At 34.2% G+C, this 57,671-nt stretch carries 54 protein-coding genes, 2 tRNA genes and 1 other RNA gene (2 of these 57 running past the window's edge); 31 read left to right on the forward strand and 26 right to left on the reverse strand.

Annotation, left to right across the window (positions count from 1 at the left end; all coding sequences use genetic code 11):
• On the reverse strand, window positions 1-876 hold the 5' portion of the coding sequence (locus GGR32_RS09245) for an OmpP1/FadL family transporter (RefSeq protein WP_183477918.1). It extends 657 nt beyond the left edge of the window; only the first 876 of its 1,533 coding nucleotides appear in the window; its start codon is at window positions 874-876; its stop codon lies off the left edge, out of view.
• Between the two features lie 20 nt (window positions 877-896).
• The gene (locus GGR32_RS09250) at window positions 897-2,066 is read right to left on the reverse strand and encodes a hypothetical protein (RefSeq protein WP_183477919.1); all 1,170 of its coding nucleotides are present in this window, start codon (window positions 2,064-2,066) and stop codon (window positions 897-899) included.
• Window positions 2,067-2,170: 104 nt separating this feature from the next.
• Here GGR32_RS09250 and proS point away from each other — a divergent pair, with 104 nt between their 5' ends.
• The 4 genes from proS to rpsT all read left to right on the forward strand — a co-directional run bounded on the left by proS (window position 2,171) and on the right by rpsT (window position 4,202).
• On the forward strand, window positions 2,171-3,649 hold the full coding sequence (proS, locus tag GGR32_RS09255) for a proline--tRNA ligase (RefSeq protein ID WP_183477920.1): 1,479 nt from the start codon (window positions 2,171-2,173) through the stop codon (window positions 3,647-3,649).
• A 78-nt stretch (window positions 3,650-3,727) separates the two neighbouring features.
• Window positions 3,728-3,799 (forward strand) — tRNA-Glu (locus GGR32_RS09260).
• A 45-nt stretch (window positions 3,800-3,844) separates the two neighbouring features.
• A tRNA-Glu gene (locus GGR32_RS09265) sits at window positions 3,845-3,916 on the forward strand.
• 37 nt (window positions 3,917-3,953) lie between these two features.
• Entirely contained in the window at window positions 3,954-4,202 is a 249-nt protein-coding gene (gene rpsT / locus GGR32_RS09270) for a 30S ribosomal protein S20 (protein ID WP_183477921.1), read from the forward strand.
• 252 nt (window positions 4,203-4,454) lie between these two features.
• On the opposite strand, the gene GGR32_RS09275 is transcribed toward rpsT, so the two are convergent.
• Genes GGR32_RS09275 through recF form a run of 3 tightly spaced genes read right to left on the reverse strand, consistent with a single transcriptional unit; the run spans window position 4,455 to window position 6,285 of the window.
• The gene (locus tag GGR32_RS09275) at window positions 4,455-4,751 is read right to left on the reverse strand and encodes a DciA family protein (RefSeq protein WP_183477922.1); all 297 of its coding nucleotides are present in this window, start codon (window positions 4,749-4,751) and stop codon (window positions 4,455-4,457) included.
• Complete coding sequence (locus tag GGR32_RS09280) at window positions 4,744-5,172, reverse strand: lipocalin family protein (protein ID WP_183477923.1); 429 nt, start codon at window positions 5,170-5,172, stop codon at window positions 4,744-4,746. The genes GGR32_RS09275 and GGR32_RS09280 overlap by 8 nt, the downstream gene beginning before the upstream one ends.
• A 27-nt stretch (window positions 5,173-5,199) precedes the next feature.
• Window positions 5,200-6,285 (reverse strand): DNA replication/repair protein RecF, encoded by a 1,086-nt coding sequence (recF, locus tag GGR32_RS09285; protein ID WP_183477924.1) that lies wholly within the window; start codon window positions 6,283-6,285, stop codon window positions 5,200-5,202.
• Between the two features lie 107 nt (window positions 6,286-6,392).
• Between recF and GGR32_RS09290 the strand changes: the two genes are divergently transcribed.
• The 7 genes from GGR32_RS09290 to GGR32_RS09320 all read left to right on the forward strand — a co-directional run bounded on the left by GGR32_RS09290 (window position 6,393) and on the right by GGR32_RS09320 (window position 12,706).
• On the forward strand, window positions 6,393-7,184 hold the full coding sequence (locus GGR32_RS09290; RefSeq protein WP_183477981.1) for a tetratricopeptide repeat protein: 792 nt from the start codon (window positions 6,393-6,395) through the stop codon (window positions 7,182-7,184).
• A gap of 1 nt (window position 7,185) precedes the next feature.
• Window positions 7,186-7,695, forward strand: coding sequence for a 6,7-dimethyl-8-ribityllumazine synthase (ribH, locus tag GGR32_RS09295; RefSeq protein ID WP_183477925.1), 510 nt, complete (start codon window positions 7,186-7,188; stop codon window positions 7,693-7,695).
• 145 nt (window positions 7,696-7,840) lie between these two features.
• Window positions 7,841-8,128, forward strand: a complete 288-nt coding sequence (locus tag GGR32_RS09300) for a hypothetical protein (RefSeq protein WP_183477926.1) — start codon at window positions 7,841-7,843, stop codon at window positions 8,126-8,128.
• A 9-nt stretch (window positions 8,129-8,137) separates the two neighbouring features.
• A complete protein-coding gene (gene mutL / locus GGR32_RS09305; RefSeq protein ID WP_183477927.1) occupies window positions 8,138-10,000 on the forward strand; it encodes a DNA mismatch repair endonuclease MutL in 1,863 nt (620 codons plus the stop codon).
• Window positions 10,000-10,752 (forward strand): rhomboid family intramembrane serine protease, encoded by a 753-nt coding sequence (locus GGR32_RS09310; RefSeq protein WP_183477928.1) that lies wholly within the window; start codon window positions 10,000-10,002, stop codon window positions 10,750-10,752. The genes mutL and GGR32_RS09310 overlap by 1 nt, the downstream gene beginning before the upstream one ends.
• Window positions 10,752-11,642 carry a rhomboid family intramembrane serine protease gene (locus GGR32_RS09315; RefSeq protein WP_183477929.1) on the forward strand — a complete coding sequence of 297 codons (891 nt, stop codon included), beginning with the start codon at window positions 10,752-10,754 and terminating at the stop codon, window positions 11,640-11,642. The genes GGR32_RS09310 and GGR32_RS09315 overlap by 1 nt, the downstream gene beginning before the upstream one ends.
• A 38-nt stretch (window positions 11,643-11,680) precedes the next feature.
• Window positions 11,681-12,706: an endonuclease/exonuclease/phosphatase family protein gene (locus GGR32_RS09320; RefSeq protein WP_183477930.1), complete on the forward strand. Its 1,026-nt coding sequence runs from the start codon at window positions 11,681-11,683 to the stop codon at window positions 12,704-12,706.
• 7 nt (window positions 12,707-12,713) lie between these two features.
• Here the strand turns inward: GGR32_RS09320 and GGR32_RS09325 are convergent, their stop codons facing one another.
• From GGR32_RS09325 to GGR32_RS09350, 6 genes are read right to left on the reverse strand one after another with little or no spacing between them, the layout of a single operon-like run.
• Complete coding sequence (locus GGR32_RS09325) at window positions 12,714-13,361, reverse strand: WbqC family protein (protein ID WP_183477931.1); 648 nt, start codon at window positions 13,359-13,361, stop codon at window positions 12,714-12,716.
• 7 nt (window positions 13,362-13,368) lie between these two features.
• Entirely contained in the window at window positions 13,369-14,940 is a 1,572-nt protein-coding gene (gene lepB, locus GGR32_RS09330; RefSeq protein WP_183477932.1) for a signal peptidase I, read from the reverse strand.
• A gap of 42 nt (window positions 14,941-14,982) precedes the next feature.
• On the reverse strand, window positions 14,983-15,711 hold the full coding sequence (gene dapB / locus GGR32_RS09335; RefSeq protein ID WP_183477933.1) for a 4-hydroxy-tetrahydrodipicolinate reductase: 729 nt from the start codon (window positions 15,709-15,711) through the stop codon (window positions 14,983-14,985).
• A 4-nt stretch (window positions 15,712-15,715) separates the two neighbouring features.
• Window positions 15,716-16,294 (reverse strand): DUF5683 domain-containing protein, encoded by a 579-nt coding sequence (locus tag GGR32_RS09340; RefSeq protein WP_183477934.1) that lies wholly within the window; start codon window positions 16,292-16,294, stop codon window positions 15,716-15,718.
• A complete protein-coding gene (locus GGR32_RS09345) occupies window positions 16,287-17,189 on the reverse strand; it encodes a ParB/RepB/Spo0J family partition protein (protein ID WP_183477935.1) in 903 nt (300 codons plus the stop codon). The genes GGR32_RS09340 and GGR32_RS09345 overlap by 8 nt, the downstream gene beginning before the upstream one ends.
• 5 nt (window positions 17,190-17,194) lie before the next feature.
• Window positions 17,195-17,959 (reverse strand): ParA family protein, encoded by a 765-nt coding sequence (locus GGR32_RS09350; RefSeq protein WP_183477936.1) that lies wholly within the window; start codon window positions 17,957-17,959, stop codon window positions 17,195-17,197.
• A 321-nt stretch (window positions 17,960-18,280) separates the two neighbouring features.
• Between GGR32_RS09350 and GGR32_RS09355 the strand changes: the two genes are divergently transcribed.
• From GGR32_RS09355 to GGR32_RS09380, 6 genes are read left to right on the forward strand one after another with little or no spacing between them, the layout of a single operon-like run.
• The gene (locus GGR32_RS09355) at window positions 18,281-18,856 is read left to right on the forward strand and encodes a hypothetical protein (RefSeq protein WP_183477937.1); all 576 of its coding nucleotides are present in this window, start codon (window positions 18,281-18,283) and stop codon (window positions 18,854-18,856) included.
• Window positions 18,857-18,883: 27 nt separating this feature from the next.
• Complete coding sequence (locus GGR32_RS09360; protein WP_183477938.1) at window positions 18,884-22,720, forward strand: zinc ribbon domain-containing protein; 3,837 nt, start codon at window positions 18,884-18,886, stop codon at window positions 22,718-22,720.
• Window positions 22,721-22,723: 3 nt separating this feature from the next.
• Window positions 22,724-23,377 carry a DUF1266 domain-containing protein gene (locus GGR32_RS09365; protein WP_183477939.1) on the forward strand — a complete coding sequence of 218 codons (654 nt, stop codon included), beginning with the start codon at window positions 22,724-22,726 and terminating at the stop codon, window positions 23,375-23,377.
• Window positions 23,377-25,479 carry a tetratricopeptide repeat protein gene (locus tag GGR32_RS09370; RefSeq protein WP_183477940.1) on the forward strand — a complete coding sequence of 701 codons (2,103 nt, stop codon included), beginning with the start codon at window positions 23,377-23,379 and terminating at the stop codon, window positions 25,477-25,479. The genes GGR32_RS09365 and GGR32_RS09370 overlap by 1 nt, the downstream gene beginning before the upstream one ends.
• Before the next feature lie 45 nt (window positions 25,480-25,524).
• Window positions 25,525-27,489: a tetratricopeptide repeat-containing sensor histidine kinase gene (locus tag GGR32_RS09375; protein WP_246415192.1), complete on the forward strand. Its 1,965-nt coding sequence runs from the start codon at window positions 25,525-25,527 to the stop codon at window positions 27,487-27,489.
• 4 nt (window positions 27,490-27,493) lie between these two features.
• Window positions 27,494-28,135 carry a response regulator transcription factor gene (locus GGR32_RS09380; protein ID WP_183477941.1) on the forward strand — a complete coding sequence of 214 codons (642 nt, stop codon included), beginning with the start codon at window positions 27,494-27,496 and terminating at the stop codon, window positions 28,133-28,135.
• 4 nt (window positions 28,136-28,139) lie between these two features.
• Here the strand turns inward: GGR32_RS09380 and GGR32_RS09385 are convergent, their stop codons facing one another.
• Both GGR32_RS09385 and GGR32_RS09390 read right to left on the reverse strand, forming a co-directional pair.
• Window positions 28,140-29,105 (reverse strand): hypothetical protein, encoded by a 966-nt coding sequence (locus tag GGR32_RS09385; protein ID WP_183477942.1) that lies wholly within the window; start codon window positions 29,103-29,105, stop codon window positions 28,140-28,142.
• A gap of 10 nt (window positions 29,106-29,115) precedes the next feature.
• A complete protein-coding gene (locus GGR32_RS09390) occupies window positions 29,116-29,517 on the reverse strand; it encodes a hypothetical protein (RefSeq protein ID WP_183477943.1) in 402 nt (133 codons plus the stop codon).
• A gap of 153 nt (window positions 29,518-29,670) precedes the next feature.
• On the opposite strand from GGR32_RS09390, the gene GGR32_RS09395 reads away from it, so the two are divergent.
• Window positions 29,671-30,066, forward strand: a complete 396-nt coding sequence (locus GGR32_RS09395) for a hypothetical protein (protein ID WP_183477944.1) — start codon at window positions 29,671-29,673, stop codon at window positions 30,064-30,066.
• Window positions 30,067-30,159: 93 nt separating this feature from the next.
• Here the strand turns inward: GGR32_RS09395 and GGR32_RS09400 are convergent, their stop codons facing one another.
• From GGR32_RS09400 to GGR32_RS09410, 3 genes are read right to left on the reverse strand one after another with little or no spacing between them, the layout of a single operon-like run.
• Entirely contained in the window at window positions 30,160-30,612 is a 453-nt protein-coding gene (locus GGR32_RS09400) for a hypothetical protein (protein WP_183477945.1), read from the reverse strand.
• Entirely contained in the window at window positions 30,613-31,947 is a 1,335-nt protein-coding gene (locus tag GGR32_RS09405) for a serine hydrolase domain-containing protein (RefSeq protein WP_183477946.1), read from the reverse strand.
• Window positions 31,948-31,957: 10 nt separating this feature from the next.
• Complete coding sequence (locus GGR32_RS09410) at window positions 31,958-32,965, reverse strand: hypothetical protein (protein WP_183477947.1); 1,008 nt, start codon at window positions 32,963-32,965, stop codon at window positions 31,958-31,960.
• 154 nt (window positions 32,966-33,119) lie between these two features.
• Between GGR32_RS09410 and GGR32_RS09415 the strand changes: the two genes are divergently transcribed.
• The gene (locus tag GGR32_RS09415; protein WP_183477948.1) at window positions 33,120-34,268 is read left to right on the forward strand and encodes a cysteine desulfurase family protein; all 1,149 of its coding nucleotides are present in this window, start codon (window positions 33,120-33,122) and stop codon (window positions 34,266-34,268) included.
• Between the two features lie 98 nt (window positions 34,269-34,366).
• On the opposite strand, the gene GGR32_RS09420 is transcribed toward GGR32_RS09415, so the two are convergent.
• The 4 genes from GGR32_RS09420 to pdxY all read right to left on the reverse strand — a co-directional run bounded on the left by GGR32_RS09420 (window position 34,367) and on the right by pdxY (window position 37,082).
• Entirely contained in the window at window positions 34,367-34,561 is a 195-nt protein-coding gene (locus tag GGR32_RS09420; protein ID WP_183477949.1) for a cold-shock protein, read from the reverse strand.
• Between the two features lie 221 nt (window positions 34,562-34,782).
• Window positions 34,783-35,523: a YggS family pyridoxal phosphate-dependent enzyme gene (locus GGR32_RS09425; protein ID WP_183477950.1), complete on the reverse strand. Its 741-nt coding sequence runs from the start codon at window positions 35,521-35,523 to the stop codon at window positions 34,783-34,785.
• Complete coding sequence (locus GGR32_RS09430) at window positions 35,501-36,241, reverse strand: AAA family ATPase (RefSeq protein WP_183477951.1); 741 nt, start codon at window positions 36,239-36,241, stop codon at window positions 35,501-35,503. The genes GGR32_RS09425 and GGR32_RS09430 overlap by 23 nt, the downstream gene beginning before the upstream one ends.
• 4 nt (window positions 36,242-36,245) lie before the next feature.
• Window positions 36,246-37,082, reverse strand: a complete 837-nt coding sequence (gene pdxY / locus GGR32_RS09435; RefSeq protein WP_183477952.1) for a pyridoxal kinase — start codon at window positions 37,080-37,082, stop codon at window positions 36,246-36,248.
• Between the two features lie 199 nt (window positions 37,083-37,281).
• Between pdxY and GGR32_RS09440 the strand changes: the two genes are divergently transcribed.
• Window positions 37,282-38,739: an aminotransferase-like domain-containing protein gene (locus GGR32_RS09440; RefSeq protein ID WP_183477953.1), complete on the forward strand. Its 1,458-nt coding sequence runs from the start codon at window positions 37,282-37,284 to the stop codon at window positions 38,737-38,739.
• On the opposite strand, the gene GGR32_RS09445 is transcribed toward GGR32_RS09440, so the two are convergent.
• Together GGR32_RS09445 and GGR32_RS09450 are read right to left on the reverse strand one after the other, a co-directional pair.
• Window positions 38,736-41,213, reverse strand: coding sequence for a TonB-dependent receptor (locus GGR32_RS09445; RefSeq protein WP_183477954.1), 2,478 nt, complete (start codon window positions 41,211-41,213; stop codon window positions 38,736-38,738). The genes GGR32_RS09440 and GGR32_RS09445 overlap by 4 nt on opposite strands.
• Before the next feature lie 2 nt (window positions 41,214-41,215).
• Entirely contained in the window at window positions 41,216-42,904 is a 1,689-nt protein-coding gene (locus GGR32_RS09450) for a M23 family metallopeptidase (RefSeq protein WP_183477955.1), read from the reverse strand.
• Window positions 42,905-43,071: 167 nt separating this feature from the next.
• Between GGR32_RS09450 and GGR32_RS09455 the strand changes: the two genes are divergently transcribed.
• From GGR32_RS09455 to GGR32_RS09475, 5 genes are all read left to right on the forward strand, one after another.
• Window positions 43,072-43,362, forward strand: a complete 291-nt coding sequence (locus tag GGR32_RS09455; RefSeq protein WP_183477956.1) for a hypothetical protein — start codon at window positions 43,072-43,074, stop codon at window positions 43,360-43,362.
• A gap of 7 nt (window positions 43,363-43,369) precedes the next feature.
• A complete protein-coding gene (locus GGR32_RS09460; protein ID WP_183477957.1) occupies window positions 43,370-43,663 on the forward strand; it encodes a cell division protein ZapA in 294 nt (97 codons plus the stop codon).
• A gap of 53 nt (window positions 43,664-43,716) precedes the next feature.
• A non-coding RNA gene (ssrS, locus tag GGR32_RS09465) (6S RNA) lies at window positions 43,717-43,825 on the forward strand.
• Between the two features lie 48 nt (window positions 43,826-43,873).
• Complete coding sequence (rny, locus tag GGR32_RS09470; protein WP_183477958.1) at window positions 43,874-45,433, forward strand: ribonuclease Y; 1,560 nt, start codon at window positions 43,874-43,876, stop codon at window positions 45,431-45,433.
• Window positions 45,434-45,587: 154 nt separating this feature from the next.
• A complete protein-coding gene (locus GGR32_RS09475; protein WP_183477959.1) occupies window positions 45,588-47,744 on the forward strand; it encodes a M3 family metallopeptidase in 2,157 nt (718 codons plus the stop codon).
• A 63-nt stretch (window positions 47,745-47,807) separates the two neighbouring features.
• Here the strand turns inward: GGR32_RS09475 and GGR32_RS09480 are convergent, their stop codons facing one another.
• Together GGR32_RS09480 and uvrA are read right to left on the reverse strand one after the other, a co-directional pair.
• Window positions 47,808-48,728 carry a hypothetical protein gene (locus GGR32_RS09480; RefSeq protein WP_183477960.1) on the reverse strand — a complete coding sequence of 307 codons (921 nt, stop codon included), beginning with the start codon at window positions 48,726-48,728 and terminating at the stop codon, window positions 47,808-47,810.
• A gap of 188 nt (window positions 48,729-48,916) precedes the next feature.
• Entirely contained in the window at window positions 48,917-51,703 is a 2,787-nt protein-coding gene (uvrA, locus tag GGR32_RS09485) for an excinuclease ABC subunit UvrA (protein ID WP_183477961.1), read from the reverse strand.
• Between the two features lie 223 nt (window positions 51,704-51,926).
• On the opposite strand from uvrA, the gene GGR32_RS09490 reads away from it, so the two are divergent.
• Both GGR32_RS09490 and GGR32_RS09495 read left to right on the forward strand, forming a co-directional pair.
• The gene (locus GGR32_RS09490) at window positions 51,927-52,514 is read left to right on the forward strand and encodes an RNA polymerase sigma factor (RefSeq protein WP_183477962.1); all 588 of its coding nucleotides are present in this window, start codon (window positions 51,927-51,929) and stop codon (window positions 52,512-52,514) included.
• Between the two features lie 94 nt (window positions 52,515-52,608).
• Window positions 52,609-52,758 carry a hypothetical protein gene (locus GGR32_RS09495; RefSeq protein WP_183477963.1) on the forward strand — a complete coding sequence of 50 codons (150 nt, stop codon included), beginning with the start codon at window positions 52,609-52,611 and terminating at the stop codon, window positions 52,756-52,758.
• Window positions 52,759-52,783: 25 nt separating this feature from the next.
• Here GGR32_RS09495 and nth read toward each other — a convergent pair whose 3' ends face one another.
• Window positions 52,784-53,446, reverse strand: coding sequence for an endonuclease III (gene nth / locus GGR32_RS09500; RefSeq protein WP_183477964.1), 663 nt, complete (start codon window positions 53,444-53,446; stop codon window positions 52,784-52,786).
• Window positions 53,447-53,476: 30 nt separating this feature from the next.
• On the opposite strand from nth, the gene bcp reads away from it, so the two are divergent.
• Window positions 53,477-53,926, forward strand: coding sequence for a thioredoxin-dependent thiol peroxidase (bcp, locus tag GGR32_RS09505; RefSeq protein WP_183477965.1), 450 nt, complete (start codon window positions 53,477-53,479; stop codon window positions 53,924-53,926).
• Between the two features lie 2 nt (window positions 53,927-53,928).
• Here the strand turns inward: bcp and aroB are convergent, their stop codons facing one another.
• The gene (gene aroB / locus GGR32_RS09510) at window positions 53,929-54,993 is read right to left on the reverse strand and encodes a 3-dehydroquinate synthase (protein WP_183477966.1); all 1,065 of its coding nucleotides are present in this window, start codon (window positions 54,991-54,993) and stop codon (window positions 53,929-53,931) included.
• A gap of 164 nt (window positions 54,994-55,157) precedes the next feature.
• Here aroB and GGR32_RS09515 point away from each other — a divergent pair, with 164 nt between their 5' ends.
• The 3 genes from GGR32_RS09515 to GGR32_RS09525 form a co-directional block, all read left to right on the forward strand.
• Window positions 55,158-56,348, forward strand: coding sequence for a proline dehydrogenase family protein (locus GGR32_RS09515; protein ID WP_183477967.1), 1,191 nt, complete (start codon window positions 55,158-55,160; stop codon window positions 56,346-56,348).
• 468 nt (window positions 56,349-56,816) lie between these two features.
• Window positions 56,817-57,296 (forward strand): glycosyl-4,4'-diaponeurosporenoate acyltransferase CrtO family protein, encoded by a 480-nt coding sequence (locus tag GGR32_RS09520; RefSeq protein WP_183477968.1) that lies wholly within the window; start codon window positions 56,817-56,819, stop codon window positions 57,294-57,296.
• Between the two features lie 169 nt (window positions 57,297-57,465).
• Window positions 57,466-57,671: the 5' portion of a type II toxin-antitoxin system ParD family antitoxin gene (locus GGR32_RS09525; protein ID WP_183477969.1), read on the forward strand. It continues 37 nt past the right edge of the window; the window shows 206 of its 243 coding nt (coding positions 1-206); its start codon is at window positions 57,466-57,468; its stop codon lies off the right edge, out of view.

The following is a 57,671-nucleotide window of genomic DNA, read 5'->3' on the forward strand; positions in this document are numbered from 1 at the left end:
TTGAAAATTTTCAAAATCTACAGAACTTATATTACTTGCAGGAGATTTAGTTTCCTCATAAGCATAGTTTCTTTTTTCGTAGTTTATAAAGTGGCTATTAAGGTTTAGTCCTAAGTAGATTTTATCTTTAAGTGCCATAGCGGCATTTGCTACCAAAACTCCGTTATAGCCTGTTGCTCTATATTCGTATGCTTTATTGTAAGATGTTCCGTTAAAATTATTTTGATAGGTGGTTGTATTATTGTTGTTGCTTGTTGGGTTGATAATAAAAGTTTCGTAGCCTAAAAAAGCATTTTGCATGGCTCGGTTGCTAAGCCCTCTATAATGTCTATCTCCTAGTTCTATGTATGCATTGGTAAGATTAGAAGAGAGGTTGTTGAAGGTGCTTAATGGGATTCCGTTTGCTTGTGAGGCAAAATAATCTCCAATAGAATAGTTGTTGTTTCCAAAGCCAAATATCTTATTGTTAAGGCTGTTTTTAGTCTCAAAATTTAGAGCTACACTAAATTTATTAATAGTGGATTTTGTATTATAATCATTAAAAACAAAAACAGCACCTGCCTGGGATATAGAAAAAACATTGTTTTTCGTATTGGTATTTACATTACCTATAGAAGCTGAATTTGTATAGGTTTGATTATTTAATGTAAAACTTGCTGTACTACTACTAAAAACAGCAGATCCAGCAGGGTTTACTTTTAGAGCAGATAAATCTCCTCCTAATGCTCCAAAGGCGCCGCTCATGGCAACAAACCTTGGTGTTCCGTATAATTGCTCGTAGGTGTAGTTGAAGCTGTCGTCCATAATTTGGGCATTACTTACAAAAGGTATTGTAAATATGCTTAGTAATAATGGAAGTATATATTTTTTATTCATAATGTTAGTTTATACTGTTATTAACGCCCTCTTCCTCCGCTATAACTACTTGAGGATCTTCCTCTTCCAGTATTAGTGTTGTAGCTTCGTGAGCTAGAACTTCTGGTGGGAGTGCTACTTCTGTTGTAGTTGTTAGATGAACTTCTTCGGTAAGAAGAGTTGTTATTGTTAGAAGAACTACGTCTGTTGGTATTGGTGTTGCTAGAACTTCTTCTGGTGTTAGTAGCAGGTTTAGAGTAATTATTCTGACTTCTTGCAGAAGTGTTATTGTACGAACCTGATCTGTTAGAAGTGTTGTTGCTTCTTTGTGTGGCATTAGAAGAGTTACGTCTATTCGTATTTATAGAGTTTCGGTTACTGCTGTTATTGGAGGAACCTCGAGCATTTATATTTCTAGAGTTTCTTATTGTAGGAGTAGTGGCATTACTTCTTCTGTTAGAATTATTGTTACTTCTTCTTATGTTGTTGTTATTATTCATGTTACTTCTTCCACGATGCGAAGCATTATTGGTGTAGTTGCTACGTCCTCTATAACGGCTATCGGTATAATTACTGCGCCCTCTGTAGCGAGAATTATTTGCGTAGTACGGGTTTGAGTAACCATAGTAATGGTGATAATGATTGTTGTACGGGCGATAATAATAGCTGTTATAAGGGTGGTAATAATAACTGTTATATCCCCAAGGGCGATAATAGCCACCCCAGCCCCAATTAAACCCAATGTACCAACCGCCATAGGGGTTTCCATAATAGCTGTTGTATCCCCAAGAGTTGTAATAGCCGCCACCCCAAGCATTATAAGGGTATCCGTTATTTATATAATTAACGTTAATTGTGGTTGGGTTACTTCCCCAAGAGGCATTAGGTTGGTAATTTCCCTGATCATAAATTAATTGTCCGTTATTGTTACCATTATTATTAGAAGTATAGCTATCTACGTTGGTAAATATTTCGCCATCAGCGCTATATTGGCTTGCTTGAGCAATTTGCTCTCCTTGCTGTGCAAAATAGTTTTCATAATAAGAAGATGAATTTTGTACAGGTACAATCTCACTTCCATTAGAAGAGCCATAGATGCCATCCTCATAATTAGAAATATGATAGGTACTACACGATGTTAGTACAAAAACACTAAAAGCACTAAGTAAAAGTACTTTTTTTGATAAGAGTAGGGATATAAGCGAATTCATAATTTGGGTTTTAATAGTTGTTGGACATATCAAAAATAATTAGTTTTGTCCGAAATAAAAATTCTTAACTTAGAAAATACAATATTTGTGCCAAATAACTGATAATGGGGAAAAAACTTACACCAAGAAACCAAGATTATTCAAAGTGGTATAACGAGCTAGTCGTTCAAGCAGATTTAGCCGAAAACTCCGCAGTACGTGGATGCATGGTTATAAAACCGTATGGATATGCCATTTGGGAAAAAATGCAAGCCAAATTAGATAAAATGTTTAAAGAAACAGGGCATGAAAATGCATATTTTCCGCTTTTTGTACCCAAAAGTTTATTTGAAGCCGAAGAAAAAAACGCAGAAGGTTTTGCTAAAGAATGTGCGGTAGTTACACATTATAGGTTAAAAACCAACCCGGATGATAAAACAAAGCTTATTGTAGATCCTGAAGCTAAATTAGAAGAAGAGCTTATTGTAAGGCCAACTTCTGAAGCTATTATTTGGAATACCTATAAAAACTGGATTCAATCGTATAGAGACTTACCTATACTAATAAACCAATGGGCAAATGTAGTACGTTGGGAAATGCGAACCCGTTTGTTTTTAAGAACAGCCGAGTTTTTATGGCAAGAAGGGCATACAGCACACGAAACAAAAGCCGAAGCCATTGCAGAAGCAGAACAAATGAATAAAATATATGCAGATTTTGCAGAAAATTTTATGGCAATACCTGTAGTGCAAGGTAAAAAAACAGAAAGTGAACGTTTTGCAGGAGCAGAAGATACCTACTGTATAGAGGCGTTAATGCAAGATGGAAAAGCATTGCAAGCAGGTACATCGCACTTTTTGGGGCAAAATTTTGCAAAAGCCTTTGATGTTAAATTTACTTCTAAAGAAGGAAAGCAAGAATATGTATGGGCAACCAGTTGGGGGGTTTCTACTCGATTAATGGGGGCGCTTATAATGACGCATAGCGATGATAAAGGGTTAGTGTTACCACCAAAACTAGCCCCTAATCAAGTGGTTATTGTTCCTATCTATAAAGGAGAAGAACAACTAAACCAAATATCGGAAGTAGCATTAGCGTTAAAAAAGCAATTAGAAGAAGCAGGTATCTCTGTTAAGTTTGATGCTAGAGATACCCATAAACCAGGCTGGAAATTTGCACAATATGAATTACAGGGAGTTCCTGTGCGCATAGCTATTGGCCCTAAAGATTTAGAAAAGGGAACAGTAGAGTTAGCACGCCGAGATACGTTAACCAAAAGCTTTGTAGAGAGAGAGAATGTAGTTGATACAGTTAAGCAGTTAATGGAAGAAATTCAAGAAAATTTATACACTAAAGCTAAAACTTATCGTGACGAGCATATTACAGCCGTAGATAGCTTTGAGGAGTTTAAAGAGGTATTGGACAATAAAGGAGGTTTTATTGCAGCACATTGGGATGGTACACCAGAAACAGAAAACAAAATAAAAGAGCTTACTAAGGCAACTATACGATGTATTCCGTTAAATACTGAAAAAGAAGAGGGTAGCTGTGTGTTTACAGGGAAACCTTCGGCTAAACGAGTGTTATTTGCAAAAGCATATTAAAAAAAATGATTTTTTTTGATGAAAAAGTTTGCAGAATTGAAAATATATCCTATTTTTGCATCCGCATTTAGCAATCAAGGTCCGTTCGTCTAGGGGTTAGGACGCCAGGTTTTCATCCTGGTAACAGGGGTTCGAATCCCCTACGGACTACTACTTAAAATTTCTTCGGAAATTTAATTTTGAAATAATGATAATGGTCCGTTCGTCTAGGGGTTAGGACGCCAGGTTTTCATCCTGGTAACAGGGGTTCGAATCCCCTACGGACTACTTTTTAGTTTAAGGAAAAACGAAATATTAACGAGGTATGGCAAATCATAAGTCGGCATTAAAAAGAATACGCAATAGCGAGGTTAAGCGTTTGAGAAATCGCTACCAGCATAAAACAACGCGTAATGCCATTAAAAAATTAAAATTAGCAGAAAAATCGGAAGCTCAAACAATGATGCCGAATGTTTTTTCTATGATAGATAAATTAGCAAAACGTAATATTATTCATGCTAATAAAGCAGCAAACTTAAAGTCTAAGTTAGCTAAGCATGTAGCTGCTTTGTAAGTAACGTATTAGTGTTCATAATTTTTAAGAGCCTTTTTTATTGTTTAGATAAAAAAGGCTTTTACTTGTTTTAGTGATAATGAAATATTTGTACTTTCTGAGTATAAAAAGAGAAAGCCCGCTTTAAAATTAAAGTGGGCTTTTATGTGTTGCTAGTAATTTTAGTGTTAAAAGGCTAATTCAAACAAATAATACCAACATTTATACTAATAGACTTTGAAAGAATATAAATGTTACAATTCATTTGTTTAATTAGTTTAAAATTAACTTTTTTATGATATCTTCTCCCAGATAATCGTTAAGGTTGTTTATAATTTTTTCTTTACCATAGCTTAATTCTTCCCGTAATACAGAGGAATTTAATTTTATATGAAGCGTGTGGTTTCTCAGCTCTATGCTGTGGGTGTAATTTTTTATAGCCGGACCCATTTGGTTTTCCCAAGCTTCGCGTACATTTATTTTGTCTAAACCTTTATCGAGTTTATTCTTTTCTATAAATTGCTTTAATACTTCTGATAAGCTGCTGTTTTCTGCGTTCCTATTACTCATGAGATAAATAACCGTTAAAGCGTTGATAGGTGTAGGTTAACCCGCGTTTGTTCTTTACAGTGAAACTGTTTTTGTCTAGCTTAAGTAAGCTTTCTTTCCATGTAGCTTGCGGTGTGTTGTAATGTATAAAAATACTGTCGTTTTGGAGGTCTATTTTTAAGTTCTCTCTAGTGCCAGTTTTTGTGTATTTCCCTTCTAAATCGGGTTTTACTTTGGTTCTAAAACCATTTAAATCTTCGTTGATAAAAATATAATCTACACTTTCGTTAAAACTAAATGTTTTTTTCTTTCCGCTTTGGCTCTCCACGGTTTTTATTTCCCAATAGCCTTTTAGTTGCTGTAAATCTTCTTTTGTAGGGCTTTGAGAGCAAGCACTAAATAGGGCGATGCTAATTAAGCTTAGATAAAGTAATTTTTTCACGGGGTATGGTTTAAGGTTTGTATATCGTTATGCTTGCAAATTTATTAAAGAATATTCTTTTGCGCTTGCTTTTATGGCAGCTTCTGTTCTGTCGGGATGCGTATCGCTGATAAAGAGCTGCCCTAAATCGTCCTGACTTACTAATTGGATAATATGGCGAACACGTTGTTCGTCTAACTTGTCAAAAATATCATCTAAAAGTAAAATAGGATTTACGTTGTTTTGTTTTTTTAGAAAATCGTATTGTGCAAGTTTTAGTGCAATTAAAAAACTTTTTTGTTGCCCTTGAGAACCATACTTTTTTATAGGGTGGTTGTTGAGTTTAAAAACCAAGTCATCTTTATGTGTTCCAACAGAGGTGTATTGCAAAGCACGATCTTTATCGAGGTTTTCTTTAAAAAGTTCATTAAGGCTAAGTTGAGAAAGCTGACTTTTGTAGTTTATAGCAACCTTTTCTTGTTTATTGCTAATGCTTTCGTATCGTTGCTCAAAAATAGGGGCGAAAATTTCTAAAAAAGCTTTTCTCTTTTCAAAAATAACTTTTCCAAATTCTTCTAGTTGTTCGTTATAAACCTCTAGATTAGTTTGGTTAAAGCTACGGTTGGCAGCAAAAAATTTTAATAAGGAATTTCGTTGGCTTAAAGTTTTATTGTAGCGTATAAGGTTTTGTAGGTAAACCGTATCGCTTTGCGAAATGATACTGTCTATAAATTTACGACGCATTTCGCTACCTTCTATAATTAAATCTCTATCGGCAGGCGAAATAATAACAAGAGGAATTAAGCCAATATGTTCACTGAATTTTTCATAGGCTTTCCCATTTCGTTTAATAATTTTTTTTTGTCCTTTTTTAGCACTTACTACAATTTTTTCATCTCGGTTGTGTTTTACAAAATGCCCTTCAATAACAAAAAAATCGGCATAGTGGTTAATGTTTTGCGAAGTAATGGGGTTAAAGTAACTTTTCCCATAAGCTAAATGGTAAATACTATCCAATACATTGGTTTTGCCTATTCCGTTAGGGCCTACAAAACAATTTATCTTTTTATTTAGATAAAAATCTTGCTGTTCGAAATTTTTATAATGAAGTAAAGAGAGTTTGTCTAGGTACATAAATCTGGTCTTAACTCAGTGTCTTAAAAAAAACGTAAAATAACAAATATTTTATCTTTTAAATATGAATAAAAATTATATTTTTGCCAACCAATGAAGATTTACTTATGGCGACGTACAAAAAAAGAGGTTATAAACCCAAAGCAAAAAAAGAGAAAGAACAAATTCCTGGAGAGGAAGAAGTTTATGTAGAAGGTGAATCTACCACCGAAGAAGTTTTTGATACCTTAGATCAAGGCGCAAACCGCACCGAAGAGTGGGTGTCTAAAAATCAAAAACCTATTTTTATAGGTATAGGTGTAGTGGTAGTTGCCGTTTTAGCATATATAGGTTTTGATAAGTTTATACAACAACCTAAAGAAATAGAGGCAGCAAACGAAATGGGACAAGCTCAAATATATTTTGAGAATGCACAAAATGCAACTTCAGCTACTCAGGATTCTTTATATAACATGGCATTAAATGGTGGTGCTGGTAAATTTGGTTTTCTAGACATTACCGAAGCTTATAGCGGGACAAATGCAGCTAACTTAGCTCATTATTATGCAGGAATGTCACTTCTGAAAACAGGAAAGTATAAAGAAGCTATCAGCCAATTAGAAAGCTTTAAAAGTGAAGACCAAATCTTATCGGTATTAGCTAAAGGAGCAATAGGAGATGCTTTTATGCAGTTAGAGCAACCTAAAGAAGCCTTAAGTTATTACGAGAAAGCTGCCGCAATGCAAGCTAACGGATTTACCGCTCCAAAATATTTGCTTAAATCTGCAATTGCAGCCATTCAACTTAACGAAGGTGGTACAGCTGTAAAGCATTTAGAAAAAATAAAAGAAGCTTACCCTAATGCAACTGAAGCAGAAAAAGTACCTGCATATTTAGGTCAAGCTAAAGCAATGCAATAACATGGCAACAGTAGGAAATAATTTATCACAATACGATAAAACAACAATCCCAAATGCGAAAAATTTTCGGTTTGGGATTGTTGTTTCTGAATGGAACGAAGCTATTACTGAAAACCTTTTTCAAGGCGCTTTTGAGGCACTTTTGGAAAATGGAACGCTAAAGGATAACATTGTTAGATGGAATGTGCCAGGAAGTTTTGAACTTATTTATGGCGCCAAGACCATGCAGAAAAGCTACCCAATGCTAGACGCTGTAATCGTAATTGGAAATGTGATTAGAGGAGAAACGCAACATTTTGATTTTGTTTGCGAAGGCGTAACACAAGGCATTAAAGATTTGAACATTCAAAGCGATATTCCGGTAATATTTTGTGTACTTACCGATAATAATAAACAACAATCTATAGACCGCTCTGGAGGTAAACATGGTAATAAAGGGACAGAGGCTGCTATAGCGGCTATAAAAATGGCGCAATTAAAAAAAGAAGCCAAATTCTATTCGGCCGAATAATCTTCTAGCTTAAAATTTCACATTAATTTTAGTTTATTATTGCTCTAGCAATACGTATTGGTATTATTATTGAAATAAATTTAACGGCTTCCTTTTTTTAGACTGGAGCAATTTCTGTAAATTTGAATTTCATAAAAAGATGGCTATGCTAAAGCTTAATATGTTTAAACGTCGCGATAATAATCGTTACAACTATACCCCACGTTATTATAAAGGTAAAGACTTGGGGAATCCGTACGATTTTGATTCTAAATTTGCAAAATATCGCGAAGCAACTAACGCTGTCGATTTTGGTTCGCAATGGGCAAAAGCACGTAAAGAAAGCCGTACACGGTCTAATAGAAATTTTAGCGGTAGGGTATTAGTAATAGCAGCTATTCTAATCTTTATCTTTTTGTGGTTAATAGATTTCGATTTATCCATATTTTTCTAAGTATTTTTCATGAGTGACATCATTCAGTTATTACCCGATCATGTGGCAAACCAAATTGCTGCAGGAGAAGTTGTACAACGCCCCGCATCGGTGGTAAAAGAGTTGTTAGAAAATGCAATAGATGCTGGAGCTACTCAGGTTAATCTACTCATAAAAGATGCAGGAAAAACATTAATCCAAGTAGCCGATAATGGTTCTGGAATGAGTACTACCGATGCCCGTTTATGCTTTGAACGGCATGCAACTTCTAAAATAAAACAAGCAGAAGATTTATTTAACCTAAACACTAAAGGGTTTCGAGGGGAAGCTTTAGCATCTATTGCCGCAATTGCACATGTAGATTTAAAAACAAAACCCGAAACTGCAGAAGTAGGAACGCATATAAAAATTCATGGAAGCGAACTTATTACACAGGAGGTTTGTGTAACTCCAACAGGAACTATTATAAGTGTTAAAAACTTATTTTATAACATTCCTGCTAGGCGTAATTTTTTAAAATCTAATAATGTTGAAATTCGGCATATTATCGATGAATTTCAACGTGTAGCTTTGGCTCATCCGCAAATAGGTTTTTCATTACATCATAACGGAAATGAGCTATTTCAATTATCTTCTTCTAGTTATCGGCAACGAATAGTAGCTGTTTTTGGTGGGAAAACTAACGAAAAACTAGTTCCGGTAGAAGAGGATACAGAATTGGTTAAACTTAGTGGTTTTGTAGGTAAACCAGAGTTTGCTAAGAAAAGTAGAGGAGAGCAGTTTTTTTTTGTAAACCATCGGTTTATTAAAAGTCCGTACCTTAATCATGCAGTACAAGCCGCCTATGAAGGTTTGCTGAAAGACAAAACACATCCTAGCTATTTTCTATATTTAGAAATTGATGCTAGCCGAATAGACATTAATATTCACCCTACAAAAACCGAAATAAAATTTGATGACGAGCATGCTCTTTATGCCATTTTACGCAGTGCAATAAAACATAGTTTAGGGCAATTTAGTGTGGCTCCTGTTTTAGATTTTGATAAAGATCCTACTTTAGAAACACCTTATTCGTTTAAAGAAAAACAGGTTTCTCAGCCTGCTATAGAGGTTGATAGAAATTTTAACCCCTTTGAAGCGGAAACAAAACAACATGTAAAAAGCGGAAGGGGAAATGCTTCAAGCATTCCAAATTCATTTAAAAAAAACAGTCAAACTTGGGAGGCTTTATATACCGGTATTTCAGATGAGAATGAGGTACCAACAATAGAGCTGGAAAGCGAGGAGGTAACAGGAAGCTTGTTTACAGAGGAAACTTTGGCGGTAAAGGAACACCTCGATATATTTCAATTGCATAAGAAATATATTATAAGTTCTACCAAAACAGGTTTATTGATTATCGATCAATACCGAGCGCATACTCGTATTTTATATGAACAATTACTTATTAATATTACGCAAGCTCCTGCGCTAAGTCAGCAGTTGTTATTTCCGTTAAATTTATCATTTTCAGCACAAGAAGTAGAGGTGCTAAGTGCCTTAAAAGATTCGTTAGAGCAAATAGGACTTATTTTTTCTTTATTAGAAAAGGATAATATCGAAATAGTCGGAATACCTACGTTAATATCGGAAAGTGAAACCCAAATTTTATTAGAACAATTATTAGCTGATTTTTCTTTAGAAATACCAGAAAGCGGCTTTACACAAACCGATGTTTTAGCAAAATCATTAGCTAAAAGTATGGCAGTACGAGCAGGAACGGTGTTAAATATAGAAGAGCAACAACATTTGGTAAACCAATTATTTGCGTGTAAAGAACCGCAAGTGAATCCGTTTGGAAAGAAGATTTATAGCATGTTAACATCCACAGATTTGGATAAAAAATTTATGTAATGGGCAGAATTACAGATACCGTAAAAGCTTTATTGATTATCAATATACTTTTCTTTTTAGGAAGTCAATATATAGGCGATTATGCCGTAAAATTATTTGCACTTTGGTTTCCCGAAAACCCAAATTTTCAGTTGTGGCAAATATTTACACACATGTTTATGCATGCCGATTTAGGGCATATTCTTTTTAATATGTTTGCCTTGTATATGTTTGGAAGCGTACTCGAACAAAGTTTGGGAAGAGAACGGTTTTTGTTTATATATTTTTCGGCAGGTTTAGGAGCCGCAGGCTTACAAATTCTATTTAGCTATTTTAATTTTAATGAGGCGTATGAGGTATATCTTGCTGCAGGAGCAACTCCAGCAGATATTCAGGAGCTTCTATTAAAATCGGCACAAACCAATAATTATTATTTTTTAAATAATGTAGCAAAAGAGTATACCATGTCGCTTACACATACCTATATAATCCCTATGTTAGGAGCTTCGGGAGCAATTTTTGGTGTGTTGGCTGCTTTTGCAATACTTTATCCTAATTTGCCTTTGTACATTATGTTTATTCCTATCCCTATAAAAGCAAAATACTTAATAGGCGGGTACTTTGCCCTTAATGTGTTTTCGGCAGTAACAGGAATTACTGTTTTAGGGCCTTCAAATACTGCGTATTGGGCACATATTGGTGGTGCTATTATAGGTTTTATAGTGATGTGGTATTGGAAGAAAAATCAATTTAATCAAAATCGCTGGAATTAATGCATTGGCAAGATAAACTTCGGTATTGGCTAACTACAAATGGTGTAGTGGCGAAACTTATTGCCGTGAATGTTTTGGTATTTATACTGATTTATTTACTAAAAACCTTGAGTTTTTTCATGCAATGGCCAGAAGATTCTTGGTTGTCATGGCTTGTTTTTCCTAAAGAAATTAGCGTATACCTTAGCAGGCCTTGGACGATTATTAGCTATGCTTTTTTACATGCCGATTTTTGGCACCTGCTTTCTAACATGATTATTTTGTATTTCTCGGGACAACTTTTTCTAACATTTTATTCAGAAAAACGTTTGTTGAGCTATTACTTTTTAGGAGCAATATTAGGCGCGCTGGTTTATATGTTAAGCTTTAATTTTTTTCCTGTTTTTGCTAGTATAGAAAAATCGTATTTGCTAGGAGCCTCTGCTGGGGTAATGGCCATTTTAATAGGTGTGGCTACACAAGCACCAAATATGCAAGTGCGTTTGTTTTTGTTGGGGAATATAAAATTATGGCATATTGCTGTTTTTTTTGTAGCATTAGATATCTTACAGCTATCTATGAGCAATACAGGTGGGCGCTTGGCTCATTTAGGAGGTGCATTTTTAGGCTTTTTATATACCAAACAACTGCAACAGGGAAGAAATATAGGGGCTTGGTTTGAACAGCTGGTAACGTTTATATCAAGCGGTTTTAAATTTCCTTCTTCCAAAAAAGCACCTTTTAAAAAAGTATATAAAAATAAAGCAAAAACAAAGAAAGAGGTTTACGAAACAGCAGCGCAAAAACAAGCCAGGATAGATCATATTTTAGATAAAATTAGTAAGAGCGGTTACGATAGTTTAAGTAAAGAAGAAAAAGATTACCTTTTTGATAAAGGCGAGAATAAATAAAATTTTATTTTTAAGAAGAATAACCTTATTATTACGGAATGAAAGAATTAGGTTGTTTTCATAAACTGTTATTTTTAGTAAACTCATTCATAGCATCAACGCTTTTGTTGGCCTATTTTTTACCCTATATACCTCCTAAAACATTTCCTTTTATATCTATTCTTAGTTTAGGAGTTCCGGTATTAATGCTAGCAAATCTGTTGTTTTGTGTGTATTGGGTGGTGTTGCTAAAAAAGCAATTTCTCTTATCTTTTATTGTTTTGTTGTTTGGTATAAACCATATTTGGTCTGCCGTGCGTTTTTCTAAAGCAGATACATCACATGCTACAGACGATATAGGGGTGATGAGTTATAATGTAAGGCAATTTAATCGGTATGACTGGATTTCAGGCAAAAACATTCCTGTAGAAATAACTTCTTTTATAAAAAAAGAAAAACCAAGTATTTTAAGTTTACAAGAATATTATCGAGATAAACGTGTAGATTTAAGCGATTATAATTACTCATACATACAATATAAAGGAGAAAAAGCCAAAGCTGGGCATGCTATTTATAGCAAGTTTCCTATTGTGGGGAAAGGTTCTTTAGATTTTAAAGACACATACAATAATGCCATTTATACCGATTTACTTATAAATAAGGATACTGTAAGGGTTTATAATATCCATTTGGAGAGCTTAAAAATAAACCCGAAAGTTGAGCAGTTTAAGGATAACAAACTAAGAGATGAATTTATAAGTCGCGTAGGACATTCTTTTAAACAACAACAAATACAGGTAGAAGAAATTTTAGCAAGTATAGAAAAATCGCCTTACCCTTGTGTGCTTACAGGCGATTTAAATAATAGTGTGTTCTCTTATGTTTACAGGCGTTTATCCGACAATTTTGTAGATGCTTTTAAAGAAGCGGGTACAGGTTTAGGAAGAACCTATGTGTTTGACTTTATAAGCTTAAGAATAGATGTAGTGATGGTAGATCCTCGATTTACCATCACGGGATTTATTACTTATAATGAGAAACTGTCAGACCATTATCCCATTATGGCTTATATTAATATCCTATAATTTTTTACTAGGAGAACTCTAGTAATTGGCTTTCTAGGTAAGTTAAGGCATTAGGACCCTCGTTAAAAAGTAAATCTAAAGCAGAAAGATTGCTTAAAAAACCATACTTGTCGTTAAAAACTTGTTCGTAGGTAGAGAAATTAAATTTTGGTTCTTTTTTAGCATTTACTAGCGTTCGTACATCCAAAATTTTAGTGTGATCTATTTCTTCTGGAAGCTGATAGCTGGTTGTTTGCTGACTAAAGTCTAAATCTAATTGTAAGCACTCGCTTAATGCTTTTAAACATTCAAAATTAAAATCTAATAAAAAATCGAAGGGTTTTTCGTATAAGTAAATAAACTCATCCTCATAATATTCAAAAAAAGGAGAAGTACGATAAGCTGTTTCTAACGAGCGCCAATGGTTAAGCTGCCATTTAAAACTGTCTTCTATCTTTATGTCTTTATATTTTTGCTTTCCTGCATTCGATTTGTTGTGTTTTACAGGAATGTTAAGCAATAGCCTGCCATTTGCACCATAAATATATTGGCGGCTTCTATAGGTTTGTTTTTGGTAATTGTCGTTTACTTCAAAACAAACCTTTTCTGCTTGGCTAAGGGCTACAAATTGAGCTATCGAACCAAAATAAGTAGGATGAACAAGCGTTTTTTTCATTCTTTTTTTAAGCTTTCTTTTTCTTTCTTATAATATAACGGATACCGAAAAACCCTATAATGGCAATTAATACATAGTAAAAATACGAAACAGGTTTACCTTCTCCGCCAACCGTTGTAAATAAGCGTTCCCAGCGTATTTTATCCATTCCGCTAGCATTCGCATCCCAACTCATCCAAATAAGCACGGGCTTACCTACAATATGGTTTTCTGGCACATAGCCCCAATAACGACTATCCTCACTGTTATGACGGTTATCTCCCATCATAAAATAATAGTTTTGTTTAAAAGTGTAGGAGGTAATAGGTTCTCCGTTTAATAAAACTTGATTCCCCTTTATGCTAAGTTTCCTGTCAATCCCCATTTCGTCACCTTCATAAACTTCAATAATTCTTTTATAATATGAGTAAGAATCTAGGGTTATGTTTACCGTTTTTCCTTTTTCAGGAATATAGATGTTACCAAAGTTATCTCCATTCCAATTATGGCGGTTATCATTAGGGAAAATACGGGCGTCTTTCTCGCCTTTAGGTTGAATAAAACGGGTGATACTCCCTACATTAGGGTGGTTTTTAAATAGGTTTAAAGACTCATCAGAAATCGATTTAAAATAATATAAACGCTTATTTCTATCGTACCAACCTACAGGGTCGGTAATGTTGTAACGTTTTGCTAGCGCCCTAAGGTCAAAGCCTTGTCCTTTTCCTTCTACAATATAAGAATATTGTGGTTTTGCTCTTTCGGGCAATACTAAAGGTTTGTTGTTGATATGAATTTTACCATCGATAATTTTTAAAGAATCTCCAGGAACTCCAACAGCTCGTTTTACATAATTTGATTTTTTATCGATAGGTTTTTTATAATGTTTCCCAGAGGTGTCAAAAAACATTCTAACGGTATCTACAGGCCAGTTAAACACAACAATATCATTGCGTTTTACTTCTTGAAAACCAGGAAGTCTAAAATAAGGAATTTGTGGCCAGTTGGTATAAGATTTTACTCCAGCTACAGGAATGGTATCATGCACCATAGGAAAAGCAACAGCGGTTTGCGGAGCTCTTGCCCCGTAATGAAATTTACTTACGAATAGAAAATCACCTATTAAAAGTGTTTTTTCTAACGATGAAGTTGGTATGGTGAATGGTTGAATAAAATAGGTGTGTACAATGGTTGCCACTACTACTGCAAAAAGAATAGAACTTACCCATTCGCCAACTTCAGATTTAGGTTTTAAACTACGCTCGCTTATATAGTTGGCATCGGTAGCATAATTTACATAATAGATGTATAAACCTAAGCTTAAAATAGTTAGCCAAGTATCTGCAGTGCTGTTTTTTCCGAAACTTCTAATGGTTTCTACCCAAATTACAGGAAACATAATAAGGTTGATAATAGGAATAAACAGTAAAATAACCCACCATTTTGGGCGATTAATAATTTTCATTAAGATTACAGCATTATAAACAGGTATAAGTGCTTCCCAGGCTTGTCTGCCTGCTTTTTTATATAATTTCCAAGTTCCTAAAAAGTGTATTCCTTGTATTGCAAGAAAAAATATAAACCATTGTAAGAATGTCATAATATTTTATTTTAACTATTGGTTAGTTTTATGTGTAAAATGTTACAATTTATCTATTTGTAAAACATCACGCATGCTAAAAATTCCTTTTTTGTTGTAGGTGTATTCTGCCGCAACTACCGCTCCTAGTGCAAAACCTTCTCTGGAGTGAGCGGTGTGCTTTATTTCAATTTCGTCGATGTTAGAGGTGTATTTAACATGGTGTGTACCTGGTACATCTGGAATTCTTTTTGCAATAATAGGAATGTTTGTATTTTGCACAGCGTTTTTTTCTTCTAGCTTCCATTGGTCATAGCTTTGGTGGTTATTTATAATTCCCTCAGCAAGGCTTATTGCAGTTCCGCTAGGTTTATCGAGTTTTTTTGTGTGATGAATTTCTTCTATAGAAACGTTGTAATTATCAAAAGCTTGCATGAAATGAGCTAATTTTTGATTAAGCTCAAAAAACAAGTTTACGCCTAAGCTAAAATTAGAGGCGTATAAAAAACTGCCTTGATTTTTTGCGCAGATTTTTTCTGCTTCAGCATAATTTTCTAACCATCCTGTTGTGCCAGAAATTACAGGAATATTATGTTCTAAGCAGCATTTTATGTTTTCAAAAGCGGCAGTCGGAATGCTAAAATCTATAGCGATGTCAGCTTTTTTTAGTTCGGTAAGTTCAGGTGTATCAGAAGTTTTGTAAACGATGGTATGTGAACGAGAAATAGCTATTTTCTCGATGGCTTTCCCCATTCTTCCATAACCCAAAAGTGCAATATTTAGCTTTTGCATAACTTTAAAAATTAAAATTTAAGCTAAGTCCGTAATTAGCTTTGCCCGAATATTCATTCACATCAAAACTAGGATGTATAGACAGGTCTTTATTAACATTAAATTGTTGTAAGTGAGCATCTACGTTGGCATCTATAATGTTAAGCACATAGATGCCTAGAGTTACTAAGATAGAAATTTCTTTATTCCTTCTAAATTGTTTTTGAGCATTAATAAGCCCTTCGGTAGAAATTCTACCATAAAATTCGTCGTCGGTATGTCCTGCTAACCTACGTTTGTAAGCATCGCGATAGCGTGTATATTCGTTTTGATTATCAACAATAAAATAAGTGCTAACGCCAAGTGCTGCGTAAACAATGGGTATTTTCCAATAGCGTTTGTTATAGGCTTGCCCCAAACCAGGTAAAACGGCCGAATAAAATGCTGCTTTTGCAGGGGCTAATGGGTTGTATTCTGTATAGTTTTTAGGCAGGCTATCTACTTTTGCAATTTGCGCTGTGCGTAAAGTCAAATCGGTTTGTTGTGCCGAACTTATAAAAGGAAAACAAAATACGATAAAAAAACACAATAGAAACTTATGCATCGTTGCCTTGAATTAGCTTTTGAATACGTTGAAAATCTTCTTCAGAGGTGAACGGAATTATTAATTTTCCTTTTCCGTTTTTACTGAGTTTTACATCTACTTTTCTACCTAGGTAATCAGAGAAGTCTTCTTTTGCTGTCGTGTAAACTTTAGAGAGGTTAACTTTAGCAGGTGTTTTTTTACCTGAAGGGTTTTTATTTTCTCGAACGAGGTTTTCGGTATCTCTAACCGAAAGATTATGGGTGATTATTTTTTGATAGATTTCTAATTGCGTGTCTGTATCATCAATATTGATTAACGCACGCCCATGTCCCATGCTTAGGAAGCCATCACGCATTCCTGTTTGGATAATAGGGTCTAATTTCAACAACCTTAGGTAGTTAGCTATGGTCGATCTGTTTTTGCCAACACGCTCGCTAAGTTGTTCTTGTGTAAGGTCTATTTCATCAATTAGACGTTGGTAAGAAAGGGCAATTTCTATAGGGTCTAGGTCTTGGCGTTGTATATTTTCTACCAATGCCATTTCTAACGATTCTTGGTCGTTAGCAATTCTAATGTAAGCCGGAATTGTTTTTAGGCCTATAAGTTTAGAAGCCCTAAACCTGCGTTCTCCAGAAACAAGTTGATATTTATCGAAGCTTAGTTTTCTTACGGTTATGGGTTGTATAACGCCTAATTCTTTAATAGAAGAGGCAAGTTCGCTTAAAGCAGTTTCATTAAAGCTAGTTCTGGGCTGAAAAGGGTTTACCTCGATACTCTCTAATTCTAACTCTACAATATTTCCTACTACTTTATCGGCATTTTTATCTTGTGCCGATCGTATATCATTTTCGGGATCTTTTAATAATGCCGATAATCCTCTTCCTAAAGCTTGTTTTTTAGTTGCTTTCGCCATAATGCTTACTTATTTTTCTTAATCACTTCTTCTGCTAAGCTTAAATAATTGTTTGCTCCTTTGCTCGAAGCATCATAATTAATAATACTTTCGCCATAACTTGGTGCTTCACTTAAACGTACGTTTCGTTGGATGATTGTATCAAAAACCATTTCGTCAAAGTGTTTTTTAACCTCTTCAACTACTTGGTTTGATAGGCGTAAACGCGCATCGTACATGGTAAGTAAAAGCCCTTCGATATCTAATGCATTATTGTGTATTTTTTGTACACTTTTAATGGTGTTTAATAGTTTTCCTAAACCTTCTAACGCAAAATATTCACATTGAATTGGAATAATAACAGAATCTGATGCAGTAAGTGCATTAAGCGTAAGTAAGCCTAGAGAAGGGGCACAATCTATTATAATAAAATCGTACTGTTCTCGTAAAGGCTCTATTGCTTTTTTTAGCATTAATTCACGTTGCTCTTGATCCACCAATTCTATTTCTATCGCTACAAGGTCTATATGAGCGGGAATGAGATCAACGTTTGGCGACTCGGTAGTTACCACAGCTTCCTTAGCAGCGTGTGTATGCTCTAATAATTGGTATGTACCAATGGCTACACTTTCTACATCTATCCCTAAACCAGATGTAGCATTAGCTTGCGGATCGGCATCTATTAGAAGTATTTTTTTTTCTAAAACACCTAAAGCAGCCGCAAGATTTACGGCGGTGGTGGTTTTGCCAACTCCACCTTTCTGGTTTGCAATCGCAATTATTTTACCCATTAATTGAACAAGTTTGTTTTGAAAAGTAAAAGTACAATTTATTACGGCAATAGGAAATCTATTTTATTAACAACTTTTTGCTTCTTTTTTTTTAAGAAAACTTTAATTCCTAAAAATAAGCGAGCTAGACTTTAGAGAAACTGTTTTTAGTTGACTAAAGTATTTTACAAAAATAATTATATTTAATATAAGAATAATTTTTTCAAGAAAACTGTTGGTGTAGCCTCACTGAATTCCGTGATTTTTAGAAATGAACCCTATTGGGGAATATATTTTAGGTAAAGCTAAGTACTTTTATTTCTGATAAAAACAGCATATAAAATGGAGAATACAAACAGTTTGCCAAAACTTATAGAGAAAATATTACGTTCTAAAGGCGCTAATGATGAACAAATATCAATGCTAGTAGAAGCCGGGATACAATCAAAAGCAGATTTTGAAACTATTGGAGATACACAAACCCTAATCGATGTAACCGAAATGGATGAAGCTATTGCTGAATCTATTATGCAATGGGCTGTAGGAAAACCAGCACAACAAGTTACCGTACCAGAAGAAACTACAACAAATAGAGAACCTATTGTAGTAGAAAGTGCCGATGTGGTAAAATGTATTCATTGCGATACCAAGCAACCAAAAGATTATAAAACGGGCGATTTGTGTATTTCATGTGGCATGCAAGCAGAGCCTGTACTTTCTTGTCATTGGTGTTATAGTACAGGGCCTGGTAAATTTTGCCGTTCGTGTGGGGCAGAGTTTGTAGCTTCGGCAGATTATGAAGTAGCGCTTTACCTAAAGCAGGAAGGGGAATCTAAAAATGCCATTCCGGGGTTAATCAAAGAAATGTCGGCTAACGATAAAGAGAACGTTTGGGCTCGAATTAGAAAGAACGCCTAACCTAATTTACTAACCTAGAAAATATTTATGGCAACAATTATTCATTGTGACTCATGTTCTTGTCAGCAACCCAAGGACTATGAGGTAGGAGATTTATGTGTAGAATGCGGAGGAAGTGTAAGGGTAGACGTGCGTTGTGGTTGGTGTACAGAATTAACCCCAGCAACCGGAAATTTTTGTAAACATTGCGGAAGCAAGTCTATCGAGGAACAATATTTTGGTGCGGCACGAATTTTAAAAAGTTTAGGCTTTAGTCAGGAGGAAATTCCGTTAAAAATAGCAGCGCTTCCAGAAGCTAAACTTCAGCAATATCAAGATGAGTTTTACAGGCATTACCGCGTAATACAGTATGCTAAAGACCAGTTGTTAAGTTTGTCCTCGACACTTTATATGCCAATTGGTCAAGCTATAATGCTTGTGGAGAAAGAGTTGTTACCTAAAATTCCGTTCAAGGATTCAGAACTGGCAAATTATGAGCAGCTTATAAAACGTCCCATAAATTTAACTACTTGCTTAGAGGTTTCAGAAAGCCTACATCCTATAATTCCGTTTTTAGCAGAAGTAGTAAAAATGAAGGAAATTCCTTTTGCTTCTTCACATCACCTTGATATTAGAATGCATTGGGCTAATCAGCTTAGGGTGTCCGATTTTCCTATTGTTCAAACAGAAGTGCTTTTATGTTTGGCGCACCCTAATACCTATCATCAAAATTTAGATTGGACAGAAACTTTTGAGTTGATAGAGAAGCTACTCATGGGAAAGGATGTAGTAGATTATTATACTAATTTATTATCGGCAGCAAATACAATTCCGCATTTGCAGCCTTATGTAGCTCATGTATTATACCGTTTGCGTTTGCATTTTACTAAAGAAAATGAGCAGGAAACCAAACGTTTACATGAAGTTGTAAACGCACAAGGAATGCATCGCGATAAAGCATTTGCTTTGGCTAATGCAATGTTGCTAGGGCAGGAGGCGATTATTTCTCAGATTTCTACCCAAAAAATACCAGAAGCTTATATTGCTTATTATCATTTGTTATATTTTGTAGAGCCTGCTATTGCCAAGCGTAGTTTAACACGTGCTACTTTATCGGTATTTCAGCTAAACGCTTTGTTAGATTTTACAGAAACTTACGATGAGCAATATGTGCACGAGAATAATGGAGAATTGCCAGAATATGAAGAAGCAGTTCATTTAGGAGCAGCACTTTTATTAGAAAAATTTCAGAGTAATTTTATTTACGATAAGCCTATAAATAAAATTCCAGAAGCAGATTGGTTGCGTTATGCACGTTTTATAGGAAGGTTTAGTGAAACTCAAAAGCATGAAGACTATCAGCCTTTTATAGATGCTTTAATACAGCTAGAGAAACAAAGTGTTTTGAATGTGCTTCTTACTCATCAACCAAACGGATTAAAGTTTAATGATGCTTTAGAACAACAACTTTACAAGTTCACTAACGAGTTTGATAATACTGATACAGGTTTTGCAAAAATAGCCAGTTGGGAACCCATGATTCAGCAAGAATATTGGCCAAGCTTAAAAACGGTTTTAAAAATTATCGAGTTTTTAAAAGCAAACTATACTTCTTTTTCGGGAGGTACGTTGCAAGAAACACAAAAGCAGGCCGTACAGGAAGCACTATTAAAGCTGATAAATAGCCCCCAGAAAAGCGCTATGTATGTGTCTCGATTTTTGGTTTCCTTATCGTTAGAAAATAGTGGGAAAGAAGAAACGTGGCTCTCTAACCAGGCATTAAAAAATAGGATTTTTTCTAATAGTTATAATGTAGGTGATAATTTTAGTGATACCGCTAAAAGCAGAACTTTTGCAGCCGATGATGAGTTTATAAAACATTTTTTTGGAGGCGATTGGTATTTGTTTATTCAGAAGCTTCATCAAGCATTATCGGTAGCTCAGGGTTATGGTACTACATCATACGATTTGATAGCGTTATGGATAGACCGCTCACCAACCTATTTAGCACAACAGTACCAAGAAAATCCAGCTTGGGCTTCGGAGACATTAACTATTTTACTAGAAAGTATTATTGTTTTAAAACAAGGAGAAGAGCTATTAGGCTTGCAAACAGAAGAAGGAAATTATCCTTTATTAGAAGTATTAGCCACAAAAGAATGGGGATATCAAGAGGCTTATTTATTTACACAACGCCCACCTAATTTGCCTGTTTCTATTACCTATAAATTGTATAAATCGCTTACCAGATGGCTCTCTGTAGATGTAGTAGAAAAACTAAATACCGAACTTTATAAAGAATTTTTAACCGATAGTTTACAATTTAGCACCTCTGCTTACTTGCCAGATTGCATGTTGCCACTTTGGTTTGAATACGGAAACACCTTAAGGTATAAAGAATATGTAACCCAAGCTTTTCAGAAAATATTTAATGTATTATTAGCCGATATTAATGCCCGAAAATTACCAGTGGTTTTAACCGCTAATGGAGTTAAACAATTATCAGGAATAGAGGTTTTAAACAGTGTTTTTCCAGATACGCTTTCTTGCTTAAACTGGTTGGCAGATACCGCAGAAATCCAAACAATTACCGAGCCTTTAAATAAGTTTATGATTTTTGTTTTACACGATATGGGCAAGGATATACTTCCTTATGTAAAAACAGCAGAACATACAACAACATACAGTGCATTCTCGGAAGAGCAATTTTTAGCTAGAAATCAACAAATTATTTTTGATTTTATAGAAAAAATGATGTTTACCGCAAAAGAGCTGTCTGGTGGTGAACAAGAAATTTATTTACGCCTGTTGCTCGATATAACTGTAGCTTGCCATAACGATAATCATGCAGTAGATGTGTTAAGCATCCTTTCCAATATGGGCGATTTATACGATGAAACCAACGAGCGGTACGAAGCTCTACTCTCGGTAACCCTTCCTGAAAAAGAAACCTATTGTTGGAGTGATTTCCATATTGCTTATTCTTGTATAGAAGATTACTACTATAGTTTTCGACAAAAAGAACGTTGGGTGGGCGATTTCCTAATTAGTTTCACACCTAAAGTAATCGAGTTTTTTAATTCTACCGATAGTTACCCAAAGCAGCTAACATTTGCCATTAATAAGCTTGTAGAAACACTAACAAAAGAAAACGATTTTGATGATGTTCCCTATGAACTGAAAGCTACCTTTAGAACAATTACCAGCCATCTAAAAGATATTTTAACAAAGGTAAATCCAGAACAATTTGATAAAGAGGAAATCGCTATACTCTATAAGGATATTCAAGACAAATATGAGCAAGGTGCCTCTTTCGGTTTTGTATCTATTCGTTCGGCGGTAGAGGAAATTTTCCTGTATCATTTTCCAGAGATAGATGAAGAAGATGACGAGTTAGACGAAGAATACCAAACTGTAGAAGCTTATGAGGAAAATCAGACCACAGCAGAAATTCCTACAGGAAATGTATTAAGTGCTGAAGAAATAACAGGCCTGTTAACCAGTTTTAGAGTAGATGAAGACTACATTAAGCTTATACAGAATCACTTAGAAGATTATAAAACTACGCAGCTAGACAACCCGATGTTGCTTTCTCCACTTACGATGAGAATGGAAGAGGTAAAAGCTTGGTTAACAAGTAACCCTGTAGCATCGATGGATTTTTATCAGAAACTTTATATGCTTGTTTTAGACCCAGAAACGGCTCCAGATGCTAAATTCCCCTCTCTAGGCGCAATGGCACGGATGGTATTTGTTCAATTAACGCAAGATACCGTTTATGCTGCAGCATACGCTTCGGGTATACAAGGAATGCTAAGTAGCGGAATTTATTCAGAAATATTTACAGCTGTATTAAACGATACAGTTAATCAATTAAACAACTAACCTATGGATTTTGAATCAATTACAGAACAAGATAGATTGAATTTTTCTGCGCTGTTGTTGCTGTCGTATTTTCCTGAAGCAAAATTAGATAGCGTTTTTGGTCTAGACTCAGAAAATGAAGAGCAGCGATATAAAGTAGAAAAACTCTTAAAACTATATAACATAGGATCGAGTAGCGAACTTAGAATTATTGTGCATAATTACCAAGCGGGTGACTATGCTAACGCAAGTATTTATCAAATAGCCGAGGAACTTCGAGATTATAATGAAGAGCAATTTATCGATTTTCTATCAGAAATAGAGTCGCCTCCTAAATTAAATAAATATAAACTCATCTACCCACAACGATTTTATATTACAGATAAAACTTTACTTGGTTATAATTACAGTTTAAGCAGTTTATTTATTCGTTTAGCAGGAGTAATGGGGTATATGACAGCCGAAGAGATACACCTAAGGCATATAGATTTGGCTAAAAAAGTAGCAAAACAATTTGATACCTGGGCAGCCTTTCATCAGAACGTATTACTTGGTCATCAACTTTTTGCATATAGTTTAGAGGCAACCCCTAGTATTTATCCGCAACATAATAATTTATGGAGTAACCTATTGCACATACAGGCAAGTTACCCAGAATGGTTTAAAAAATCAGTATAATGGAAACAGAATTTTTAGAATTAGTAAATTATTTAAAAACACAATACCAAAAGCAATATTGGGTTTCTTGCGATTTGGTATTATCTGATATATTAGAATTTTTAGAAGAAGAAGATAAAAGTATTCTAGATCATGATGCACAGGTAATATTTAATAGAATATTGATTAAATATTATTCTAGATTTTATGCTATAGCTTCATTTGATATGGAGCTTGTCCAAGAAGCTTTATCTGAGTTAGAGCGTCTAAATGCAGCCGATGTAACAGACTATGAGTCTGTTTGTAGTCTTTACAATAGCTGTCCTGAGGAGTTGTACAAAAAAGCAATTTCTATACATCCAAATAGCTTACCAATATTGTATGCTTACGCATTGCATGCAAAAAATAAAGCAGAATTAGATATTGCCATAGGTTGTTTGCGGTATTTGTTAAGCATATATCCAGAAGCAAACTATTTGCGTCCGGTGTTACATGAATGTGAGCAGGAAGCATTAACTCAATTATTAGATAAATTAACAACAGATGCTTTAACAGCCTCAGAAGTAGATAAGTTGGTGTGTTTAAGTTTAATTACCAAACATAAACCAACTATTTCTAGGTTATTAACAAGTTTTTCTGAGGTTTTATCGGAGGCTCAGCAACAAGATTTAGAAATTTCGAATTATTTTTTACAACAAGAAATTAATGCAGAAGAAGTTGTCCAGTTTTGGGAACAACGCTGGATGCACCAACCATTATCTTTAGTTACGGGTATATACCTAACCGAGTATTTTCATCAACAAGGGAAGATACAATTTATGCTTCCTATACTAGAAAATACCATATTGGCATCGGTCGATTTTTTAAGAGCAGAAGCACTTCAATCTACAGCTATAGATGATTATTTTATTAATTTTAATGAAGAAGATCAAGAATTAATCGCTACCCATTATTTCTTAAAAGCTACCGCTTATAATTATCAACAAGCAGCAGATTTAGCGCAACAAACTTTAACCGAAGCCTTATTAAAGTTTCCTAAGCACCCTAAGCTAACAGGTCTATTAGCCGTTATTACACTTCGGTACGGTAATGAAAATAAAACAGCAGCTTTATCAATTATAAACGATGCGCAAAAATACGGCGTAGCATTAACTACTTATTTAGATTTGATGGCAGAGTATGCTACGAGTAACAATAATTTTAAAGAAGTAGCTAGCTTTTTAAAAACCTACCATAAATATGCTATCCCAACAGGGAAAAGTTTATTCTATCAAGCAAGAGCCTATGCTAAATTAGGATATTTTCATAACGCATTGAAAACATTAAATGAAGCAACCACTTACATGCCAATAACGCCTTACCGAACAAGCATTAATTTTTGGCAAATGGTTATTCATAAAAACATGGGAGATGATAAAGGTTTTTATAAACATTTACAATGGCAGCTCTCTGTTTTTGATAAGCGATACCCTCAGCATTGGGAAGCACAAAACATTTGTGTAGAATTTTTATACGAAAAGCATGCTTTTCAAGAATGCTATAAATATATTGTACCAATTTATAAAGCAGGAAAATTACCGCCAGATTTGCTGCCAATACTACAATATTTAGTTTGGTGTGAGTATGATGTAGATAATGAGATAAACGTTCCGCCAGTAACAGCCGAAAGTATTATAGAAACCCCTGTTACGTTAGGGCATTACCGCGCTAATGCAATTTACTACTGGATGTTAGGTAAAGATTACGAATCGGCACAGGCTTTTGAAAAAGCAGCAGGTTTTGGTTCTAATGTAGGCTTTTATTTAGCCAGAGCATATTGGAGGTCCACATACGATGAGACCAAGAGAAACTATTCGATAGAATTGTATAAAAAAATGAAGAAAATCGTACCCGAAAGTATAGATTACCAAATGCAATATTGGGAACAAAATTTATATTTTAGAGCCGCACGACATAAAGAAGCTAAAACCTCTTTTAATGAATTGATTGCCAAATTTCCTAAAATGGCATTACGTAAAAATACAAGTGCAACACATTATGCCTCACGCCAAAAAATAAATACAGAGAATTTAAGCGAGACAAACGAGTTTGAACGATACAGTAAAATGTTGTTAAGCTTATAATGTTTATTTATACTTTGGGAGTAAAACTGTACTTTTGCGATTAATATGTTGCATATAAAAAAGATTCTTATTCTGATTACTACTTGGTTTATGGCTATGAGTGCATATCCGCAATTAGTAAGTACAGAAAATATAGATGTTGTAATTGCAAATTATAGAGCATCTCTAAATACAAACCCCAAAAAAGCAGAAGAAGCCGCAAAAAAATGGCTTCAAATTAGTACACAACAAAACGATACCTTAAGTCAAGCAAGAGCACATTATGCATTAGCTAACGTAGGTACTGTTTTAGGAGACTATAAACTAACCATAAAACATGCCGATATTACCATAGAGCTTCTAACCGAAGTAGGATTAGAAAAAGGAATATCGGCATGTTATAATTTATTAGGAGTAAGCTATAAAAACTTAGGCGATTATCCGCGAGCTATGGATAATTTTTTAAAATGCCTAGCATTTGCAAAAAAAAACGAAAATAAAGTACAACAAGCAAATGCTCACCAAAATATAGCAACCCTTTACATTCTACAAAAAAAATATACCGATGCCGCCAAAAACTTAGACAGAGCAGCTAGTTTATATAGAGAAACAAACGATGATGATGGCGTGCTTATTACCCTGTTTAATTTTGCTAACATTCTAAAAGAACAGGGCAGGTATGAAGAAGCACTTAAGCAGTACCAAACAGTATTAGAATATAGAAAAAAAGAAGGAAACAAAGCTGCCGTAGCCTACGTAATGATTAATATTTCGCAAATATTAGTAGACCAAGAACGGTATCAAGCAGCCATACCTAGACTAGAGGAAACATTAAAACTTCTGGAGGAATTACACTTTAATTCAGACATGGCTATTGTTTTAAACGATCTAGGTGTTTGTGAAAGTAAACTAGGTAATACACAAAAAGCAATTGAATATTATGAACGCTCGCTTAGCATAGGGGAGTCACTATCACTAACAAACTATAACACTAGCTTTTATCAAAATTTATCAGATTTATACGAAAAACAAAAAAAATACAAAAAAGCACTATTTTACTACCATAAAGCAGTAGATATTTCGTTAGCATCAAGAGCATTAGATAAAGAAAAATACGTAGCAGAACTGCAAGAAAAATATGAAACAGAGCTTAAAGAAACAAAAATAAAATTACTAGAAAAAGATAAAAAACTAAACGAAATAGAACTAGAACAAGCCACATCCGATGTGAAAAAACAACGTTTATTGCGTAATATTTTTATTATGGGCTTTATAACACTTGTAGGCGTTTTATTTTTACTTAGGTATTTTTATTTACAAAGAATAAGTGCTCAGAAAGAGTTAGCCGCACAACAAGAAAAAAACGCACGGCAAGAAATTAACCAGCTAATAAGAGATCATAAACTCTCTGTGATAGAACGTTATCAAAAAGGACAAGAAGAGGAGAGAGCGCGCCTTGCACGAGAAATACATGATGGCATAGGAAGCGATCTGGCAGGAATTAAAATAGCTTTTGAACATTATTTAGAAACTCAAGAAGATAAAAAAAGAGGAAAACGCCTATTACAAGCTATAGATAGCTCTTGTAAAGATGTACGGGCACTCTCGCACCAATTGCATCCACCTTCTTTTTCTAAAATAGGCTTTGAAAGTTTCTTAAAAGATGTCATAGAGCAGTTTTCATTACATAATAATTTAATTTGTAATTTATTACTGTACCCAAAAGAAGAAATAGACGAAATTCCAGAACAAATTCTTGCTCATGTTTATCGTATTATACAAGAATTACTGAATAATATAGCAAAACATGCTAAAGCTACAGAAATAGAAATTCAACTCACCAAACATAAAGATTACCTAAACCTAGTGGTTAGTGATAATGGAGTAGGTTTTACACCAAAAAAGAAACCAGGAATAGGAATACGTAATATACAAGAGCGTATAGAAAAATTAAAAGGAACAATAGAAATTGATAGCAGCGCACAATCAGGAACCAGTATAGCTATTGATATTCCTGTAAAAATAGACTAGAATTATGAAAAAAATAAATATAATAATAGCCGATGACCACCTAATGTTTCTAGAAGGGCTTAATACCATTTTAACCGAAATGGATGAGGTGGAAAACGTGCATATTGCAACCGAAGGTAAACAGGTGTTACGCCTATTAGAACAGTTTAATATCAATTTAGTAATAAGCGATATTAATATGCCAAAAATGGATGGAATAGCCCTGCTTACCGAACTTAAAAAGAAACATCCAGATACAGGTATTATTATGCTAAGCATGCTGGATAATCACCGTACCATCTATAAAGTTATCCAAAAAAAGGCAGATGGTTTTGTGCCCAAATTTACGAATAAAGAAGAGCTGCAAAAAGCAGTGAGAACAGTAATAGGAGGGGAGCAATATTTTTCTGAAGCAATAAAAAAACGCTATATGGAAAGCGTTTTTGAACGTGATAAATTTAAAAATATAGAACTTTCTAAAAGAGAAAAAGAAGTGCTTTATCACTTATCGGAAGAGCTTACCTCTAAAGAAATATCAGAAAAACTATTTATATCTATAAATACGGTAGAAACACACCGTAAAAACATTCTTTTAAAAACAGGTGCAAAAACCACTACGGGGGCTGTAAAATATGCAATAGAATCTGGGCTTTTTGATGAAGATTAACCCTCTAAAAATCTGCATAGATACTATTTACTACCTGGCTATACCCCATGTTACTAGGAAGAGGGTAGTATTGCTGTTCTATTAAATCTATTCGCTTATTAACGGTAATTTTGCCTACTTTATAGCCTATTGCTCTAATAAAATTTTTAGGGGTATTAGGTTTTGTTTTAGGGTCGTAAAATTGTATTAAGCTTAACGCAGAATAATCATTTGGGTTTACCACAGCTTCTAAGGTGTTTTCTTGTGGTTTAAGCTCTTCTCCTTCTGGGGTTTGTGCAATTAGGTATTTGTGAGCGAAATTTTTTAATTCTTTAAAACGCAAGGACTCTTTATCACAACGTACAGACTGAATACTATAATTATCAATGTTTTTATTAACGATAAAAAGCAACCAATCAAATTCTCTCTCGGTATCTCTAATTTTTAGAGCAATGTTGCTATGGAAGTTTAATCCATTACTTAATTTATTTAACCCAATTATACACTGCTCTGTTGCTAGTCTAATCTCATTTTCTGTGGTTTCTTTTTCAAAATTTAAAATAAGTGTACTGTAAGATTCAGTAGTAATACGTACAGAATATTTTTTTAACTGATGCTCTAGTTCTAGCATACTATCTGCATGAATAATTTGTTTTTTGTAAATTTCACTAAAACTAGGGCCATCAGGGTATTGCGAAGGAATATCGGTGGTACCTACAATTTTTTTAGCATCAAAAAAAACTGTAAATGAAACTTCTGGGCGATTAGTTTCATAAACCTCGGTCATGAACATATTTGGATTCATGTTTCCTGAGTTGAAAAATCTTTTTACGTTTTTATAATCTAATTTTGGATAATTTTCTTTTAAAAACGCAGCTAAGTTTTTACTAGCTGTTTTTTTACTAACTCCGCCAATTATGGCCCAACCCGTATAGTTACAAGAAACAAGCAAAAGGCTAATGGCTGCTATTATGATAAAAAGGTATTTCATACAAGTGTTATTAAAATGAAACTCCGTTGATTGTTACTTCCATTAGTTCGGCAGAAACACTTATATTGTGGTTTATAGAATCCCAAGAAAAACCATGCGAAAGTCCTAAAAATCTAGATTTTTTAAAATTTACGATAAAAATTTCAGTTTTCCCATTATCGGTAAACGAAACATTCAATTCTCCTTTCCAATCAAGGTCTTTTTGTGCAGCCCATTCTAAAATAAAACTATCTATCTCGTCTTTTATAACACCAGATAAGTTAATGCAGGTACTTCCAATTTCTTCATTAATAGCGGGGTAGTTTTTAGAAATGCTATAATCTACATAGTCTAATTTATAGGCTTTTTCTGTTCCGTTTTTATCCTGAAGTTTTAAGATAACGTGATTTGTTTTTTCTTTTAAGTTTTCCATAGCCTTTAGTGTTAGTGTTACAAAAACAAATTTCTTGAAATAACAAAGTTTAAGACTCACTGAAAACCGTGAAATTTATAATTCCTTATACAAGGGTAAATAAAAACCGCTATACTGCTTTAAATTTGCCTTATCAATTAAAAAATACTTATCATGGGATTACAAGAGAAAAAAGCAATAAAAATGGTAGAAGACCAATATTTGGTAAATTACCAAAAAGAAATTAATGAAATTGTAGGAAAAGAACTTCCTATTACAATTCATTGGGATACTTTTGAATTGGAGTTTATAAAATTTGTGCCAAGTGTTTGTTTACAACGCTTAACCGATAGTTTAAAAGAAGTTTGTAAAGAAGATTTTGCTAAAGAAGCGGTGCAAGAAGGTATAGATGGTGTTGAGGTTTTTTGTATCCCAGATGAAAATGCTGCCGATAATAAAGAACTTAAAATAGATGGAAAAATATTTAAATTAACTGCTTGTTGGGGTGGGCATCATTCTGGTTATTACCCAGATATTGCTATTAAAAACTTTTTAGAAGAGAATCTATAAGGTTTACGTAAAACCAACTCTTTTGTATATCGTTATTTTAGGCGAGACAATTGGGAGCATAAAAAAAGAAGCTAATCTGTTTAGCTTCTTTTTTTATTTTTTAACAGTATAAGGGTAGTTGTGGGTTTCTAATTTCTCTTCCATTTTACTCCAAAAAGGTTCGGCATACGAGGTCATTAAATAGCACTTTTTATTTCTTCTGTGGATGAGTTTAATTTGTATCCCTTCTTTAAAATTTTTTCTTCCGCCCCTAGCATAATAGCTTATTTCTTGAATTTCATTTTTTGGATATGCTTTACAAAACCAGAATAAAATTAAGTTTTTTACAAAAATTTGCTGTTGGTTAATTTCTAGGTAATATAGCTGAATTGTTCCTATAAGTAACATAGCAAGAAAAAACACTATAGGTAGTAAGCCTATCCAGGTGGTAAAAATACTTATACCATAATCTAATGCAATAAGTATAGGAAAACCTGTACCTATGGCTATAAGGATAAGCCCTGAACCTTTATAAGAGTATTTCTTAAAGCTATAATTTTGTGACATTTATTCTTTTGTGAATAAAAATTCTTTTCCGTTTTGTAAAAGCAACATGGTATTTTGAGTAGGATTAAATGTAAGTTGAATACCTGCTTGGTCAAATGTAAAAATATTTTCATTTATCGCTTTTAGCGGAAAAGAGGCTTGCCCTGTTGCTTGTGCTGTTAAGCCAGTTTTTGTTTTGGAGATGGTTATTTTTAATGAAATATCGGTAGAAGCATAAACTCCTATGTGTTTATCCAATTCTGCTTCAGTAGTTTTGTAGGTAGCGGTAGAAAATTCTGGGATTTTATATGCTCTACCCGAAATGGCGTTTAAAACACTTAGGCTAATGTTGTTAAAGTTATAATTAATTCCGTTAGAAATTAAGACATAAGCTACTTTGGTATCGGGGAAGTAGCTAAAAACAGCTCGATACCCATCTATTCCACCTGTATGCCCAAAGCCTATTTGGTTGTAATATGGAAATAAAAATAAACCTAATCCAAATTGATCTTTTGTGGTTTGCATAAGCGCTAAACTTTCTGGCTTTAAAATTTTACCGCCAAATAAAGCTTCGCTAAACTTTATAAGATCTATAGGGGTAGAAATAACACCTCCTGCACCTAAGGGGATAGAGTAATGTGTTTGGAGTGCTGCTTCCCAGTGATTGGAAATGAAGTTATAGGGTTTTGCTTCTTGCTCGTGTATATCTATTTCTTTAGTTAATAAGTAGGTGTTTTTTAGTTTTAGAGGTTTTGTAATATAAATTTCTAAGAGGTTTGCGTAGGTTTTTTTAAATACTTTTTCTAAAATAATACTAAGCAGGATATAATTGGCATTACTGTATTGGGCTTTAGTATTAGGGGCAAAATCGTTACCTCCGTTAATGATAATTTCTAGTAAATCTTCTTGTGTTTTTTGTTTTGTATTCCAAAATGAATAAAAATAATCTTGGGTAAAGTCATGTATACCACTGCGATGATTTAATAAGTCTTTAATACTTATTTTATCGGCATTAATAAGCTCTGGAAAATAAATGTTTATAGGCTGATTTAAATCTAACTTTTTAAGTTCTGCCGCTTTTAAGATTAAAGTAGCTGTAAAGGTTTTAGAGATAGATCCTATTTTGTATTTAGTATGGTTAGTAGCTGCAATGCTATCTTCAACAGAGAGGTAACCTGTACTTTTGGTATATAATAATTTACCGTTTTTAGACAGGGCAACACTCCCCATAAATTTATTGTTTGCCTCAAGGGTATTAAAATAAGCGTTTAGCTTTAAAGTGTCTAATTCTTGAGCATTTAGACTTGTATGAGAAAAACCTATAATAAAAAAGTAAAGAATTATAATTTTTTTCATGGAATGGTAGTTAATTTTCGTTGGTATCAGGTTCTATAATAACATCGTTCGTGAAGTTGTATGTTCCTAAGTTTAGTGTTTCAACCGAAATAGATTCCTCGGTATTTGTTTTTTTCATGGTGATGTTTTTAGCCGTAAAGGTTACCTTAAACTTTCTGGTTATTCTGTTTGGTAGGCTTTGCTCTATTGGAGGGGAAACACTAATAGCAATATTTGGATTTAGGTAGTTTGGGATGCCGTCATTATTAGTGTCATCATCTGTAGGGTTTAAAATAGGAGCATCTATACTTCCTTGTTCGTAAGCATTTAAGTCTTCATTTCGGGTAAGTACGCCATCATTATCATCATCGTTATCAAGGTAATTAGGTATTCCGTCTTCATCGGTATCGGGATACCCGTTTTCGTTGGTTGGCGTATTTTCGATAGCTATTTCTGTAAGTGTAGGTACGTTATCGTTATCATCGTCTATATCAAGATAATTAGGTATTCCGTCTCCATCGGTATCTACCAACCTGTAATCATCGGTAGGGTTTACAATTTCATCAACATCGTTAATACCATCGGCATCACTATCTTCATTATCTTCAATAACAGTTACGGTCATGATTACTTTTCCTCCGTTGGTTGTGGTGTATTGTTCTGCTACGCGCGGCTCACTTGGCGGGATGCTTTGGCAAAAATAGTTTCCCTCAACAGCGGTATTAAACATTCTATATGTAATTTGATTATTAGCATTAAGCGGAATTTCTGTTTGCTGGATTCTGTCTGTGGTGTTAATGCTGGCATACTCATTTAGGCTAATAGAAGCTTCGTTTGTTGCTCCCGGCGGTGTAAAGTTAAATGCAATGGCCTCGTTGGGGTTTTCGTTTATTGCATAAACCAAAATGTTTTGTTGGTTTTGACAAGTTCTCAATACGGTGTTTTCGTCAAATTCAAAAGTGGTTACAATTAAATCTCCATCATCACAGCTTGTAGTTAGCAACAAAAAGCCTATTAAAGTTAAAAAAACAATTCGCATATTTTTTTTATTTAAGAACTTATTACTTTTGAAGTTCTTGATTATGAAACACAAAATTAGCAGAAAACTAATATTATAAAATCTATTTTAGATAAATAATTTTTATTGTTTTAATTTTGGGGTTTGAAAAATTAACCAGATATAAAAAGTATCAATGAAAAAAGTATATTTAGATAGTGCTGCAACTACTCAGATGAACCCTGAGGTTATCGATTGTATGACCGAGGTAATGAAAACCACATACGGAAACCCTTCTTCTACACACACTTTTGGCAGGTCGGCAAAGGCACTTATCGAGAAGGCTCGTAAAACCATAGCAGCTTATCTAAATGTAACTCCAGCAGAAATTGTATTTACCTCGGGTGGGACAGAGGCCGATAACTTAGCCCTAAATAGTGCGGTAAGAGATCTTGGTGTTACACAAATAATTACTTCTAGAATAGAGCATCATGCAGTTTTACATACCGTAGAGCAATTAAAGTCTTGCTATGATTTTGAATTGAATTATGTAAACCTAAAACCTTGCGGAAGTGTAGATCTAGCACACCTGGAAGAGTTGCTTAGTGCTCATGAAGGAAAAACTTTAGTAAGTTTGATGCATGTAAATAATGAGATAGGTAACATCTTAGACATAGAGAAAGTAGGAAAGTTATGCAAAGCCAATAATGCATTATTTCATAGTGATATGGTGCAATCTATAGGGCATTATAAAGTAAATTTAGAAGAGTTACCAGTAGATTTTACCGCAGCAAGCGCACATAAATTTCATGGCCCAAAGGGAGTAGGTTTTGCGTATGTAAGAAAAAGCAGTGGTTTACAACCGCTTATTTTTGGTGGCCAGCAAGAAAGAGGTCATCGTGCAGGAACAGAAAGCGTGCATAATATTGTTGGCTTAGAAAAAGCTTTTGAGCTAGCTAACGATAACCTTGTGGAAGAACAAGAAAAAGTAAAAGGTTTAAAAACCTATTTTATAGAAAAACTTAAAGAAGCAATCCCAGCGGTGAAATTTAATGGCGGCTGTGAAGACTTGGATAACAGCACCTACACCTTGGTAAATGTGTGTTTGCCTATACCAGCAGAAAAAGCTGTTTTGTTGTTGTTTCAATTAGACTTAAATGGTATTGCCTGTTCTAAAGGAAGCGCCTGCCAAAGTGGGAGCGAAAAAGGTTCGCATGTGTTATCGCAAATTCTTTCGGAAGAAGATCTAAACAAACCTTCTGTGCGTTTTTCTTTCTCGGGCTTTAATACAAAAGAGGAGCTAGATTATGTTATAAAAGTGCTACAAGATTTTATAGCCTCTTAATAGGTGAAAATTAAATTGTTTTTTATAAGAAAACAATAGAAAACAAAAAAAGCTACTTTTTTAAGTAGCTTTTATGTTGTAAAAAAACGTTGTTAAACTTAGTCTATTACTTCTACGTTAACTGCGTTTATTCCTTTTCTTCCTTGTTCTGTGTTGAACTTTACTTTGTCGTCTTCTCTAATTTCGTCAATTAAGCCTGAAACGTGTACGAAGATATCTTCTCCTGTTTCTGATGATTTGATAAATCCAAAGCCTTTTGAGCTATTAAAAAATTTTACGATGCCTTCTTGCATTTTACTAAATATTAAATTGTTATTATTTCTGTTTAAGGAGAACCCTTAGAGATACTCTAAGACTTAAAAAAATAAAGTAATGATGAAATAAAAAAGACAAGAAGAGCAAAAACTCTTATTAAACTATTATACTAAATACTACCTTAAAATAAAAAGGTGTTCGACCTTGAACACTGCAAAGGTATATATAAATATTTAGAAGTGAGGCTATTTTTTTGTAATTAAACAATATTTTTATTTTCGTTCCAATAATAAGTGTCTGGATAGTTTCTTTTTCCGAAGATGGCAGTCCCTACACGTACAATGGTAGCTCCTTCGGCTATTGCTATTTCTAAGTCACCACTCATCCCCATAGAGAGTTCTTTCATTACTACATTAGGAATATTTAGTGCTTTAACTTGTTGCTGAATATTTTTGAGTTTCTGGAAACATTTGCGTACCTTTTCGTGGTCGTCGCTAAATAAACCAATGGTCATTAAGCCTTTTATATGTATCCTGTCTAGTTGAGCAACTTCTTCGATTAGAGAAATTGCCTCGTTGGGATGAATACCAAACTTACTCTCTTCATCAGAGGTGTTTATTTGTATTAAAGCTTCTATTGTTTTGTTTTCAAAATCTAATCGCTGTTGTAGTTTTTTAGCTAAGCTTAGGCGGTCTAACGATTGAATACAGGTAACATTGTATTTTAGAATTTCTTTAATTTTATTAGATTGTAAATGCCCAATAAAATGGTTTGTATGTGGGGTATCTGCTAAATCTTGAAATTTTTCTTTTAATTCTTGTACTTTATTTTCAGCTATTAAATTCTCGCCTGTAGCCAAAACCTCCTTTATTTTTTCGCTAGGTACAGTTTTGGTAGCCAAAAGCAATTTTACCTCATCAGGGTTACGCTCTGCTTTTATGCAGGCTTCTTTTATTCTGTTTTGTATTTGTGCTAAATTAATTAAGGTTGGCGTGTTCATGGAGTGCTGCTTTTTCTTCTTTTTCCCATTGTGCTATTAATACCGACTTTATAAGCGTATAGGTGTAATCTTTAGCTTCGGCATAAGAGATGTTGTATTGGCGTGTGATATTTTTTAAACTTTCAGGAAACTCTGCCAGAAGTTTATCATAATAAACATCCAATTGTTTATTGGAAGGAAGCGTGTAGGATATGCGTAATTGAAACCTTCTTAGTAAAGCAATATCTATAATTTCTGGGTGGTTTGTAGCACAGATAAGTAAGGCATTGTTAGGGAAATAATCAATAAGCTGAATAATGGTGTTTACTAGCCTGCGCATTTCGCCTACATCTTTTCCGTCGTTTTCTCTAGCACGACCTACTTGGTCGAATTCATCTAGAAATAAAACAGCTTTTTCTCTTTCTGCCTTATCAAAAATTCGTTTTAAATTTTGCGAAGTTTCCCCAATACGCGAGCATATTACATTACTTAAATTGAGAATAAGTAAATTTTTACCAAGCGCTTGTGCTATAGCTTTTGCAGTCATGGTTTTCCCGCATCCAGAGCTTCCGTGTAGTAAAATTTTATTGTTTACAGGAAGTTTATGTTCAATAAGCGCATCTACATATTTGTGCTCTTTTATAAGTTGGTTGATTTGCTGATGATTTTCTTCACTAAGAAATAAATCGGTAAGCTTAACTTTTTCTTTATCGTTGATGATAAGGTCAAAAATATTCATTCTTTTAGCAGTTTTTTATGACTTGTAATGAAAACAGAAGATCTTGTAAATCAAATTCTGTACGCTTTTGTAGAGCCATGTTTTTTAAACTTGCTGTAAGGGCTTTACTAGCGTTTGATACAGCTTGCGGCAAATTTAACCCTTTTAAAATAGAAAGTTGCAAGTGAGCCGTAAATAAATCTCCTGTTCCTGCAGGATGAAGCGCTATTTTTTTTCCGCTTATGCTAGTGCAATGGTTGTTTTCTAGTATGTAGTTATCTATTTCATCGGTTGCTGTAGAAGCAAACATACATCCTGTTACCACAATTTTTTGTTCTGATAGGTTGAAAGTGGAGTTTAACAACGGGCGGTTCTCCTGTATGTTGGTAAGGTTTTGTTTTAAAATTAAATCCAGTTCAAATTTATTAGGCGTTAATAAACTAGCCAACGGAACCAAATTTTTAGTAATCGCTTCAGGGATGCTTTGATGCACATACAAACCTTTGTCGGTATCGCCCATAACAGGATCGCATAAATGCTTGATGTTAGGATTTTTTTGTTGAGCAGTTTTTATAAAATTAGCCGTGATTTCTGTTTGTTTTACCGAGCCCATAAAGCCAGTGATAATTGTAGAAACCTCATGTAAAATATTTAACTTTAAAATGCCTTCGAGAATATTTTTTAATAAATTATCTGATATGGGTTGCCCGCCAACAGTACGATGCCCAAGGTGATTAGAATATAGGACAGTAGGAATGGTAATGGCATCGTAACCTGCCGCTTTTAATATAAACGAAGTTGTATTGCTGCCAACATAGCCATAAGATACCTGGCTGTGAATAATAATTGTTTTTTCTTTCATATGCATAAATAGAGGTCGGGAACGGATTTGCACCACTGTAAAAGGTATTGCGTACCTTTGCCTAACTACTCAGCCACCCGACCGTATTTGATAATTTATTTAATGCTTACTATTGTGTTTTTCTTATTTCACATGACAAAAATAAAGTAAAACAGGACTATATTTGTAGTCCAGTTTTTATATTATAAGTAGTCCAGATATGTTGCCTTTTAAAAATATTATAGTTTTAGATAAAACCAAAAAACAACCATTATACAGGCAAGTTTCTTTGGGTATTATAGCAGCAATTACCAAGGGTGTTTTAAAACCCGATACCTTTTTGCCTAGCAGTAGAGCGCTTGCAGAAATATTGTCTTTGCATAGAAAAACCATTACAGCTGCATACGAGGAGCTATCTATTCAAAACTGGATTATAATTCAGCCAAGAAAAAAACCTAGAATAGCCCGTAATTTACCGTTGTTTACAGAAACAACTATAGGAAGTTTAAATAATTTTAGCTCTTATAAAATCGATTTTCCTTTTCTTATCAATAAAACAGCCAACACAATAACCGAAGCGGATAGGGTTTCAGAAATTAGTATAGATGATGGTTACCCAGATGTGCGACTTTCTCCTATAGATGAGTTGTTAAAAACATATAGGCTTTTTGCTTCAAAAAAATACAGCATAACAAATGCTCATGTCGGTACAATTCAAGGAACACTAAGGTTAAGAAAAGCCTTGGCGAAATACCTTCTAGAAACAAGAGGCTTGGCCATAATGCCTGCAAACCTGCTTATTACACATGGGGCGCAAATGAGTATTTATCTGGCTAGTAAGTTGTTACTTAAAAAAGGAGCTAAAGTTATTGTGGGTAAGCCAAGTTACTCTATTGCAAGTAACGCCTTTAAAAGTTTGGGGGCAAATATGATAGAGATTCCTGTAGATGATAAAGGGATAGATACAGATAGGATTGAAGAGGCTTGTTTACAGCAGGAAATATGCGCCGTTTATATTATTCCTCATCACCATTACCCTACAACAGTTACTTTAAGTGCAGAACGAAGGATGAAACTTATAGCCTTGTCGAAACGCTATAAGTTTGCCATTATCGAAGATGATTATGATTACGATTACCATTTTACATCGGCACCTTATTTACCTTTAGCGAGTGGTAAACATCATGGAAATATTATCTATATAGGCTCTTTTTCAAAAATATTAGATTCGTCTTTACGGCTAGGGTTTATGGTAGCTCCAGAAAACTTTATTACACAAAGTGTTGCTTATAGAAAGTTAATTGATGGGGGAGGAGACGGGTATATGCAAAATGCTTTAGCGGTTTTGATAGAAGAAGGAGGGCTAAAACGGCATTTAAAGAAAACAAAAAAAGTATACCATCAACGTAGGGATTTTTTAGATTGTTTGTTGTCCGAAAAATTAGCAGATTTTATTACTTATACATTACCACTAGGCGGGATGGCTATTTGGATAAAACTATCAAAAGCTTATGCTGTAAAAAAACTTCAACAGAACAAGGAGCTTCATATCTCTCGGATAGATGTTGCGCAGAACGCCTTTCGTTTTGGTTTTGCATCAATGAATAAACAAGAACTCCAAACAGCCGTATTAAAGCTAGAAGCTATTTTAAAGAAAACGAAACCCCTTAATGTTTAAAAGCGCATAGATAACCGCACATTAAATACTCTTGGAGATAAATAATTAGGAACAGAATACATCTGCTTATTGTAAACATCTCTCACAAAAGTATTGGTGATGGAGTTTTGGTTATCAAAAATATTAAAGATTTCCATTCCTATGCTTAAGTGCTTAAAAATACTTAACCAATGATTTTTAGGAAAGGTTTTGTCTTGCCTTTCGCTATCTACAATATCATAGGAGAAACCAATATCGGCACGCCTGTAATCACGTAATCTTGTTTGGTAATCATAAGGATCTGCATAACTAGGAGAACCTCCAGGCAAACCTGTATTGTAAACTAAATTTAGGTACACTTTTAGGCTTGGTATTTTAGGAACATAATCCTGAAACATTAACCCAACTTTTAAACGTTGGTCGGTAGGTCTGGCTATATAACCTTTGTCTAAATGGTTTTCCTCTGTTTTTAAAACTCCAAGGCTTAACCAACTTTCGGTACCTGGAACAAACTCTCCATATAAACGCATGTCTAAACCATAAGCATAGGCTTTAGCTATGTTGGCAGCGGTATAACGAATGCGTACGTTTTCTACTGTATATGGGTTTACATCATTTAGTTTTTTATAATAAATTTCAGAAGTAAGTTTAAAAGGTCTGTCAGATAGTTTGAAGCTATAATCGTTTCCAGCTACAAAATGTATAGATTGTTGTGCCTTCAAATTAGGCTGAACAAGCCCGTTGACATCTCGCAACTCTCGGTAAAAGGGAGGTTGGTAATATAAACCTCCAGAAAGTCTAAATAACATATCGGTTTTCCAAGCAGGTTTTAAGGCTATTTGAGCTCTAGGGCTTATTACGGTTTGTGTTTTTCCGTCGGGAATATTATCTCCTGTTATGGCCCATGTATGTGACCGAACGCCCGCATTTAACCATAAATCATGATGATCGAGCTGGGTTTTATAACTCCATTGCAAATAAGCTTGTAGCCTGTTGATGTTGGTGTTGTTTTTTGCGCGTACACTATGGTAAGGTTCTAAAGGTGCATTGTAGGCTTCGTAAGGTTGGTTGTTGTGATAATCGGGTAAAAGTGGACGGATAGAAAATCCAGCAGAATCAATAACCTCGTATTCTCTAATTCTGTCTTTTATATTTTCGTGCGTATATTTTACCCCGTAATCAAATTGGTGTTGTTGGAGTGCGTAACTTCCCTTATGTTCTATATTAGCGATTAAAGCATCTAAATCGTTTCTTGCATGAGAAAGCTGAGAGCCAACCCCAGTATAATACTCGGCATCACCAAGCCCGTCGCCTCCTATATCGGTATTTACATTATCGCTTAATAAATATTCTCCTAAAATATCGTAGTATTCTTGTTCTTGTGTATTGTAAACCGAGGCTATAACTTTTGCGGTATAATTGTCTGAGATTTTATAAGAAGCTTTTAAGGCTCCAAAATAAGTTTCGTATTGGTCTTTCTCTTGTCCTTCATAATAAATAAATAAAGATTTTGGATTTTGTAAAGTACCAAAGTTGGTTTTTCTAGTTACAGGTTCGTAATCGTATTTATTAAGGGCGATATTTCCTAGAAAACCTAATTCGAATTTATCAGAAACTTGATAGGTAATATAGGTTTGCGCATCTGCAAAACGTGGTTTAAAATTAGTTTCGGTTTCTTTAGCGTTTACAAATAAGCTATTGTCGCGATACCGAACCCCAAGAATTCCTGCAAGTTTTTTGTTTTTAGAAGTTCCTTCTATCGTTGCACTTCCTCCTAAGAGGCTAGCTTCTAGTTGTGCAGCAAAATCTACGGGACGCCTATAATCTATAGCCAATACAGACGATAGTTTGTCGCCATATTTAGCTTGAAACCCTCCAGCTGAAAAATCAACGTTTCTTACCATATTGGCATTTACAAAACTCAAGCCTTCTTGTTGCCCTGAGCGTATTAAAAAAGGGCGGTAAACTTCTATTTCGTTTACGTAGACTAAATTCTCATCAAAGTTTCCTCCGCGCACATTGTATTGTGTGCTAAGCTCGTTGTTAGAGCTCACACCTGGTAATGTTTTTAAAAGGTTTTCTACGCCAGCATTGGCTCCTGGAATTTTTCTTATTACCTCAGGGTTAATGTTTGTAATCCCTTGTACTTCTTTGTTACGGCTTCCTGTAAGTATAACTTGTCCTATTTGTTCTATATCGGTTTTTAAAATAGGGTTAAACTCGTAAGTTTCTTTATTGGTTAACGCTAGGTTTAGGCTTACTTTTTTAAACCCAACATAGGAGTAATGAATAGTAATTTTTTTATTTGCAGGAATTGTTAATTGGTAAAAACCATTGGTGTTAGATTGTGTTCCTTTGGTAGAAGAAAAGGATATGTTAACCCCAGGGATTGGCGTGTTGTTTTCATCTAAAATGATTCCTTTTATGGTAGCTTGCTGAGCCAGAGATATGCTGGTAAGAAGCAACAGAACGCCTAACAGGTATATGTTTTTCAAGATTATTTTGTTTTTCTGTAAAAAGTCCCTTCAAAGGTAGTGGTATTTCCTACATTATCAATGACTATTAATTTTAAATTATTCTCGGTTTCGGTAACGATGTTGTCGTTAAAATCAAAGGTAAGTAAATCGGTTTTATAGTCATATTCCATCAAGATAAACTTATCATTTATTGTAGCTCTGTAACTTTGTATGCCAGATAGGTTGTCTTCTATTTTAAATTTTAGGTAACGGTAATTAGACATCCATTTTTTATTTCTAAAATTAACAGGCGTAATAAGTGGTGGAGTGTTATCGGCTACCAATTTATAGGTGCCAAAGCTTTTTGTTTTTGTGGTAAACCTATTTGCTTTTTTGTAGGTGCGGCTATAATATGGCTTTCCCCAATCGCTTAAACGTGCAATAAAAAGTTTTTCTTTATCGGCTTCGGTATATTGGCTTACATCAAAACCTATGGTTATGTTGTAGTGTAATGGTGTTGTACGGTGATGAATTTGGTAGTTTTCTTCTTCTTTTTTTATGGCTAAATAAGTATCTTCATACAACGCATTTTTAGGGATATAGATATCAACATCTTCGATATCAAAAACGCTAGCGTGATTTCTTTTTGCCAGGTAAGGAGTTTGCTTTTTTTGAGGTGAAAAGTAGTAACTGCTATCTTTTTTAGGGGTTATGGGAACTCGTATGCTACTGGTGTTTCCTTTAAAATCTTGCACTTTTATAAGATAATTGTAGGAGAGGCCTTCTTTTATTTCTAAGTAGCCATTATCTTTATTTTCTTTAAAAATACTTAATGGGTTGTTAGGCTCGATAAAAAGTTTTTGGACACGGCTTTTGTTTTCTATATAATATTCATAATCTATGTATTGGTTAAGGTAGCGTGTTTCTGAAAAAGAAAACTTATTAAAATCAACAGCAAGGCAAGTATTCCCGTTTAAACTTGTTTGGATATGGTTTACGCCATTTTTGTTAGGAGCATAATTAAGTTTATCGATACTCGAAATTCCAAAACCTATTTTTCCATAAGCTTTTATGTTTTCTGTAGTGTAATCTCCATTTTCTAATGGAATTAACCGAAGTTTTTGGCGACCATTTTTACCATTGATGTATGAGGTATCATTGGCAGTGTAAGCAAATAAATCAGAGATTTCGGGCTTATAAGTATCTTTAATATCAAACCCAAAAAGCATAGGATTCATAGGCCTAGATTTTCCGTCACGAATTTCAAAATGTAAATGAGGACCTCCGCTACCGCCGGTATTCCCGCTATAAGCAATAACTTCTCCTTGTTTTACTTGTAACCGATTGGCTTCGGGGAAAACCTCTATCTCGAAACTTTCTTTAGCATATTGTCGCTTTTTAATGTAAGCTTCAATTTCTTTATTAAAATGGTTTAAATGCGCATAAACGCTTGTATATCCGTTTGGGTGAGTTATATAAAGCGCTTTCCCATATCCCCAATGGCTAATTTTTATTCTGCTAATATAGCCACTAGCAGAAGCCAATACTTTTAGCCCTGTGCGTTGTTGGGTTTTAATATCTAAACCGCTATGAAAATGATTTCCACGTAACTCTCCAAATGTTCCCGAGAGTACAAGCGGGATGTCTAACGGAGATTTAAAGTAATTCTCTGGAAGGTTTTGAGCTTGTAAAAAACTAAAACTTAGTAAAATTATCCAAATAAATCTCATAAACTTGGTCTTGTTAGGTTCTAAAAGAAAGGGCTAAAGATACGCTAATCAGATAAAAACACAAAAAATAGCCGTGCTTACTCGCTTTGTTGTAAATTTCTAAGAAAACTATTGCCATATTTATAGAGGAATATTAACTTTGCGTAAATAGAATTTTGCACTGTGCGATGGGTACGATGATTGAGATTACAAGTTCTTTAGAAGTAAAAATCAATGCTTTAATAAAGCAACATAAACAACTAAAAGAATATACGCAACAGTTAGAAGAGACTATACAGCTTTTAGAACAGCAAAAAGTATCTTTACAAAAGCAATTAGAAAAGTTGCAATCTGAAAATCATCAACTTAAATCCGCCAATGCATTATTGGGCAGTAAAGAGTACAAGAGAGAAACAAAACTCAAAATAAATAGCTTGATTAGAGAAATAGATCAATGTATTGTTCAATTAACAGGATGATAGATTTGTGAAGAATGAAAAGCAGAAAATAAAAATATCAATAGCAGATCGTGTATATCCGCTTACCATTGCTCCAGAGCAAGAAGAGGGATTGCGTCGTGCAGCTAAGAAAATAGAAACTGTAATTAAGCAATTTGAACAGAGTTATGCGGTTCGTGATAAACAAGATGTATTAGCCATGTGTGCTTTACAATTTGCAGCACAAACCGAACATCAAGTAATAACAGAAGATAGAGAAATGCTATTGGCCGAAGAAAAACTTAGGTATTTACATAGCATTTTAGATGAACAGATAAAATAAGTTCTTTTAAATAACCAAAATTACTGCCTGTATTAGTTTTTTTGAATCGATAAACTCAACACTTATCAATTAAAAAGGGTGAGTCTATATTGTAAAAGCAAGCCATCTTAGAATGGATCCTTGATCAGTAAGTTAACCCTAAACCTGTTTTAAACGGAGTTTATACAGATTATTATCATACTAATACAGGCTTTTTTTATATCATTTTTTATGGAAACATTGACAATCATTATAGCAGTAGCTACAGCCATTGTAGGCTTTTTATTAGGTTTTTTAATCAGTAAAACTTCAGGGAAGAAGCATATTGAAGAAGCTAAAGAAAAAGCAGAAGCTATTGTAAAAGAAGCAAAAACTACAGGCGAAAGTATTAAAAAAGACAAAATCTTACAGGCGAAAGAAAAATTTATCGAGCTTAAAGCAGAACACGAAAAAGTGATCTTAGCACGCGATAAAAAAATAGCCGATGCAGAAAAACGCACTAGAGATAAAGAATCTAAAGTTTCTAACGAGCTTTCTAAATCTAAAAAATTAAACAAAGAATTAGAAATAAAACTTAAAGAAACAGATGAGCGTTTTGACTATGTAGAAAAACGCCAAGAAGAAGTAGATAAAGCACACGACCGACAAATAAAAGAATTAGAAATTATTGGAGGCTTAAGTGCAGAGGAAGCGAAAGCCCAATTGGTAGAAACCTTAAAAGAGTCGGCAAAAACAGACGCTATGGCACTTATTCAAGATACCATAGAAGAAGCAAAACTAACCGCACAACAAGAAGCGAAGAAAATAGTAGTTAATACCATCCAGCGTATTGGTACAGAGGAAGCAATAGATAATTGCGTATCGGTATTTAACCTTGAAAGCGATGATGTAAAAGGAAGAATAATTGGGCGTGAAGGAAGAAACATTAGAGCAATTGAAGCAGCAACAGGCGTAGAGATTATTGTAGACGATACCCCAGAAGCAATTATATTATCTTGTTTCGATGCCGTGAGAAGAGAAGTAGCAAGACTTTCTTTACACCGTTTGGTTACCGATGGGAGAATTCACCCAGCACGAATAGAAGAAGTGGTGAAAAAAACCCGTAAACAGATTGATGAAGAAATTATCGATATAGGAAAACGTACCGTAATCGATTTAGGAATTCATGGCTTACACCCAGAGTTATTAAAAATGGTAGGGCGTATGAAATACCGCTCTTCATACGGGCAAAACTTACTTCAGCACTCTCGTGAAGTAGCTAAACTTTGTGGGGTTATGGCAGCAGAATTAGGCTTAAATCCTAAGTTAGCTAAACGTGCTGGATTATTACACGATATAGGGAAAGTACCAGAAACCGAAACCGAAGTGCCACACGCAATTTTAGGAATGCAAATGGCAGAAAAATACGGCGAAAAACCAGATGTTTGTAATGCCATAGGAGCTCACCACGATGAAATAGAAATGACATCGTTATTATCGCCAATTATTCAAGTGTGCGATGCCATTAGTGGAGCAAGACCAGGAGCACGCAGACAAGTGTTAGATTCTTATATCCAACGTTTAAAAGACTTAGAAAACATTGCTTTTGGATTTAATGGTGTTAAAAAAGCTTATGCAATTCAAGCAGGTAGAGAACTAAGAGTTATTGTAGAAAGCGAAAAAGTTAATGACGAAAAAGCCTCGAACTTATCGTTTGAGATTTCTCAGAAAATTCAAACCGATATGACCTATCCTGGACAGGTAAAAGTAACGGTAATTAGAGAAACTAGAGCAGTGAATATTGCAAAATAAAATCATAAAGAAACTTATAATAAAAGGGGAAGCAGTTTTGTTTCCCTTTTTTATTTGTAAAAAATAAACGGTAAAAACCTTAAAAACCAAAAGCCTAAGGATTATATGGTAACTAATATAAAATTTAGTATTTTCACTTTTTAAAAAATATATTATGAAAATTAAGCCTATACAAAGCTTACTAATAGTAGCCGTACTATTTTCTAGCTGTAAAGAGAAGCCGCAACAACAAAAGGAAAAACAAGATCTCCCTGTAAAAAATGTTTTACTAGAAAATTATAAAGGGCCTTATCAAGGTGTTCCTGCCTTTGATAAAATGGACGTTTCTATGGTCAAGCCAGCCATTACAGAAGGTATAAAAATGCACTTAGCAGAACTTGACGCGATTGCAAATAATAAGGAAGCGCCAAGTTTTGAAAACACTATTATCCCTTATGAAAAATCAGGAGCAGCACTAGATAGAGCATTTACATATTATGGAATATTTAGCAGCAATATGTCTTCTAGTAAATTTAGAGAAATACAAAAAGAACTCGCGCCTATCATCAGCGATTATTCTTCAAAAATTGCGCAAAACGAGACCTTATTTAAGCGCATTAAACAAGTTTACGATAATGCCCAACAAAATCCGCTTCCTACAGAAGAACAACGCACCCTACAATTAATTTATGAGTATTTTGCCATGAATGGGGCAAACCTTTCGGAAGCCGATAAGCAAAAATATGCCGCTATTAATAAGGAGCTATCAAAACTATACACTGCGTTTTCTAACAACGTTTTGGCAGACGAAGAAAACTATGTTGTTTACCTTACAAAAAAGCAACTAGGAGGTTTACCAGAATCTTTTGTGAAATCAGCGGCGCAAATAGCAACAGAAAAAGGTAAAGAAGGAAGCTACGCGATTACCAATACACGCTCCTCGATGGATCCTTTTTTAACATATTCTACCGAGCGTGAATTACGCCAAAAAGTATGGGAAAATTATTACGCCCGTGGCGATAATAATGATGAGTATGATAACAATAAAATAATTAAGAAAATACTTCAATTACGTGATAAACGTGTTGCTTTATTAGGTTATGATAATTATGCAGAATGGCGTTTACAAAATCGTATGGCGAAAAATCCAGAAAATGCGATGCAATTGATGGAAAAAGTATGGCCAGCAGCATTAGCACGAGTAAAAGAAGAAGTAGCCGATATGCAAGCCATTGCCGATAAAGAAGGAGCAAATATTACCATAGCACCTTGGGATTATCGTTTTTATGCAGAAAAAGTAAGAAAAGCAAAATACGACTTAGATAGCGAAGAAGTTAAACAATATTTAGAATTAGGAAACTTAACTCAGGCACTTTTCTTTACGGCAGGCGAGTTGTTTAATTATAATTTTACTCCTGTAAAAGAAGGAAGTGTTCCTGTTTTTCAAGAAGATGTAAACGTATGGGAAGTTACCGATAAAACCTCAGGTGATTTAGTAGGACTTTGGTATTTAGACCCTTATGCTAGAACAGGTAAACGTTCTGGTGCTTGGGCAACAACATATCGTGACAGAACAAAGCTTACAGGAAATAAACCTGTATTATCTTCCAATAACTCTAACTTTATAAAACCAGCACCAGGTGAGCCAGTATTGGTTTCTTGGGATGATGCCATTACTTTTTTCCATGAATTTGGACATGCTTTACATTTCTTAGCATCAGATGTAAAATATCCTACATTAAATGGAGGCGTAAGAGATTATACCGAATTCCAATCACAGTTGTTAGAGCGTTGGCTTTCTACCGATGAGGTTATTCATAAATTTTTACGTCATCACGAAACCAATGAGGTTATTCCTGCTGCTCTAGTTGAAAAAATTAAAAAAGCAGCAACCTTTAATCAAGGTTTTGCTACAACAGAATTTTTAGCTTCTGCCTTAATGGATATGAAATACCATACCATGAGTGATAAAGAATTGGAAATGCTAAACCCTAAAAAATACGAAAAAGAAACTTTAGCCGCTTTAGGAATGCCAAAAGAGATTGTAATGAGACACCGTACGCCTCATTTTGGACACGTATTTTCTGGGGAGGGTTATGCTACTGGATATTATGGTTATTTATGGGCAGATGTACTTACAGCCGATGCAGCCGAAGCTTTTGCCGAAGCTCCAGGTGGTTTTTACGATAAAGCCTTAGCGAAAAAGTTGGTAGACTATTTATTTGCTCCAAGAAATGCTATGGATCCTGCCGAAGCTTATAAAAAGTTTAGAGGACGTGAGGCTACTACCGATGCTTTGATGAGAGATAGAGGTTTTGCTCCTAAAAAATAGGCAAACATAAATACATTAGAAAAGAAAAAAGGATACTACAATTAGTATCCTTTTTTTGATAATCTAAATTCTATTTGACGATTTTGAGCGCCCATTAGCTGTACGTCTATGTTGTGTACGTGCATTTTTTGAAGAACTTTGTCTGTTGTTTTTTACAGCGTTATGATTTCGAGGGCTTCTTGTGGCCGCTCGGTTGTATTTAGGTTGATTTTGAAATTTAGTAGTATTAGTTCTATTACTGCTAGCGGTATTTCTTTTTCTAGAAGTGCGGTCATTGTAATCATAAACTTCCCTATTGCTAGAGGTTTTATTTAAATTGCTTCTGCCACGGTGATATGTAGTAACAGCATCTGAGGGCTTATAATAGCTGCGAGGATACGCATCTGTATTGTTTTTATAATACTTTTTGAAACTTTTATACGATTTTCGCTTTGGCTGATAGTAACTACGGTAAGGACGCGTGTATACAATGCGATGTTGAGCAGGCGGCTTTCTAAAATGCTTATGTTGAACTTTGTAAACATAAGTGCGGTTATACGGGTTTATGTAGCCTCGGTATCCCATAAAAATGCCTGCAGGATTATAAACCAAATACATGTTGCCAACACGTTGTAATCTTCCTAAGTTGTAATCGATAAAAATATTTCCTATTCTGCTTACTCTACCATAATAATCGTAAAAAATAGGAACGTTTTCTATTTGTATTACCGCTCCAAAATCATCGTATTGTATATAAGGATTATAATTGTACCCGCTATTAAAACTAATGTTTACGTGCGGAGTGTTGATAACCAACTGTGCATTAGGCTTTGAATTTTGAATATAAAAATCAAATTGCCCATCTGGATATATAGCAAAGTCTATATGTTGTTCTGTAAAAATAATCGCAGAAGGATAGGTGTGCGATTTAGGGTGTCGATTTGTGTTAGCAACTGTGACTATTCCACAAAATAAAAAACTGATAAGAATACTAAGCTTTTTCATACAAAATGTTTTATGTTATGGTGTGATTTGCAAGTATTATGCCGTTGTTGTTAATGCGCTGATAGTCAATCGATTTGTTTAAATAAGAAAACCTTTAGGATTTCCCTAAAGGTTTTCTAACTAACCAACCAAAATGAATATGAAATATGAATGCATATTCATGTATAATATTGCAAATACTGTGCCGTTTATAACTTCTCTTTTAGGTATTTAGCCGTATAAGATGTTTTATTAAGACTTACTTCTTCTGGAGTTCCGTAGGCAATTAAACTACCTCCGTTTTTACCGCCTTCAAGGCCTAAGTCTATCACATGGTCTGCGCATTTTACTAAATCCATTTGATGCTCGATAACCAATAGCGAATGTCCTACTTCGAGTAGCGCATTAAAAGATTTTATTAATTTTTGAATGTCATGAAAATGTAAGCCTGTAGTAGGTTCATCAAAAATAAAAAATGTTTTGTTTTTTGTTTTTCCTTTTCCTAAAAAAGAAGCCAGTTTAATACGCTGGGCTTCACCTCCCGATAGGGTAGAAGAGCTTTGCCCTAAACTAACATAGCCTAAACCTACTTCTTGTAAAGGCGTTAGTTTTTTTACAATACTATTTTCTTTATGTTCTTTAAAAAAAGCGATGGAATTATCGATACTCATTTCTAAAACATCGGCGATTGAATGTTGATGAAATTTAATTTCTAGAATTTCACTTTTAAAACGCTTTCCTTGGCATGCTTCACAAGTTAGGTGTACATCTGCCATAAATTGCATTTCTACGGTAACCTCTCCTTCGCCTTTACAAACTTCACAACGTCCACCATCTACGTTAAAGCTAAAATGTTTAGGCTGGTAGTTTCTGGCTTTAGCAAGACCTTGCTTGGCAAAAAGGCTTCGGATGTCGTCGTAAGCTTTAATGTAGGTAATGGGGTTAGATCGTGAGGAGCGCCCTATAGGGTTTTGGTCTATAAACTCTACTTGATCTATGCTTTTAAAATTACCTTGTACGCGGGTGCATTCGCCTAGTTTTTCGCCAAAATTACCAAGTTCTTTTAACAGAGCAGGGTAAAGAAGTTTTTTTACTAAGGTACTTTTTCCACTACCAGAAACACCTGTAATGGCGGTAAATACGCCCAAAGGAAAACGAACATCTATGTTTTTAAGGTTGTTTTCTCTTGCCCCAATAACTTCTATATATTCTACATGTGGGCGCCGATGTTTAGGAACTTCTATTTTTAAGCTTTGATTTAGGTATTTGGCAGTAAGGGAGTTAGATGTTAAGATGGTTTTGTAATCTCCAGTGGCTACTACTTCACCTCCAAAAGTTCCTGCTTCTGGACCGATGTCAATAATTTCATCGGAAGCTTTCATAATATCTTCATCGTGTTCTACGACGATTACAGTATTACCTAAATCTCGTAATGATTTTAATACTTCAATAAGTTTTTCGGTGTCTTTAGGATGAAGCCCAATAGAGGGTTCATCTAAAATATACATGGAGCCGACAAGACTACTCCCTAACGAGGTTGCTAAGTTGATACGTTGAGATTCACCGCCAGATAAAGTATTGGATTTTCTGTTTAGGGTTAAATAATTTAACCCAACATCGTTAAGAAATTGCAACCTGTTTTTTATTTCAATCAATAAGCGTTTGGCTATTTGTTGGTCGTGTTTAGTTAGTTTTAAGGTGTTAAAAAAAGCAGCAACTTCGTTTAAGGGAAGTTCTACCAAATCGGTAATAGCGTGCTTGTTAATTTTCACATAGCTGGCTTCTTCTCTTAAACGTTTACCTTGGCATGTGGGGCAAGCTGTTTTCCCTCGGTAACGTGATAACATTACTCGGTTTTGAATTTTATAGGCTTTTTCTTCTAGTTCCTTAAAAAAATCGGTTAGTCCTGTAAAATATTTGTTACCTGTCCATAGGAGTTTTTTATGTTCTTCAGAAAGCTCATAATAAGGTTTATGAATAGGGAAATCAAATTTATGAGAATTATTAATTAATTGATGTTTGTACCATTGCATGCTTTCGCCTCGCCAAGGGTAAATAGCATCTTCGTAAATAGAGAGGCTTGTGTTTTGAAAAACTAGGCTTTCGTCAAGACCAATAATATCTCCATAACCTTCGCAAGTTGGGCAAGCTCCATACGGGTTGTTAAAGCTAAACAGGTGTAGGTTAGGTTCTAAAAACTGCATGCCATCCAATTCAAATTTATTGCTAAACGAAGTTAATTTCCCTGTCGAGATATCTTCGATAAACAACTCTCCTTTGCCTTCATAAAAAGCTGTTTGTATGGCGTCGCCTAGGCGGTTGTAAAAATCTTCATCGTTTTTTGTTATAATCCTATCAATTACAATATAGCTTGTTTTTTTACTTGCTTTTGGGTTTTCAAGTTCGTCTATTCTTGTAACAACATCTTTGTGTTTTATTCGGCTATAACCTTGTTGTTGGAGTATTTTTAATTTTTCAGGGAAGCTTCTTCCTTTCTCTAAAATTATAGGTGCTAACAGTAATAACTTTGTTTTTTCAGGAAGTGCTTTTATGCTTTCTAAAACATCGGTTACGCTATGTTTTTTTACTTCTTTTTCAGAAACAGGGGAATATGTTTTTCCTATTCGTGCAAAAAGCAGTTTAAGGTAGTCGTAAATCTCTGTTGTGGTGCCTACGGTAGAGCGTGGATTGGTAGAATTTACTTTTTGTTCGATAGCAATAGCAGGAGCTATTCCTTTAATAGAATCGACTTTTGGTTTGTTTAAACGTCCTAAAAACTGCCTAGCGTAAGATGATAAACTTTCTACATACCTGCGCTGACCTTCTGCATAAAGGGTGTCAAAAGCTAAGCTTGATTTCCCCGAGCCAGATAATCCTGTAATTACAACTAACTTATTTCTAGGGATAACTACATCTATATGTTTTAGATTGTGTAGTGCGGCTCCTTGTATGATGATATTATTTTTCGGGTCAACTTCTTTTATAGAAACACTCATAGTATATATATTCTAATTCAACAAATATACTTAAATAAGACAGCCTTTTAAAAAGAATAAAAGCGCATTACAAATGTTAAATTTTTTAACTAAATGTATTTCTTAAAAAAAAGATTTATATATTTATACTTTCTAACAAACAAATTATAGCCTATAGCATACAATTACTTTATTAAGCACATTATATAGAAAACCAAAAAATCTTAATACCAAAGTAATTGATATGGGAAAGTTAAATACCACTGCCGATGCAGTATTAGTAAGTAGGTATATAAATGGTTGCGAAGCTTCTTTAGCAACCCTAATAGATAGGTACCAACAACGTATTTATAATTTTATTTTCTCTAAAGTTTTAGATAGAGATTTAACCGAAGATATCTTTCAGGATACCTTTATTAAAGTAATCCGAAATTTAAAACATAGAAAATACAACGAAGAAGGAAAATTTTTACCTTGGGTTATGCGTATTGCTCATAATTTAATCATAGACCATTTTAGACAATCTAATAGAATGCCTAAATTTGATGGTAAAGGCGATTTTAATATATTCTCTGTATTGGAAGATGAACACCTAAACGCAGAGAAACAAATGGTTAAAAGCCAGATAGAAAATGATGTAAGAAAACTAATCGATGAACTGCCCGAAGATCAACGAGAGGTATTGTTAATGCGTATTTATAAAGATATGAGTTTTAAAGAAATAGCTAACAAAACAGACGTGAGCATTAATACCGCTTTGGGAAGAATGCGTTATGCATTAATAAACTTACGTAAAGTAATAGATAAAAATAATATTGTTTTAACAAATTAGGTTTAGTATTCTAGAAAGAAAAGAAGTAAGAAAACAATATATAGTAAAAAAATGCGTTTTATGTTTAGTTTACTAACTAATAAATTAAATGTAGATGGCAGAACTTTACTTAAATAAAAACCCGCATGAAAATGCAAACCATTTAACCCCTAAAAAAGAAACAATAGCTTTTTTGTTGAGTTACTCAAAAGCTTTGCATGTAGCAACACATGAAAGTATAGCATTTGAAACCATTATTAATTGATAAAATCCTCAAAAAAATACCTGAACTATTTTTTTGAGGATTTTTTGTAATATTCGTTAATTACGGTTTTCCTACCAATAGTTTTGGTGATAATGTCTTTTTCTAAGTTCCAACCTCTAGCGGGAGAATATTCTCGACCATAAAAAATAATCCGCAAGTGTAAAGCATTCCATTGTTCTTTAGGAAATAAACGTTTAGCATCTTTTTCGGTTTGCTGAACATTTTTCCCAGACGATAATCCCCAGCGGTACATAAGCCTATGAATATGCGTATCAACAGGAAAGGTAGGAATATTAAAAGCTTGCGCTAACACCACACTGGCAGTTTTATGCCCAACCGCAGGTAATTCCTCTAAGGCTTCCATATCTACGGGAACTTCTCCGTTGTATTTTTCGATTAGAATTTCCGAAAGTCCATAAATTCCTTTAGCCTTAGTAGGCGAGAGCCCTACAGGTTTTATAATTTCCCTAATTTCATCTACACTTAGTCTTATCATAGCGTACGGATTGTCTGCACGGTCAAATAAAAGCGGTGTAATTTGATTTACTTTAGCATCGGTACTTTGGGCAGATAAAAGTACAGCAATTAAAAGCGTGTAAGGGTCTTTATGGTCTAACGGAATAGGTGTATGCGGATAGAGTTCGGTTAACGTATCGATAACAAAAGCTACTTTTTCTTGTTTCTTCATTTTTTTATATTTTTAGCAAAAATAAGCATTATGACAAATTTAAAACCAGGTGATAAAGCCCCAGATTTTTCTGGAACAGATCAAGATGGAAATTTACATAAACTAACCGATTATTCGGGCAAAAAACTAGTTGTTTTCTTTTATCCAAAAGCAAGTACACCAGGCTGTACGGCCGAGGCTTGTAACCTTCGTGATAATTGGAGTAAGTTTCAAGAAAAAGGTTATGAGATTTTAGGAGTAAGTGCAGATTCTGCACGCCGCCAAACCAATTTTAAAACTAAAAACGAGCTTCCTTTTCCGTTACTAGCAGATGAGGATAAAGCAGTTATCGAAGCTTTTGGAGTTTGGGGACCAAAAAAGTTTATGGGACGTACTTATGACGGTATCCATAGGACTACTTTTGTAATCGATGAAACCGGAACTATTAAGGAGGTAATCACAAAAGTAAAAACCAAGGCACACGCCGAACAAATACTTTAAGATTAGCTGTTATAAAAATCAAACGCGGCTTTTACTTGGGTAAAGGTAGCGTTACAATCAATAACAGGTTTACCAATAGCCTCGAGAAGTACAAACTGTATATTCCCGTGGCTATTTTTTTTGTCGTGTTGCAAAAGCTGGTAAATATTTTCGATATCGGTTTCGGTAAAAGTAATTTTAGGGAAACTTTGTAAAACAACTTGCTTAATTTCTTTGGCAGCAGCTTTTGAGAGCGAAGCGATTTCTACCGAAAGGTAGGCTTCTAAAACCATTCCAATAGCAATAGCCTCTCCGTGTAATAGTTTAGGAAGATTAGGATGATTAAAACAATAAGATTCTATTGCATGCCCTAGCGTATGCCCGTAATTTAATACTTTGCGAAGGTTGTTCTCGTGTAAATCTTTCGCTACGATGGTGGTTTTTATTTCTATAGAAGTTTTGATGAGTTCCATCAAATCTGCGGTAGTTAATTTATTTAGCGCCGATAGTTTATTCCAATACGCAGCATCATAAATAAGTCCATGTTTTAGCATTTCGGCTAATCCGCTACGCATTTCTTGTGGAGGTAAGGTTGCTAAAAAACTAGGGTCTATAAGAATTGCTTTTGCAGGATTAATAACCCCAACTTGATTTTTTAGATTTCCCAAATTAACGCCCGTTTTACCGCCAATAGCAGCATCTACCATGGCTAATAATGTGGTAGGGATGTTTATAAACGAGATACCCCGTTTGTAGGTAGAAGCTAAAAACCCACCTAAATCGGTAAGTACGCCTCCGCCTAAATTTATAAGTAAGGTTTTTTTATCGGCACCTAAATTTGCCATTGCTTCCCACAGCTGAAAGCAAGTTTCTATATTTTTATGCTGTTCTCCAACTTCTATTTCAAGTACTTCTACAGCAAGTGTAGTTTCTAAATTACTTAAAAAATAAGAAGAGCAATGCTGGTTAGTATTTGTATCTGTTAAAATAAAAATATTGGATGCCTTAAAAGTTTTAATAAAAGCCGCTAAACTTTTAAAAGTATCCTCATTATAAATAATTTTTGAAGAAAATTCAGGCAAATTCATAGTTCTTTTTTATAATTTTGGCTAAGGTACATACTTTTTTTCTTCTGTTTTAAGCTAATTTAAGATGATTTTTTATGCATAAAAATTAGTTGTAATTTTCTCTTAATAACTAATTGTTTTAAAGCAATCAAAGTCTATATTTGCCGCGATTAAATTCTAAAAAAATGGTAACTAAAATTTTTAATAATACGAAGCGAGCATTTTCGCTAAAAAGTGATGAAGAATTAAAAAAATCACTTTTCATTTTTAGAATGATGGACAAACCGATTATGGTAAGCATAGGTACAAAACTTACCAATTGGTCCCTTAAATTACACTTGCCTGTAGAAGGCCTGATAAGGAAAACCATATTTGAGCAATTTTGCGGCGGTACAAGCCAAGAAGACTGCATTCCTGTAATGGAAAAAATGTATACCAAAAATGTACATAGCACGTTAGATTTCTCTGTAGAAGGAGAGGAAAACGATGCCGCTTTTGATGCCGCTTTAGCAACAAAAATAAAATTGGTAGAATTTGCCCAAAAGCGTAAAGAAATTGCTTTTACGGTATTTAAACCAACAGGAATTGGACGTTTTGCGATATGGGAAAAAGTTTCACAGAAAGAAAAACTAACTCCAGAAGAAACGGCAGAATGGAATAGGGTTAAAGCGCGAGTAGATAAAATATGTAAACTGGCGTATGATCTAGATGTGAAAATTCTTGCTGATGCAGAAGAATCTTGGATGCAAGATGCCGTAGATTGGCTGATAGAAGAAATGATGGAAAAATACAATAAAGAAAAAGTTATTGTATATAACACATTGCAATGTTACCGTTGGGATAGGTTACAATACTTAAAAGACATCCATATAAAAGCAAAAGAAAAAGGCTATAAAATAGGCGCTAAAATTGTACGTGGCGCTTATATGGAAAAAGAAAATGAACGTGCCGAAAAACTTAATTACCCTACGCCTATATGCGAAGATAAAGAAGCTACAGATGTAAACTACAACACCGTATTATATTATAGCTTACAACACCTAGACGATATTAATTTGTTTATAGGAACGCATAACGAAGTTAGTGCCTATTTGGCAATGCAGCATATGGATGAGATGGGCTATGCTAAAAATGATGATAGAATTTGGTTTAGTCAGTTATTTGGGATGAGCGAACACATTACTTACAATTTAGCTTTAAATGGTTATAATACGGTTAAATTAGTGCCTTTTGGACCAGTTAGGGACGTTATACCATACCTTATTCGTCGTGCCCAAGAAAACACATCGGTTAAAGGACAAACAGGAAGAGAGCTGGCTCTTTTAGAAGAAGAACAGCACCGTAGAGATGGGCAATATGTAAAACGTGTAAAATAAATTCCTTAAAAAGATTTATATACATTTTCTGAGCTTTTAGGAATAGCTTATTTATTCATTGTTCATACCATACAAATTAAAAACTGTCGGGTTTTTCGGCATAACGAAAATTGTCTGTAAAATTTTCCACGAAAGAAGCGTTAAAATTTTAGGCTGTTTGAGTATTGGCTTACCAATACGAGTTCTCTAAAATTTAGCTTCCGAGTAATAAATTTAAGACAAGATTCGGCAGCCTAGTCTTTTTTGATTCGTTTTTTTATCGATGAAATCAACTTTGTTGATTCATGAACACTATTAGCAAATAAAGGATTCGTGAACTAGAAAAAGTAAGTGTACTAAAATTTATAAGGGTTTACACTATCTCTTGTTTTAACATAAAAAGTAGTGTGTATTTGAAGCTAACAGTTAAACGCAAATCGCCATATCCGTCAGGGCGTTGGCTACAATTTTGACAGAACAAAAAAGTTTATGATTAAATATTTAACATTTGGAATTTCAATATGCTTTATATCTTGGATTGTGGGAATGATTTTGAATAGTATTATTGTGAAAACGGAATACTACGAAAAATTATCACACTTGAACTTTATTGAGAGCAAGAATCTGAATAAAAAAATCGGAATTGGATATTTTAAATGGATTGTAAAAAACACCTTTTTTAAGTTTTTTAATCAGAAAATAAAACTTGAAAATAAAAATGTGGAATTGACTGAAATACGAAAAGAAATGACTATCGCTGAAATAAGTCATCTGATTGGATTTATTTTCGTAACCGGTTTTGCTGTTTATAAAAGTTTTACTCACAACTTATTATTCGGACTGACAATAATGATTGCTAATACTTTAATGAATTTATACCCTTTATTATTACAACAAGAAAACAAAAGAAGAATTGATAAACTTATTAATCGACAAATAAAAACTGTAGCCAACAAAGAACCGAGGTAAAAACCAAATAAATTTTATAGATTTCACTTAAACCCCTCTTGTTTTAACATAAAAGTTGTATATATTTGAGGGTATCACTTTAATGCAAATCGTGATATTCTTCAGGGCGTTGTGTGCAATTTGCGCACGTTACCAAGATTTGGTATATTTGTTGAAAACAATATCCAAAATGGGAAAAAACACATCAATATCACTCGGAAATCATTTTGAGGAATTCATTAAAGAAGAAGTCAAATCTGGAAGATACGGTTCTGTTAGTGAAGTTATTCGTTCTGCTTTAAGACTTTTAGAACGCGAAGAAAAAAAAGAAAAAGAACTAATTAAAGCTCTCGAAATAGGAGAACAAAGTGGATTTGTTGAGAATTTTGACTCAAA

It is taken from the genome of Mesonia hippocampi, from assembly GCF_014197445.1.
Classification (GTDB): domain Bacteria; phylum Bacteroidota; class Bacteroidia; order Flavobacteriales; family Flavobacteriaceae; genus Mesonia; species Mesonia hippocampi.

What these genes read in the sequence shown, in the direction of transcription:
- GGR32_RS09425 (WP_183477950.1), bottom strand. Translation starts at nt 35,523, where the DNA reads ATGAACACGCCAACCTTAATTAATTTAGCACAAATACAAAACAGAATA.
- uvrA (WP_183477961.1), bottom strand. Translation starts at nt 51,703, where the DNA reads ATGAGTGTTTCTATAAAAGAAGTTGACCCGAAAAATAATATCATCATA.
- GGR32_RS09380 (WP_183477941.1), top strand. Translation starts at nt 27,494, where the DNA reads ATGAAAAAAATAAATATAATAATAGCCGATGACCACCTAATGTTTCTA.
- GGR32_RS09250 (WP_183477919.1), bottom strand. Translation starts at nt 2,066, where the DNA reads ATGAATTCGCTTATATCCCTACTCTTATCAAAAAAAGTACTTTTACTT.
- bcp (WP_183477965.1), top strand. Translation starts at nt 53,477, where the DNA reads ATGACAAATTTAAAACCAGGTGATAAAGCCCCAGATTTTTCTGGAACA.
- GGR32_RS09415 (WP_183477948.1), top strand. Translation starts at nt 33,120, where the DNA reads ATGAAAAAAGTATATTTAGATAGTGCTGCAACTACTCAGATGAACCCT.
- GGR32_RS09455 (WP_183477956.1), top strand. Translation starts at nt 43,072, where the DNA reads ATGGGTACGATGATTGAGATTACAAGTTCTTTAGAAGTAAAAATCAAT.
- GGR32_RS09450 (WP_183477955.1), bottom strand. Translation starts at nt 42,904, where the DNA reads ATGAGATTTATTTGGATAATTTTACTAAGTTTTAGTTTTTTACAAGCT.
- GGR32_RS09320 (WP_183477930.1), top strand. Translation starts at nt 11,681, where the DNA reads ATGAAAGAATTAGGTTGTTTTCATAAACTGTTATTTTTAGTAAACTCA.
- rny (WP_183477958.1), top strand. Translation starts at nt 43,874, where the DNA reads ATGGAAACATTGACAATCATTATAGCAGTAGCTACAGCCATTGTAGGC.
- GGR32_RS09395 (WP_183477944.1), top strand. Translation starts at nt 29,671, where the DNA reads ATGGGATTACAAGAGAAAAAAGCAATAAAAATGGTAGAAGACCAATAT.
- GGR32_RS09440 (WP_183477953.1), top strand. Translation starts at nt 37,282, where the DNA reads ATGTTGCCTTTTAAAAATATTATAGTTTTAGATAAAACCAAAAAACAA.
- GGR32_RS09275 (WP_183477922.1), bottom strand. Translation starts at nt 4,751, where the DNA reads ATGAGTAATAGGAACGCAGAAAACAGCAGCTTATCAGAAGTATTAAAG.
- GGR32_RS09515 (WP_183477967.1), top strand. Translation starts at nt 55,158, where the DNA reads ATGGTAACTAAAATTTTTAATAATACGAAGCGAGCATTTTCGCTAAAA.
- rpsT (WP_183477921.1), top strand. Translation starts at nt 3,954, where the DNA reads ATGGCAAATCATAAGTCGGCATTAAAAAGAATACGCAATAGCGAGGTT.
- GGR32_RS09350 (WP_183477936.1), bottom strand. Translation starts at nt 17,959, where the DNA reads ATGGGTAAAATAATTGCGATTGCAAACCAGAAAGGTGGAGTTGGCAAA.
- GGR32_RS09475 (WP_183477959.1), top strand. Translation starts at nt 45,588, where the DNA reads ATGAAAATTAAGCCTATACAAAGCTTACTAATAGTAGCCGTACTATTT.
- dapB (WP_183477933.1), bottom strand. Translation starts at nt 15,711, where the DNA reads ATGCAAAAGCTAAATATTGCACTTTTGGGTTATGGAAGAATGGGGAAA.
- lepB (WP_183477932.1), bottom strand. Translation starts at nt 14,940, where the DNA reads ATGACATTCTTACAATGGTTTATATTTTTTCTTGCAATACAAGGAATA.
- pdxY (WP_183477952.1), bottom strand. Translation starts at nt 37,082, where the DNA reads ATGAAAGAAAAAACAATTATTATTCACAGCCAGGTATCTTATGGCTAT.
- GGR32_RS09290 (WP_183477981.1), top strand. Translation starts at nt 6,393, where the DNA reads ATGGCGACGTACAAAAAAAGAGGTTATAAACCCAAAGCAAAAAAAGAG.
- GGR32_RS09495 (WP_183477963.1), top strand. Translation starts at nt 52,609, where the DNA reads ATGGCAGAACTTTACTTAAATAAAAACCCGCATGAAAATGCAAACCAT.
- GGR32_RS09310 (WP_183477928.1), top strand. Translation starts at nt 10,000, where the DNA reads ATGGGCAGAATTACAGATACCGTAAAAGCTTTATTGATTATCAATATA.
- GGR32_RS09520 (WP_183477968.1), top strand. Translation starts at nt 56,817, where the DNA reads ATGATTAAATATTTAACATTTGGAATTTCAATATGCTTTATATCTTGG.
- GGR32_RS09345 (WP_183477935.1), bottom strand. Translation starts at nt 17,189, where the DNA reads ATGGCGAAAGCAACTAAAAAACAAGCTTTAGGAAGAGGATTATCGGCA.
- GGR32_RS09325 (WP_183477931.1), bottom strand. Translation starts at nt 13,361, where the DNA reads ATGAAAAAAACGCTTGTTCATCCTACTTATTTTGGTTCGATAGCTCAA.
- GGR32_RS09370 (WP_183477940.1), top strand. Translation starts at nt 23,377, where the DNA reads ATGGAAACAGAATTTTTAGAATTAGTAAATTATTTAAAAACACAATAC.
- GGR32_RS09375 (WP_246415192.1), top strand. Translation starts at nt 25,525, where the DNA reads ATGTTGCATATAAAAAAGATTCTTATTCTGATTACTACTTGGTTTATG.
- GGR32_RS09355 (WP_183477937.1), top strand. Translation starts at nt 18,281, where the DNA reads ATGGAGAATACAAACAGTTTGCCAAAACTTATAGAGAAAATATTACGT.
- GGR32_RS09385 (WP_183477942.1), bottom strand. Translation starts at nt 29,105, where the DNA reads ATGAAATACCTTTTTATCATAATAGCAGCCATTAGCCTTTTGCTTGTT.
- recF (WP_183477924.1), bottom strand. Translation starts at nt 6,285, where the DNA reads ATGTACCTAGACAAACTCTCTTTACTTCATTATAAAAATTTCGAACAG.
- GGR32_RS09410 (WP_183477947.1), bottom strand. Translation starts at nt 32,965, where the DNA reads ATGCGAATTGTTTTTTTAACTTTAATAGGCTTTTTGTTGCTAACTACA.
- aroB (WP_183477966.1), bottom strand. Translation starts at nt 54,993, where the DNA reads ATGAATTTGCCTGAATTTTCTTCAAAAATTATTTATAATGAGGATACT.
- GGR32_RS09340 (WP_183477934.1), bottom strand. Translation starts at nt 16,294, where the DNA reads ATGCATAAGTTTCTATTGTGTTTTTTTATCGTATTTTGTTTTCCTTTT.
- GGR32_RS09365 (WP_183477939.1), top strand. Translation starts at nt 22,724, where the DNA reads ATGGATTTTGAATCAATTACAGAACAAGATAGATTGAATTTTTCTGCG.
- proS (WP_183477920.1), top strand. Translation starts at nt 2,171, where the DNA reads ATGGGGAAAAAACTTACACCAAGAAACCAAGATTATTCAAAGTGGTAT.
- GGR32_RS09360 (WP_183477938.1), top strand. Translation starts at nt 18,884, where the DNA reads ATGGCAACAATTATTCATTGTGACTCATGTTCTTGTCAGCAACCCAAG.
- GGR32_RS09480 (WP_183477960.1), bottom strand. Translation starts at nt 48,728, where the DNA reads ATGAAAAAGCTTAGTATTCTTATCAGTTTTTTATTTTGTGGAATAGTC.
- ribH (WP_183477925.1), top strand. Translation starts at nt 7,186, where the DNA reads ATGGCAACAGTAGGAAATAATTTATCACAATACGATAAAACAACAATC.
- GGR32_RS09490 (WP_183477962.1), top strand. Translation starts at nt 51,927, where the DNA reads ATGGGAAAGTTAAATACCACTGCCGATGCAGTATTAGTAAGTAGGTAT.
- nth (WP_183477964.1), bottom strand. Translation starts at nt 53,446, where the DNA reads ATGAAGAAACAAGAAAAAGTAGCTTTTGTTATCGATACGTTAACCGAA.
- GGR32_RS09420 (WP_183477949.1), bottom strand. Translation starts at nt 34,561, where the DNA reads ATGCAAGAAGGCATCGTAAAATTTTTTAATAGCTCAAAAGGCTTTGGA.
- GGR32_RS09315 (WP_183477929.1), top strand. Translation starts at nt 10,752, where the DNA reads ATGCATTGGCAAGATAAACTTCGGTATTGGCTAACTACAAATGGTGTA.
- GGR32_RS09400 (WP_183477945.1), bottom strand. Translation starts at nt 30,612, where the DNA reads ATGTCACAAAATTATAGCTTTAAGAAATACTCTTATAAAGGTTCAGGG.
- GGR32_RS09405 (WP_183477946.1), bottom strand. Translation starts at nt 31,947, where the DNA reads ATGAAAAAAATTATAATTCTTTACTTTTTTATTATAGGTTTTTCTCAT.
- GGR32_RS09300 (WP_183477926.1), top strand. Translation starts at nt 7,841, where the DNA reads ATGCTAAAGCTTAATATGTTTAAACGTCGCGATAATAATCGTTACAAC.
- GGR32_RS09390 (WP_183477943.1), bottom strand. Translation starts at nt 29,517, where the DNA reads ATGGAAAACTTAAAAGAAAAAACAAATCACGTTATCTTAAAACTTCAG.
- GGR32_RS09430 (WP_183477951.1), bottom strand. Translation starts at nt 36,241, where the DNA reads ATGAATATTTTTGACCTTATCATCAACGATAAAGAAAAAGTTAAGCTT.
- mutL (WP_183477927.1), top strand. Translation starts at nt 8,138, where the DNA reads ATGAGTGACATCATTCAGTTATTACCCGATCATGTGGCAAACCAAATT.